Consider the following 57394-nt stretch of genomic DNA (forward strand, 5'->3'; position numbering starts at 1 on the left):
ATCCATCAATAGCTGCGCGAGCTCCGAATCGAGCTTCTCGCGTTCGAGGCCGGTAAGCCTCTGCAAGCGCATGTCGAGGATCGCCTGCGCCTGAATCTCGCTGAAGCCGAGCTCCTCCATCAAAGCGCCGCGGGCCGTCGCCGCGTTGTCGGAGCCTCTGATTATCTGGATGACCCTGTCTATCATGTCCAGCGCGCGCAGCAGCCCTTCGACTATATGGCGGCGCTCCTCGGCCTTGCGCAGGCGGAACTCAGTGCGGCGGCGCACGACGTCGCGGCGGTGGTTCAGGAATATCGCCACGAGCTCCTTGAGCGGCAGCTCCCTCGTCTCGCCGCCGACGATCGCCAGGTTTATCACGCCGAAAGTGCTCTGAAGCTGCGTGCGCGTGTAGAGCTGGCGCAGCACGAGGTTGGGGTCGGAGTCGCGCTGAAGCTCGACTACGATGCGCATGCCCTTCCTGTCGGATTCGTCGCGCAGGTCGGAAATCCCGTCGATCATCCCGCTCTGCGCGCCCTTCGCGATAGTCTCTATCAGGTTGGTCTTGTTGACCATATAGGGAATTTCGGTGATGATTATCGAACGCTTGCCCTTGCGGCCGTCCTCTACGCCGACGCGCCCGCGGATGACGATGCGCCCGCGCCCCGTGCGGTAAGCGTCGATGATCCCTTCGCGTCCGAGTATGATGCCGCCGGTGGGGAAGTCCGGCCCCGGCATGAGGCTCATCAGCTCGCCGAGCTCGACCTCCGGGTTGTCGAGCACGGCGCAGCATACGTCGACCGCTTCGCCGAGGTTGTGCGGCGGCATGTTCGTCGCCATGCCGACCGCGATGCCGGTGCTGCCGTTGACGAGCAGGTTGGGGATGCGCGACGGCAGGACGAGGGGCTCCTGCAGAGATTCGTCGAAGTTCGGGCCCCAGTCCACCGTTTCTTCGTTTATATCGGCGAGCATCTCCTCGCCCATTGCGTGCAGGCGCGCTTCCGTGTAGCGCATCGCCGCGGGCGGGTCTCCGTCTATCGAGCCGAAGTTCCCCTGCCCGTCGACGAGCGGGTAGCGCATGCTGAAATCCTGCGACAGGCGCGCCATCGTGTCGTATATCGCGGCGTCGCCGTGCGGGTGGTACTTGCCCATCGCTTCGCCGACGATGCGCGCCGACTTTTTGAAAGACTGGGTATGGCGCAGGCCGAGTTCGAGCATGGCGTAAAGGACCCGCCTCTGCACGGGCTTCAGGCCGTCGCGCGCATCCGGCAGCGCGCGGCCGACGATGACGCTCATCGCGTAATTTAGATAGCTCTGCTTTATTTCGTCTTCCAGCGGCAGAGGTATGACCTTGTTTACCTCGAACAGGCTGCTCTGCTTTGTGTTGTGATCCATTTATATACCTCCGTGCTGCCTAAGGCCGGAATTTTTTCAACAATAAAGCGGCGATCGACGCCGCTTATTTCCACTCTGTACATTTTACCATAAGAGGGCGCGAGGCGTAACGGGAGAACCTCTACTGCCCCTGCGTCTGCTGCTGACGTATCGGGTCTATCGGACGCGAAGTCACAGGCGACGAGAGGACGATCGCCGTAGTAGTCATGCCGCAGGCCCCCATTTTGCTTATGACCTCTTCTAAATGCCCAACCGACGAGACTATGACCTTAAGGATGACGCCGTCGCTGCCGGTGAGGTGATGGCATTCGAGGACCTCGGGAATCGATTTCGCGAGGTTGTCCGCCTGCGCTAAATATGAGACGGGGATGGCGATGCGGATGTAAGCCATTATCGGATAGCCGACCTGAGCCTGGTCGACGACCGCGCGATAGCCCAAAATGATGCCCGCCTCCTCCATGCGGCGCACGCGCTCGGCGACGGCCGGCGAAGAGAGCCCTACCTTTCTGCCGAGCTCGTTAAAAGAAATCCTGCCGTCCTCCTGAAGAATCTTCAAAATTTCCCTTCCAATGTCATCAAGCAGTTTGCTCCCCAACATAGGCACTCCCCCTCAGATCTGATAAAAAAGGTTTTTAAACAAATCTGCTAATATAATAAGCTATTTTTAACAAAAATGGAATAGGATAGATAAAAAAATTATCAAATAATGAAAAGAAGATGGCGGAAGGGGCCCTGCCCGATCGTCGAGTGGTGGTTTAAATATAAAGGGCGCCGCAAGGCGACCTGCGGCGCGGATGCTCGTTGGTCGAGGCGCGCTTGCCCGCTCGGGGCGCGGCGTTCCGGCGCCGGCTCACAGAGCCAGCCGGTTGCCCTCCGCCAGCCGCCCCTCGCTCATCGTGTAGACCCTTTTGCCGTACTTCAACGCGTCGAGGTCGTGCGAGACGATCAGCAGCGTCGTGCCGTCGGCGTTCAGCTTCGCGAAGGCCTCCATGACGTCGCGTGTCGACCTCACGTCGAGGTCCGAAGTCGGCTCGTCCGCTATGACGATCTGCGGCCGGTTGATCAACGCGCGCGCGATCAGCACGCGGCGCAGCTCGCCGCCTGATAGCTCGCCCGGCCAAGCGTCAGCCAGATCGGCGACGCCGAAGCGGTCGAGCAGCAGCCGGGCGTAGCCCTCACCGTCGCCGTCGTGCGGATAGAGGCAGAAAGGCAGCATCACGTTCTCCAGCACTGTGAGGGCCGGCAGCGCCGACACGCCCTGCGGGATGAAGCCGATACCGTCGTTGCGGATGCGCGAAAGCTCCGCGTCGTCCTTCCCCGTCAGTGACACGCCGCCCAGCTCCGCCACGCCCGAAGTCGGCGGCAGCATCCCGGCCGCTATGTTCAGCAGTGTCGATTTGCCGCTGCCGGAGCGTCCTATGATATTGACGTAGCCGCCGGGCTCGACCTCGAGGCTGGCGTGGTCGACGGCGAAGAAGGGCGCGCCGCCGCGCCTGTACTCTTTGCAGATGTCTTTCAGCTTCAATACGGGCTCCATCTCATGCCTCCCTCATCGCGTCGCTGATGGCGCTTTTCGCCGCGCGCACGGCCGAAAACAGCGCCGCCGACAGTCCCGTCAGCAGCGAGGCCGCCGCCGCGCCGAGCGCGAGGAAAATCAGCGTCGGCCACGCCGGCAGCAGGAAGGGCATACGCAGCGCCTCCGTCACGAAGGGGCCGCCCGCCGCGACCGCGGCGGCGCCGAGCGCCACGCCGAGCGCCGCGCCGTAAAGGCTCACGAGAAACGCCTCCGTCAGCGCCATGCGTATCAGCTTGCCGCGGCTGGCTCCGAGCGCGCGCAGCACGCCCATCTCCCTGCGCCGCTCCGCAAGGCTCATCGCAAAGAGCAGCGCGATCACGACGAGCGCCAGCAGCCAGAGGAAGAACAGGCCGCCGCGCACCATCCACGAGACCGTCTTGAGGCTGGCGGAGATCGAATTGACGAACTTCTTGCTGAAAAGCGCGTAGATGCCGTCGCCGTTGAGGGCGCTGTTCATCTCGCGCGCCGTCTGCACGGAATCTTCGCCGGGCTTCAACTTGATCATTACCGTGGAGATCAGGCTGCCGTCGGCGGCCAGCGGGTGTTTGATGATGCGCTCGGCCTCCTTGGCGAGCATCGCGATCGTCGGACGGTTAAGGAAGACGGCGGCGTCGAAGCCCATGCCGGTCTGCTCCAGCCTGCCGACGACGGTAAGCTCCTTACCGAAAAACTTTATCTTGTCGCCGGGCTCGCCCGTCACGCGGTAGCCGACGATCAGCTCGCCGTCTTTCAATTCGCGGCGCAGCGTCGCGTCGAGCCACGGCTTGACGAGGAAGTCGCTGTCAAAGTCGATGCCCATCAACTGCACCGGATAAGAACAGCAGGAGGCGCTCAGCGTCGCAAGAAAAGTCTGCGGCGACATCCGCTCGATGCCCTCGAAGCGGCTCAGGCGTTCGAGCGTGTCGACCGGAAGGTAAAAATTCGACGGCTTGCCCGAGAGCAGGATGCTGTCGATATGCGGGTCGTAACCGGCGGGCACGATCATCACGTCCGCGCCCAGGCGGTTGGCCATGCTTTCGGCGCCGCTTGAAAGGCTCAGCGTCAGCACGCTTCCAGCGAAGAGCGCGAAGGAAAAGAGCAGCACTACGAAGATAAGGCAGAAGCTTCGCCAGGGGCGCCTCTGTATGCTGCGCTTTGCGACGGCGGCCGCGGTCAGGCGCACGTGCCCCATTTCAGCGCCCGTCCCGGCGAAGGAAGCCCGCGATGAGCCCCAGGACGCCGACGAGCACCGTGCCTGCGACGAGCTTGCCTACGGCGGGCATAGTCACGGTGTTGCAGGCGTGAGAGGCGTCGCCGCAGAGGCCGGCCCTCCAGCCGTCGCCGGAGATCGGGACGACACCGTTGGGCACCAGCCAGCAGAGCAGCGCCGCCGCGGCCGCGACGGCGAAGGCCGGCGCGACGAGCCGCCCGCGCCACGCGCACAGCGCCGCCGCTATGACGACGACGCCCATTGCGGTGATGAAGAGGCCGCTGTACCAGCACTTCATATGTCCGCCGCCGGCCGCCGCCGCGGTACAGACGGGAAACAGAACGAAGGGGGAGAGCGCCAGCGCCGCCCCCAGCAGCGCCGTCAGCGCGGAGAAAGGCCGCCTCATTACTTTGAGGCCTCCGCCAGCGCCTGATGGACCGCCGCCTGGAACTCCCTGAACGTCACGGTGGCGCCGGAAACGGCGTCCATCTTGTCGACGTTTTGCATCTCTATCAGCATTTGCGGATATTTCGCCATTCCCTGCAACGCGTACTGGGCGAGCTGGTAATCGGCGTCGGTACCGCCTCTGCCGTAATTCTCATCCTTCGGATTCCCCAGCTTGTCGACGTTTTCCATGCGGCAGGCGATGATCTTCCCTCCCGAGATGGTGACCGTGACCTTCGTGTCGCCGAAAGCCCCGCCGACCGCCTCTCCGCTGTAGGAGCCGTCCTTGTAGGAGGCGGGGGTGCTGCTCGCTATATAGAGGACAGCCGCGGCGGCTATAGCGATGACGACGACCGCGATGATTATTGAACGGTTTTTCATTATAACACCTTCTTCTAAATATTATAGAAAGCCCCGCCGGCCCTTTCGCCAGACTTCCCGGCCCCGCTCCAGCCGGAAAGAGAAATGGCCGCCGCAGCTCATTATTGTCTTGTCTTCAGCTTCAGGGCCCGCCCGAAAGTGGCGCTCTGGTCGATGTCGTCTACGATCTTGCCGTGATCCAGCACGATCTTGCGCTGTGCGACGTCGCCGACCTCCGGGTCGTGCGTCACGACGATGATAGTGGCGCCCTCCTCGTGCAGGCGGCGGAAGGTGTCCACGACTATCCCCTCGTTTTCCTCGTCGAGGTTGCCTGTGGGCTCGTCGCCCAGCAGTATCTCGGGGGAATTGATCAGCGCGCGCGCTATACAGACCCTCTGCTGTTCGCCGCCCGACAGCTGCGCCGGCAGATGTTTGGCGCGCGAAGCGAGCCCGACCTTCTTCAGCGCCTCCATGGCCTCCTCCTCGTCTGGCATGCTGTGGTAATACTGAGCCACCATCACGTTCTCCACGGCGGTCAAGTAGCTGATGAGGTGGAACTGCTGGAAGATGAGCCCGATCTTGTCGCGCCGTATCTTCGTCAGGCTGGCGGCGCTCTCGCGGCTGATGTCGACCCCGCCCAGGACGACGCTCCCCTCTGAGGGCGTGTCCATGCAGCCGATGATGTTGATCATCGTCGTCTTGCCAGAGCCCGAGGGCCCCATTATGGAGAGCCAGTCGCCGGCGTTGACCGTCAGGTTGATGTTCGAGAGCGCGTGCAGCTCCCCGTAAATCTTTGAGACGTTCTTTAATTCCAATATCTTATTTCCCAACTTATTCACCTCTGAGTACGATTGCCGGATGGATGTCCATCACCCTGCGCACCGGCAGTATCGACGCCAGCACTGTTATGGCGATGAAGACCGCTATAGTTATGGGGACGAGCAGCCACTGGAAGTGGATCGCCCTGCCGAAAACGTTCAGGCTCACCTGCTGGGCGAATTCAAAACCCAGTCCGACTCCGAGCGCGCCGCCGATCAAGCCCAGCAGCACGCCCTCGCCGAGCAGCTCGCCCATCACGAGCCCGTTCTCGGCACCCAGCGCCTTCTTTAGTGCGATCTCGTGCCGCCGCTCGGCCACCATCGCCATCATCGTCGTGTAGACGGATATCATCGTGATGATCAGCACGACTACCGTGACCAGCAGCACCAGCGCCTGCAGCTTTCCGAGGACTATATCCTGCGACTGCGTAAGGCGGCGCACCGCGCGCGGCTGGACGTCTCCGAGCTCATCTTTCAGCGTCTCCGACAGCTCCGCAAGCTGCGCCGCGTCGGCGACTACGCTGCATTCCACGACGTCGCCGCGGAAGCTGTCGCCCACCAGTTCGTCGAGCATGTCGATATCGGCGAAGATGAACCCCTCTTCGGCGCCGCCCGTCGTGACTATGCCGCAGACGGAGAGCTTCCTGCTGAAGTTCTGGCTCGCTACGTCGCGCGCGAGATTCTCTTTGGCGCTCAGCAGCTGCGCCGAGGCCACGGCCCGCTGGCCGTAGCGGACGCCTTGCACCGTGAAGGCGTCGCCTATGCCTATGTTCAGCGTCTCGGCGATCTGCTTGCCGACCATCACGCTCTCCGGCTTTTCCTTGGAGCCCCACTTGCCCTCTACATACCAGAAGGGGCTGTTCTTTTCCGCCTCCGGCAGCTCGGTGCCGGCTATGATGTAGGGCTGTTCGTTGATCTTCACCGTCTGATAGCGGTACGGCGCCATGCCCACGACGCGCTCCGCGCCTATGACGCCGCGCGCCCGCCGCAGCTGTTCGCGCGTGATCTTCGAATCTCCCGTCGGCAGTATGATCAGGTTGGCGCCGTAGGAGCGGAACTCGCGCCCGAGCTGTCGCGGGATGTCGTAATAGATGGTTACGAGCCCCGAGAGGATGGTGGCGCCGATAGCGATCGCAAGCACCGCGATGATCAGCCGCGAGGCGCGGCGAATCAGCGAGCTCGCCACCATCTTCGTATACATGCTCCTCCTGCCGCCGCGTCTTTCGTTATTTGCCATGAAGCACCTCCGTAGGCTTGAGAGCCATCAGGTAGCGGATGGCCGGGATGCTGCCGAAGAGCGTGACGAAGAAGAGTATCACGCCCAATATCGGTATGACCATCTGCGCGATCTCGATGTAGGAGCCGAAGACCGTCTGCCCTATCACCTGTGCGAAGCCGATGCCGAGGAAATACCCCAGCACGCCGCCGAAGAGACCGGTCAGCATGACCTCGACGAGCACCAGCAGGCTGATCTGCCAGTTGTGCGCGCCCAGCGCCTTGAGCAGCCCCAGCTCCTGGCTGCGCTCGATGACGCTCGCCGTGATCAGGTTCGAAATGGCCAGCGCCGAGCCGATCGAGCTCAAAATCGTGATCAGTATCATCAGCAGCGTCGTCTTGTTGAGGATCGTGCCCTCCGACTCGGCCACCTGCCGCACCGGTTTGGCCACTCCGTTGCGCACGACCTCCTGTATCTGATGGCATATCGCGCTTACGTATGCCGTGCAGTACCAAGTCTCATACTCCTCGGGGGAGAGGCTCTTCGGGTCCTGCGCCGCCTTGCGCGCCAGGTCGTTGTCGGGCGTCGTGAGCGCCGAGACCTCGATGTTCGAGACCTTGCCCGGCAGCATCATCATCTCCTGCACCATGCGCAGCGTGCCGAATATCTGTTCGTCGGCCGCGCCGCCGTCGTTGAAGACGCCCTTCACCGTCACCTCCCGCGTGCGGCCGTGCCAGAAGAGCGAGATTTTGTCGCCGACCTTGATGTTCGCGCGGCCGGCCAGCAGGCTGCCGACCATCACGTAATCGTCGTCCCTCTCGCCGATCCAGTCGCCCTTGAGGTCGATCTGCCACCAGTTGCGCAGCGCCCGCAGCCCCGTGTCGACCGCCTCGCCGGTATTGAGGTCGGCGTGCTTCGCCATCCACGTGCCGATCAGCGGCACGGGCCCGATTCCGTCGATAGCGGCGCGCCCCTCCAGTATCGGTGCGAAGTCGACGATGTTGAAGCCCCAGAAGATCGACTTGAGCTTGAGCACGTCCTCCTCGAAGAGGAACTTGTCCATGACGCCGAGCCCCTCGCTGAGCCCGTAGAGATCGTTCATCAGAGCGGCCTCCTTGTGCCGCACGTTGATATTGGCGCCGTAGACCTTGAGCTCGCGGTTGACCTTGTCACCAACGCCCAGCATGACGTTCATCATAGCCGTGGAGAGGGAGACGCCGAGGACTATGGTGAAGGCGATCATCAACATCTTGCCTTTCTGGCGGACCAGAGTCCGCGCTATCATTCTCCAGAACATTCGTTCGCCTCCTTGAACGCGGCGGGGAGAGGGGGGCGGGGCGGCGCCCCGCACCGCCGGCTCCGGCCCCCTGCGCCGCATCTACCTGAACCGTTTCTCATTGGCCTCCAGATCCTTGACGTTGATGAAGATATTCGACTCGCGGATCTCATATGGGAAGGGGATGGGGTTGCAGCCCCCGTGGAAGCCGATAGTGTTCTTATTCATCACGACGTCGCAGCGGCGGCAGACGATCTCCTCTTCGCCGCGCTCATAATAGCCGGCGATGCCGCAGATCTCACAGGCGTCGAGCCCTAATCCGTAGGCCGTGCCTATCGGCTTCTTAACGACGAGGAAGCGCACCTCATAGCCGTTCGGCGTCTTATATGAGAACTTATGCAGGTGTCCGTCGGAGACCTGTTCGAGCGGTATAGTGATGATGCCGTTCTCCAGCGCGTACCCCTCGGGCGTTACCTCCGCCGGCGGCCGCGTGTCGAGATAGTGCAGCACGACTACGACGAAAATCACGGCGACGCCCCAGGCGAGCAGGCTCCAGGACCAGCGGCGGCAGTTGCGCAGCCGCGCCTTTTCTTTGCGCAGCAGAGCCTTGTTCGCAAACTCTCCCGTCGGCTTCTGATGCGTCATTACGACCCAGGCCAGCATGACGAGGGCCAGCGCCAGCTGTGCGAAGATGAAGGCGTTCTTGTGAGAGTCGCCGAAGATCATGACCTTAAACACGAAATCCGTGAGCGGTATCGCCTTCAGCCGCTGCAGCGCCGCCACGGCGGCGACTCCGTATTCGAGGAAGAATAAGAGGACGGAGCCGAACAAAAACAAAAGCCCTCCGCGGCCGTTCAGCGCGCGGTGGACCTGGAAGGAGCTCAGAGACAAAAGCAGGCACAACGCCACGCCGAGGGTGAAGCCGATGGCCCTCAGCAGCACGTTGGTGCTGACGCCGCTCTCTCCGAAATAGACGAATTCCTGCGTGAACTGAATCACCGGCGACGTAAGGTACATCAGCGAGAGAGCCGCCAAAGCCGACAGGAGCAGCAGGTCGGCCGATCCCCGGCGGCGCGCCGTGCGCCGCGCGGTCAGCAGGAAGAGTGTGGACAGCGCGGCGACCGCGGCTATGGCCACCACGACCCAGCGGTTGAAGCTCATAAGTATGAGGTTCATGCCTTTGGGATCCCACATCCTGACCCCGAATAGCGCGCACCCCAGAAGAAATCCGCACGCCGCCCCCGCCCAGACGATCCGCCGGCCGGCTTTTCCCTCGGCCTGTGCGGCGAAGCTGAGGATAATGCCGGTCAGCAGGGCGAGCGTGGCAAGATGGTCCGTGACCGCTACAAGATACTTAAAAATAGGGCTGACCTCCAATCATATTCCGCAGAATCCCGTTGCGAAGCGGCGTATCCACCTGCGGGAGCCTGCGGAAAACGAAAGTTTGCGGGGCATTCTATACGCCGCCAGCCGGCTGCGCACGATGACCCCGCAGAAAAATCGCCTGGTTTTAAAAATAGCCAAGGCGCCAGTTCCGCCCTCCGCCGATACGATCGACGGAAGCAAAGCAGAGGAGCTGCGGCCCTACGAGGGCTTGACGCGCCCTCCTCCGCAGCCCCGCTGTATCGACCGCCTACTTGTTCTGCAGCTGCTCGCCGGTATAGTTCCAGTTGAACTCCGCCGTGTGGGTCTTGAAGTAGTTCTTCGCGTCGCCCTTAGCTGGGACGCCGGTCTCAGGGTCGGTGTGAAGCAGGTAGTCGGTCGGGGGCTCGATGATGAAGCGCAGCTTGTATGCTCCGACCTTCAGCCCCTTAGAGATGTTGGCGCCGTAGTGGGGGCCGTCGTCGGCGTTCATAGGCATGAAGCTGCCCTCCTTGGCCACCTTGCCGCCCTTGTCGATTATCTGATACTTCACGGTCAGGTAGGCCGGCCAGATGTTCTCGCCGGAGCCGAAGCCATAGGCGACGGCGAACTTCGGCTGCAGATGGATGTCCGCCTCAAGGTGCATATCGGAATCCTCTTTTGAGGGGTTCTTGCCGGCGGGGTACATATCGACGGCCTGGAAATAGACGGCCGCGACGTTATACGGGCCTACCTGGATCTCTTCGCCGATGGGTATCTCGACAAATCCGCTCTCCCCCGGCTTCTCCGCCGCCGGAGCGGCGAACGACGCACCGGCCAGCATCAGCGACATAGCGATGACCAGTACTGCAACAAATGATTTCTTCACACAAATTCCTCCCAGTTAGAGAATTTATAAAGTCCCCGCGATTTCTGCGCCGCGGGGTTCTTTATCGAATTGATTAGCGCTGCGGGGCCGGCTTCTGTCTTGTCTCCTTCTTCCTCTTGGGGAAGAGGTGGGGCAGCGTGACCCATATTGCCGCGATGACCAGCATGATCTGCGGGATGAGCGTCTCGGCCCGGTCGTAGATGCTCAAGATTTCGATCTGGAAGCCCTTCATGAAGGGTATGACCGTCCGTCCGGTGATCACATCCGCCTCGGTCAGCTCCTGTACGCCCTTGCCCATAAAGGAGATGCACATCAGGAAGAGCAGGATGCTCGTGAAAATGAAGAAAGGCTTCAGCGGCAGCTTGACGCTGAAGTAGCGGAAACAGACCCAGACCGCCGCCAACACCAGTATGCCGGCCCCGATGCCGTAGAGGATATATTTGGGGTCAGACATGCCCGCCGTGAAGGCCGCCTGATAGAAGAGTATCAGCTCGGCGCCTTCGCGCATGACGGCGATGAAGGCGGCAAATATCAACGTCCACTGGCTCTTCTTGTCGATCGACTGCTGTACCTTTTCGTTGATATAGCTCGTCCAGGCTATTGTATCGGCTTTGGAGAGCATCCAGTTGCTCACGTAGAAGAGCACCGCCACGGCCAGGAACATGGTCCAGCCTTCGAGGAGCTCGCGCGCCACGCCGCTCTGTTCGCCCATCGCGAACTGAAGTATCAGCGCCAGCACCATGCTGGCCAGTATGGCGGCTAAAGAGCCTCCGTAGACGCCCTTTAGCATATGTCTGTTGCCCGTCTTGATAAGATAGGCGACGATCGCGGCTATGACGAGTATAGCTTCCAGCCCTTCGCGTACCAGCAGGCCGAAGGCCGTCAGGAAGGTTACCCACTCGCGGCTTGCGGGAGCCTTCTTCTTTGCCGTCTCCGTCGCAGGCGCGACGCTCTCCGCCGGCTTTGCTCCGGCAGTCTCGGCGCCGCTCCGCCGCGCCGCCAGCTCTGGCCTGGCCATGCCCGTGTCGGCGTAGAGGGCCTCGCCGGCGCTGTCGGGCTCCGAACTGTCGATGTCGCCGTCTAAGACCATCGCATCCTTGTAGACCTTGATCTTTAATCCTTCGACCTGCTGAAGCAGATCTTCCTTCGTGCTTTCTTCATTTCCCAGCAGGACGTGTTTGATGGCGCTGAACTGCCCCTCGATGTGGTTGACTCGTTCCGCAGCGATGGCCACCATGACGTTCTTCTCAAAGCCCTGCACCTCATAGTAGCCGAAATAGGCGTCGTTGACGTGTTTGTAGGCGTCTTTGTAGCGGTCGGCCTGGATGTCCTTCTGGGCCTCCTCGAACTCTACGGCCATATCCGCCGCCACGCCCTTCCAGTTCTCATACCGCTTCTTCGCCGCGGCCGCCGCATCCTGCGCGGCGCAGAAGGCGACGATAAAAATCGCGGCTAAGGCAATTCCCGCCAGCGATTTTGTCAGTTTGATGAAATTCCCTTTTTTAAACATCGTTTCGTCTCCTAAGAATAAAATCCGGCCTCTCAAACGGCGGCCGTCCAAGCTCCACTGCGTATATCCCTCTAGCTGAGCCCCGTGACGCTCAAATCACCTAAGTTACCCTAAGCTAACTTCGTACATATGTTAGCCCGAGCTAACTGTTTTGTCAATCATATTTCTTTTTTTGCTGCCCTGTGATTATTATGGTAAAAATATAAAAGATGAATGATTGTCACACGGATTTGTTCGCGGCTAACGCCGCTCACGGTAAAAAATGCGAAGGGCGTTGGCGCTGGGCAAATCCGCGTGACAAAAACATAAAAGATAAACGGGCGGGGCGCGGAAAGCTTTTGAAAAGAAGATTTTCTTAAGGATTTTTCAAAGACAAGCCTGTCTGAATGCACGGCTTTGTTCTTTTCCGCGCGCAGAGGAAAAGAAAAGCGCCGTCCCCCGATTTTTCCGAAGTCGGAGGGCGGCGCTTCCGCTATTTTTTGCGGCTCCTCAGAGCTGTCTTTCCTCTTTGCCGAGCCCCGCGGCTACGGCCCATGCCGCCGCTATCGAGTGCAGGCAGGGTATCCCGACCGCGCAGGCGTGCTTCCTTATCGCCGAGCCGTCGGTGATGTGCCTCTCGCTTCCGCCGGGTATGTTGAGGACGAGGTCCCACCGGCCGGCGCGCAGCTGCTTCACCAGCTCGCCGCGCCCCACGGGGTCGACCTCGACGCCCCACTTTTTGAGATAGGCCGCGGTGCCCTCGGTTGCGTCTATCTCCCAGCCGAGCATTTTATACTGCGACGCGACCGGCATCGCGTCGGCCTTTTCGCTGTCGGCGACGCTCATCAGCAGGCGCCCGGCCGCCGGCGGCGTCCAGCCGGAGCCCTTGAGCCCGTCCATTATCGCGTCCGCCAGGTTTTCGGCGATTCCCAGGCTCTCGCCGGTGGACATCATGCGCGGGCCAAGCTTAGGGTCGAGCCCAGGCAGCTTGTCGTTCGAAAAGACCGGCACCTTGACGCCGAACTGCCGCACACCGCCGTAAAGCCCGACGCCGTAGGGCATGTCGCGCAGGCGTTCTCCGAGCGCCACGCCGACCGCCATGTCGACCACGGGCAGTTTCGAAATTTTGCTGGCTATCGGCACCGTGCGGCTCGCGCGCGGGTTCGCCTCGATGATCCAGAAGGCGCCGCCGCTGAGCACGAACTGTACGTTGAGGAGCCCGCGCACGTCCAGCTCCTTCGAGATGGCTTTCACGAAATCCAGCACGCCGTTGCGCTGCTCCTGGGTCAGCGAAAAGCTCGGGAAGACCGCTATCGAGTCGCCCGAGTGTATGCCTGAGGGGTCTATGTGTTCGAAAATCCCCGGGATGAGGACGTCCTCTCCGTCGCATACCGCGTCGCATTCAAATTCGCGCCCCGCTATGAAGCGGTCGAGCATTACCTTCTGCCCGGGCACGGCGTCGAACGCTTCGCACAGAACCGCGGCGAGCGCCTCCTCGTTGTAGACGGCCTTCATCGCGACGCCGCCGATCACGAAGCTCGGACGCACCATCAGCGGGTAGCCGAGACGGCGGCCGACCGCGCGCGCCTCCTCGATCGACGCTACGTCTACGCCCTCGGGCTCGGGGAGCCCCATCTTCGCGAGCAGCCGCGAAAATTTTCCGCGGTCCTCCGCAGCCTCTATGACCTCCGCGTCCGGCCCGAAGAGCTTCACCCCCCTTTCAGAAAGGTCGAGGCCGAGACGCAGTGAAGTCTGTCCGCCGAAGCAGGCGAAGACGCCCCGTGCCTCCTCGCGCTCCAGCACCGGCGTTACGTCGTCGGCCGTCAGCGGTTCGAGGTAAAGCGCGTCGGATATGTCGTGGTCCGTGCTCACAGTCTCGGGATTCACGTTGATCATTATTGCACGTATGCCCCTGCGGCGCAGCGCTTCGACCGCCTTGACGCAACAGTAGTCGAATTCGACTCCCTGCGCGATGCGTATCGCTCCGGAGCCTATGACCGCTATGCCGCCGCCCTTATGCTCGTGCGGGTCGTCTCCCGTCCCGGCCGCGCCGTAATAGTAGCCGGAGCCGGAGGGGAATTCTCCGGCGCAGCCGTCGACCTCACGGTAGCCGGTCGTGCACTTTTCTTCCTCTATTATGCGCAGCGCCTCTTCCCTTGAAATGTCGGCGGCCCGCGCTATCTGGCTCACCGTGAAGCCCTTCTTCGCGGCGCTTGCGACGTTCCCGTTCACCGCGCCGTCCTCTTCGAGATACTTTTCTGCAAGCTGTATCGCGTTGAGCTGTTCGATAAAATATCTGCGTATATTGGTTTTCCTCGCTATCTCCTCGACCGTCGAAGAGCTGCGGCGCAGCAGCTCCGTTATCGCTTCGAGGCGCAGGTCGGTCGGCGCGTTCACCTGCTCCCACAGCCTGCGCGTCTCCCACGAGCGCATCGCCCTCTCCGGCAGCGCGTGTCCGCGGGAGAGCGAGCGGTAAGCCTTCATGATCCCCTGCGCGAAGTTCGCTCCTATCGCCAGCACCTCGCCCGTCGCCTTCATGCGCGGGCCGAGCGACGGGTCGGCCTGCGGGAAGGAGTCGAAGGGCCACGACGGGACCTTCACCGCGACATAGTCGAGAGCCGGCTCCGAAAGGGCGCTGCCCGCGCCCGTCACGGGGTTTGGCATCTCCGTCAAATTCAGCCCCAGCGCTATCTTGGCGGCCATGCGCGCGATGGGATAGCCGGTCGCCTTGCTCGCTAAGGCGCTCGAACGGCTCGCGCGCGGGTTCACCTCTATGACGTCGTACTCCGAGCCGTCCGCCGCAAGCGCGAACTGTACGTTGCAGGCACCGCGTATGTCTAAGACGTCGACGATTTTCAGCGCCGCGCTGCGCAGCGTCTGCCACTCTTTATCCGTCAGAGTCAGCGTCGGCGAGACGACTACCGAGTCGCCGGTGTGCACGCCCATCGGGTCGATATTCTCCATGCCGCAGACGGCGAGTGCGTTGCCCTCGCCGTCGCGGACGACTTCGACCTCTATTTCGTGCCACCCCTCGAGATAGCGCTCTATCAGCGCGCGCCCGGCGGGCGACGCCGCAAGTGCGTCCTCCGTCTGGACGACGAGGCTTTCTATATTCCTTACGACGGAATTCCCCGAGCCGCCGAGCGTGAAGTCCGGACGGAGAATCAGCGGCAGCGGGTTGAGCAGCGCGAATTCCTGCGCCTCGGCGACCGACGAAATCCCGCGGCTTGCGATTATCGGCTGTCCGGCCCCGAGCATCGCGCGGCGGAAGGGCTCGCGCGCTTCGGCGCGTTCTATCGCGGCGGGCTGCGTGCCGAGCACGCGGCACTTGTGCCGCCGCCACATCCCCTGCCTCTCGCACTCCATGCAGAGGTTGAGCCCCGTCTGCCCTCCGAGCGTCGCGACGACGCCGTCGGGGCGATGCTCGCTCAGGATTTCCTCCACGACTTGCGGAAGCAGCGGGCGTATATAGACGCGGTCGGCGACGGAATCGTCCGTCTGTATCGTGGCCGGGTTGCTGTTGAGCAGTATGACGCGGCAGCCCTCCTCTTTCAACGCGCGGCACGCCTGGGTGCCGGCGTAGTCGAATTCGGCCGCCTGCCCGATCTTTATCGGCCCCGAGCCGAGCACGAGGACCGTTTTTATCGCAGCGTCCCTCATATCCTTCACCTTTATCCTTTCGCGGCTTTGACGCGCGCTATGAAGCCGTCGAATATATAGGCTGCGTCCTCCGGCCCCGGCGACGCCTCGGGGTGGAACTGCACGGAAGCCGCGTCGAAGCGGCGGTGGCGCAGCCCCTCCACCGTGCCGTCCCCCAGATGGCTGTAGGCGACTTCGAGCTCCGTCCCGGCGAGGGAATTTTCGTCCACGGCGTACTGGTGGTTCTGGCTGGTGACGAGCCCGCGCCCGGTCGCCCTCTCCAGCACCGGCTGATTTGCGCCGCGGTGCCCGAACGGAAGCTTTTTCGTCGCCGCGCCGCACGCGCGCGCCAGAAGCTGGTTGCCGAGGCAGACGCCGAGCAGCGGCTTCTGCCCGAGCATTTTTGAAATCTGTTCGGCCTCGAAGTTCAAAAGCGCGGGGTCCCCGGGGCCGTTTGAAAGCAATATGCCCTCCGCTCCGGAGGCCAGGACCTCCGCGGCCGGCGTGCCGTGGGGGAAGCGTATCACGCGGCAGCCGCGCCTTACAAGGCTGCGTATGATATTCTCCTTCACGCCGTAATCCATCAGCGCGATCGTCGTCTCCCCCTCCCCGTAGGAGATCGGCTCCCTGCACGACGCTTCCGAGACGAGCGTCGCGGGAAGTTCTTTCGTCTGCGGCGCGCGGGGCGCCTCGTCTATGCGCCCCATCATCGAGCCGCATTCGCGGATTTTTAAAACCAGCCCCCTGGTATCTATATCGGAAATGACGGGGCAGCCCATCTCGGCCATCCATGAGCGCAGACCCTCGAAACGCCCCTCCTCCGTCTCGTCTAGGCAGGTCGTGAGGGCCGCGCGCGCCCAGACTCGTCGGCTCTCGAGGGCGTCCTTGTCCACGCCGTAGATTCCTATCGGCGGAAAGGCAAAGACGACGATCTGCCCGTTGTAGGAGGGGTCCGTCAGCGTCTGCGGATAACCGCAGGACGCCGTCGTGAAGACCGCCTCCCCCTCGACGGGCGAGCCGATTTCGCCGCGCCCGCTCCATACGGAGCCGTCGGCGAGAGTCAGGTAAACTTTTTTCTTCATAAATGGCGCACTCCTTCGTTTTTGCTGAAAAATAAACCTGAACAATTATTTTGTTAATTTTTCAAAATTCACCGTTCGTTCAAGCTGACGAAATATTATAGCGGCATCGTGAAATATGTCAACAGGCCAATCGGCTTTATTCGGCGTCAATGATTGTTCAATCGGTTGCATATCTCTGCCCCCTCGTCATGCTCCGCGTAAAAGAAAGGCAACGGACGGCGCTCCGCCGGCGCAAAGATGCTCCGCGCGTGGGTTTTGATATAATAGTGAAAGAGCCGCAGGCTTGAGAGGATGATTTTTTGTATTCTTTTATTACACGGCCGGCCGGCTTCGGCGGCGCGGCGCCGACGGCCGCCCTGTTCGTCGGATACGGCCGGGAGGGCGGGAAAAGATGAAATACAGCTTCGCCCCGATAATAGACGGCAGCTCGCGCGTGCTGATACTCGGCTCTCTACCCGGCGACCGCTCGCTCGCCGACGCGCGCTACTACGCCCATCCGCGCAACGCCTTCTGGCGGATACTGTACGGCTTTTGGGGGGAGACGCCGCCGGACGACTTCGGCGCGCGCTACGAATACATATTGCGCCGGAGGCTCGCGCTGTGGGACGTCGTGAAGTGCGCCGCTAGGGACGGCAGTTCCGACGGAAAAATAAAAGACGAGACGCCGAACGAAATCCCGGCGCTGCTTGAGTCGCACCCCGGCGTCTCGCTGATCCTCTTCAACGGCGGCTGCGCCTTTGCGAAATACGGCAAATATTTCGGAGCGCCGCAGCTTCCGTATCGGAAGCTGCTCTCGACGAGCCCCACCTGCGCGGGCAGGGACGAGGAACGGCGGCGGATGTGGCACGAGGCGCTGCGGCTCCGCTTCGCAGAAAATTTTTAAAATCCGCGCGGAGGGATACTGAACAAATCACTCGGAGGGGAAGATATGATCGAAATAAAAGTGAGAAGGGCATACGACGTCGACGTCGCGAGAATCGCGGAGATCGAAAAGGGCGCCTTTCCTCCTGAGGAAGCGCTCTCCGCGGATAGGCTGCGCTGGTGCTTCCACGCCTTCCCCGAGGGCTTCGCCGTCGCCGAAGCCGCAGGAGGAGGCGCCGTCGAAGCCGGCGAGATCGTCGCCGCGATGGTCTGCCGGCCGACCGCGCTGCGGCGGATAACGGACGAGATATATGAGACGAAAGAGCTGCCCAAGGGAGACACGTTTGCGATAATGACATTCATAGTGGAGCCAGGGCTCCAGCGGCAGAAGCTCGGCGAAAGGACGATCTCCGCGGCGCTCGAACTATTCCGGCGGAACGGAGTGAAAAATTTTTCCCTCGCCTGCAAAGATCACTTGATAAAATTTTACGGCAGGCACGGCTTCAAGCTTGCGGGCAGATCCGAGCTGAAACTCGGCGGCGCGCTCTGGTACGACATGTACCTGGGGCGGTAACCGCTGCGTGGCACTTTTCCCATGGGCTGCAAAGCGGGTTCATACGAACCCCGTTTTCAAAGTCGGGGCTATCCCGTTTGCGGGATAGATACCGACTCCGTATACTTCGTAAACTCTTCTTTTTGCGCCTTTCAATTCCTCGGGTCACAATCAACGGTGAAGTCGCAGTAGAGTTTCCCTACATCCGGCTCCAACTATACGGCATGAAAGTTTTTCTCGTGTCCGTGCATTTTGACAAACGCCCCGATGACGGCGCGGTTGCGTCAATAGTTTTTGCCCGTTTCGGCATTTTTAACAGAACATACGATACTATTTTCCGAAATCGGCAAAAACGCTGAGGATTTATTGATAATGCGATTCATTATATATAATATGTACAAATTGGGGGCGTCAGGAGAAGCGTGGCGTTCGCCGGCGAATAAGACGCCGCTGAGGAAGACGTCGGCGCGCCGCTCGAGCCGTCCGGCCGTATCGCTTAGGGAAGCCGCGGAGCATATAAAATCCGCGGAAAATGCTTTGCGCAAGGGGGCGTTGATATGATTCTTGAAAACAAACTCGGCATAAATACGGCCGCGGAACTGGCGAGGGCGGAGGAGGGGATAAGCAAGCGAAAAGCCGCCGAAATGTTTGAAAGCGGATTCCTCGACACGCTCGAAGCCGGAACATTCTCCTCGCTTGCGGCGATACATAGATACCTTTTCTGCGAAATATACGGCTTCGCCGGGAAGGTCAGAGACGTCGACCTCGCAAAGGGCGGCTTTCGCTTCGCTTCCGTGCTGTACCTTGCGGCCGCGCTCGAAAGCATAGAAAAAATGCCTCAGCGGACGTTCGAAGAGATAATCGAAAAATACGTGGAGACGAACGTCGCCCACCCCTTCAGAGAGGGAAACGGGCGCAGCGCGAGGATATGGCTCAACCTGATTTTAAAGAAAGAGCTGCGTATGGTCGTCGACTGGAGCAGGGTCGACAAAGACGGTTATCTTGCCGCGATGGAGCGCAGCCCCGTCGCGGACGCGGATGTCAAAAAGCTGCTCAGGGCGGCCCTCACCGACGAAATCGACGACCGCGGCGTCTATATGAGGGGCATAGACGCGAGTTACCATTACGAAGGGTACAACGTCTACAGGACCGAAGAGCTCAAAAGCGAAAGCTGAGAAAAAATAGAAAAAATATTTCGCGCGGAGGCCAAAAATTCCGGCGAAATTTTTTTGCCGAATCTTTTGAAGCGAATCTGTTCCTTGACGGGACGCGGAAGGCGGGCGAAAAACCGGCCGAAGCAGGCTGCCGTGAGGCGCCGGCGCTACGGCCCCCCTTTTACGAGCCTACGGGGTTGCGCGACCGGCGCCGCTTGGCCGCGATGTTTTGACAAACGGCGGCGAAGCGGTTATATTATTAGTTAGCTTAGACTAACTAAAAGAAACGCTTTTACCGAAGGGGGTAATAAGATGGAGGAAAAAACGGAACGGCCGTCGCCTGACTACGGCAATTGGGTGCCCAAGCGCCTGCTCGGCCTCTGCGCGGCGGTCTTTTTTATCTCAGCCGCGCTGCTCGCCGCCAGCTTCCTGCCGTGCGTGCGGACGTCTGCCGCGCTACGCGCGGCGCTTTGGGCATTGCGCGCCGTTTTGGCGGCGCTCTGCTGCCTTGCGGCTATTTCTTTCAAGATTCTGTACCGAGCCCACAGGGATTTTTCTTATAGCGGCGGGCGCCTGTCGGACAAAATACTTGACTACGTGGTCGAAAACCTGCGCTGGGACGGGCGCGGCAAAATCCTGGATATCGGCTGCGGCGGCGGAGCCTTAGCGGTAAAGATCGCCAAGCGCTTCCCCGAGGCGGAGGTCACTGGGCTCGACTATTGGGGCTTGAAATGGGATTATTGTAAGGAACAGTGCGAGAAAAACGCCGCTATCGAAGGAGTCGGCGAGCGGATAAAGTTTATCCGTGGAGACGCGGCCGAACTGCCCTTCAAGGACGGAGAATTCGACGCGGCGGTCAGCAACTTCGTATTCCACGAGGTTGGAAGCCAGCCTGATAAAAAGCTGCTCGTAAAAGAGGCGCTGCGCGTCGTCAAGCCGGGCGGCGGCTTTGTCTTCCACGACCTCTTTTACCGCGCCGGCACATACGGGAGCACGTCGGCGCTGGAGGCGTATCTGCTGGAGCTGGGCGCCGCCGACATCCGTATGAAAAAGACGGCCGGCGAAATCGACATGCCGGAATACCTGCGCGGCAAAATTTTCCTTGCGACCGGCGGCATGATCTACGGGACGAAGTGACCGGCGAAAGGCGGTGGTATAAAACGGCGCAATGCCGCGAAGCGGATGCCGGCCGGGCGGAAGAGCGTGCCCGCAAAGGATATATAAAAAGGGTATCAATTCCAATGCGCAGGTTTGGAATACGGCGTGTCTCCTACGGTAAAAGGATCGCTGAACCGGGCGTCAGATAAGGCTTTCTGCTTTATTCTGATGTATTTGAAGCTATGTTCCTTGCAGAAATCCATAAGCGTTTTTGCTTGGGCGTTTATCGGCAGAACGACCCGTATTCTCAGAGACGGGGATATTTCCCTTGCGGTTTCAAGAGCGGGGCGCAGGTCGTTATCTCCGGAGAGAAGATAGATCGATTCATACGTCTGCATGGCTGCGGCCTTGACTATGTTGACGGCGATATTGACGTCGGTCATTTTTTCTTCGTGAGATGTAAATTTCTTCTTACAGAATTCTTCGCGCCCGCTGCGGCAGGGCTTGTTGCATTTGACCATGCTGGTACGGTCTTTTTTAAGGAATTTTCCTAAAACGACCTTGCAGCCGACGCTTTCATTCATGAGGACATAAACCTGGTGCCTCTTCTTGCGGTCGGGGTTCCAATCCGTATAGGCCGTGAAGTAGTAAACGTCGGCAAGTTCTTCATTTGGAAGGAGGATGAGTTTTGAAAAACGCCACAGATCGAGCCATTTATATTTGCGAAAGTCTTTTCTTGTGTCAAGCGAATGATAAAGGTTGAAGCCGTCGATGAAAAAGGCCGCTTTTCTCAAAGGAAATCACTCCTAAAAAAAGACCCCGCGTCCGCACTCCAATTCGAAGCCGAGACCGACCGGGGGGCTGTGGGCTATTCGCCACAGGGCTTATTGTATGGATAAATATATCATGGATACTGGTATAAAACAATATTTTTAGTGTTTATTCATAATTTTCAGTAAATAAAGACTGACATAGACTGACATCGCAAAAAGAGTTCCTCAGAATTAAAGAAGGTACGCTGCCAAAATGGTGTTAAAAGACGTCGCTCTGTGTTCCAATGTGCTCGAAGAATATTATCCTGTTTCGATTTTGTAAACCAGAATCCAGCCGGGGGCGATATGACATCCCCCCTTCCTCGCTTCGATATCGCGACGCCTTTTCCGGGCGGACTTCGACTCTTTGTTGAATTGGCTGGAGATCGAACGTCAAAAGCGCGCGTAACGGCGGTCGACGGAAAGACGATACACGGCGTCGGCGAATAAGTAGAAACAGAGCGATGGAAACCCGTTTGGTTTTTCCCGTCAAAAAAATGATTTGACAAAGCCGTCGGCAGGTGGTAGTTTAGCATTGATGTGTAATATAGCATCTTAATAAAGACATATCCGCGGAGTTAGGGAATCCGGTGAGAAGCCGGAACGGCCCCTGCCACCGTAATCGGCAAGCGGAGAGCGCGTACGTCGCCTCCGCAGACCGAGCCGCATTCAGCCACTGTCGAAAGATGGGAAGGCGCGGCCCGGGGAACCGAGAGTCGGGAAACCTGCCGCGCGATATACGGGCTTCAAGCGCGCAGAGGGCGCAGACAGCGGCTGACCGGCGAATAAAGACTGTGTAATTCTACGCGGGAGACGGCGTTTGCACCTCTCCCGCGTAATTTTTATATGTTCGGAGGTCGTCGCTTTGCAGAAGAAAATGTATCTCGTACTTTTGCTCCTTTTATCGTTCGCCCCGCTAACGGCGCCGCCGCCCCGCATATGCGCCGCGGAGGAGCCGGTGCGGCTGCCAGAGGAGCGGGTCACGGCGGACTCCGAAGAAGAGGACAAGCTGCTCCTCTCGCCCGGCACCGTCTCCGTCATCAAGCCCCAGGAGATGAAGGGGGAGCAGAAAAACCTTCCCGAACTTCTCAAGCAGGTCCCGGGGCTGCACGTGATAGAGCTCAAGGGGCGCGGCGCCTATACTACCGTCTCCGTGCGCGGCAGCACGCCGTCGCAGGTGGCCGTATACGTCGACGGCGTACTGATGAACCTGGGCAGCGAGGCGGCCGTCGACCTCTCCACGATCCCCGTGGAAAACGTCGAGCGTATCGAAGTCTACCGCGGCTACATCCCGGCGCGCTTCGGCGGCGCGTCGATGGGCGGCGTAATCAACATCATAACGAAAAAGCCCGACGACAGGGGCGGCGGCACGCTGCTTGCAGGCGGCGGCTCCTACGGCCGCTTTCTCGCAAACGCCGCCTACAGCACGAAATTGGGGGACGGCGCGCTCTTCGTCGGCGTAACGCGCGACCAGGCGAGGGGAGACTTCACATACCTCAACACCCGTAACGAATACGACCAGAACGACGACTACGAGGTCAAACGCAAAAACAACTCCTACCAGAACAGCGACGCGCTCGTCAAATGGCAGAACGAAAACTGGACCATAGAAGGTGCGTGGAAGCGCAACGACCGCGACCTGCCTCTGCCGGTGATGGGCATAGAGAGCGACAGATACTGGGAGCCGACCGCCGTGCAGGTCACAGACCAGTGGAACTTTGCGGCGACGCACCGCCGCAAGATAGGAGAGCTCGACCTCGGCGTCCGCCTCGAATACCTGCGTCAGGAGAAAAAATACGACGACCCTAAAGACGGCGACAACCAGTTCGGACTGCCCGGCTCGTCGTATAAACACAACAGATACGAGACTGACCGCTACGGCGTCGCGATAGACGGCTCCCTGCCGGCGGGGGACAGCCACCTCTTGGAATTCCTCTGGAACTGGTACGACGAAACGCTCCGCACCAAGGGCGACGTCATAAACTACTTCGCCGGAATTGAAAAACATACGCGCTACGCCTGGAACGGGCAGGTACAGGACACGATAAGCATAGGCGCCAAAGATAAATTCTGGCTCACGCCGATAATACGCTGGAACCACGCCGACGGCCGCACCGAATTTTCCGGCGGGGCGGCGCTCAACTACAAATTCGACGAACATTGGAGCGCGAAAGTTACATACGGCGGCTACAACCGCGCGCCCAACATGTACGAACTCTACGGCGACGGCGCCTTCGTCATACCTAATCCGCGGCTCGACTGGGAGGAGGGGACGCAGTGGGACGCCGGCGTCACCTGGAAGGGAGACCTGTTCAAAGGCAGAAGCGAAGTCACCCTCACATATTTTGGCAGCCATGTGGACAACCTGATAGAATACTTCGTCGTCAATCCGCGCTACGCACGCTATGAGAACGTGGGCAAAGCGCACATCAAGGGCCTTGAGCTGGAAGGCTCGATAAAATGGGACGACTGGGAAGTCTACGGCTCCGCCACCTGGATGGACGCGGTGAACAAAACTCCCGGAGCCTACGACGGCATGAGGATCCCCAACCGCCCCGAATACGAGGGCTTCCTGCGCGTCGCACGCAACAACCTGCTGAAAAACAAGCGGCTCTCGGCCTTCGCCGAGGCGCGCTACATCGGCAACAACTTCTATGACCGCAACCAGGAGGTCAAACAAGACGACCTGCTCACCTTCGGCGTAGGCCTGTGCTACAGCATAAAAGACGACCTCAAACTCGTCGTCGGCGTGGACGACATATTCGACAAGGGGCCGGACGTCCTCTTCCTCGCCGAGGGCTACGGGCCGGACCGTACAATGTGGTACCCGCTGCAGGGGCGCACCTTCTACGCGTCGCTGATATGGACGTTTTAAAGAAAGGGGCAAAGGAAAATGAAAACCCGCGCACAGAAATTTAAGATACTCTTATCGGCGCTGCTCGTAATTCTGCTCGCGGCGGCGGGCGCCTCCGCCGACCTGCTCTTCACGCGCCAGACCACCTACAGCGACCCGGTCTCGCTCGGCATCATCACGGGCTCGCAAGCCCCCTTCTCGCCGCTGCAGTCCAACATGGGCGGCAACCAGGGCAACGGCATCCGGCCATTCCTCGACGCGGAGGGCAGACTGCGCGTAGCGCTCACATTCTACACAGGCGTCGGTGGCTCCACGCCGGACGTGGTAGACGTCTTCGACCCGGGGCCGAGAAGCGCTTGGACCGTCCCCTCCAACTGGAACAGGCCGCTCAAACAGTTCACCTGCTCGGTGAAAAACATCCGCGCGATGGCCACGATAGGCAACTACCTCTACGCGACCGGCTACGACAAGGCCGTCATCTCGCGCGTCGTGATGACGAACGACGCCTACGCGGAAAACAAAGTATGGGCGCACCCTGAAATAAGAGGCAAACACGGCGAGGGGCTCTTCTCCTACAACGGATATCTCTACGCGATAATAACGGACACCGCCGGCGACCCGATGCAGCCCAGCGTCGCCTATGGGCCGAACCAGATATGGAAATTCGACAAAGACCTCAACGTGATAGCCAGCGCCGACATGACAGGGCGCAACATGGACGGGCAGAACGACGGCGTCTATACGCGCGTCGGCAGTAAGCTCTACGTCTGCAGCTTCGGCGGCTACCAGGTCACTGACGGCGGCTACAATGAAAAAACGACGATCGAGGTCTGCGACCTGGAGACGCTTGAGTCGACTCTGCTTGCGCGCGGAGAAGAGACCCACGCACGCTTTCCTGAATGGTACTACATGTTCAGCGGGCTTGCTTTCATAAACGGGCGCGTATTCCTGCACGGCACCACCTGGACGGCGCCGGAGGGAGTGCAGGGCAGCCACCAGATGGTCGTCTACGAGACGACGGAAGAAAAGCTCGCCGCCGGCGACATCGGCACGCGTATAGGCAGCTTTGCCGGCAGCTATGGCATCCAGATGGGCTTCAACTACGACCCGGATACCGGCTATCTCTGGGCGCGCGCCGGAGACGGCCTCGCGCGCTACGACGGCGGCAGCAGCTGGACCTTATTCAGCGCCGCCGACCTCAAGGGGACGCTCTCTGCGGCAGCGCCGCTTTCGGCAGTCTCCTCTTCCGGCGGCGGCACGATTATACCCGCTTCCGTCCCCGTGGAGCTCCCGGACGTCTCGGTAAGCGGCGCCGAGATGACCGTCACCGCGGTCAACGCCGACGCGCCGGAGCCCATAGCACGTGCAGTGAACGACGGCAGCTATCCTTCTATCGTGCAAAACGGCGCGTCGTTTGCCTCTCTCAAGCCGCTGAACACCATCTCGGCGTCGATGGACGGCTCCGCTGCGGCGGCGGCCTTCACGATAAAGAACTTCGACTACGAACCGGCGGCGGGCGCGTCGCTCTGGGCGATGGCGCGCAAAAAAGCGGGGCTTGGCGGCGGCTACGACACATTCCCCGCGAGCCTGAAAGACAAAACTCTCAGCTTTGAGATAACAGAGCCGGGCCTCTACTTCGCGCCGGAAAACGTCGTAGTCATAGCGGAGAGCACGCCTGTAGAGATACCGGCGCCGGAAAAGCCCTGGGAGGGCGACGGAGCAGGCACCGGCGGCTGCAACTCGGGCGTTGGCGCGATGGCGCTTGCGCTGCCGGCCTTGCTGGCCGCAGCGCAGCGGAAAAGGCGCTGAAAGGGGGGCTGGGGCGTAAAAAATACTGCGCGTGAAATGCGCGAAACTCGGAAATTGGGACAAAAAATCAGCGTAACAAAACAGATTTGGGAGGAATCTTGATATGAAAAGAGTAAGAACAGTATCAGCACTGGCGGCAGCGCTTCTGCTCATCTTTGCGCTTGCCGCGGCGGCCGCGCCAAGAAGCGTGACCATCGAGGAATTCGAGTGCGACGGCATGAAATGCGGCGACTTTACATACTACACATACTTTGCAAAGCTGGACGAGAACGGCAGGATGAGCACGCCTTGCTGGTATCCCGGCGACCGGCAGGAGCCGGCGGCACCGCCTACAGCCGAGCTGCTTGCGCCATTCATACCGGCGGGATACACCGGCGACGTAGTGGCCGAGACCTTTTACAGGGTGAAATTTAATGAAAAGACGGATGCCCCCGGGCACATGCCGGCCGGCGGTTACGAGATCATGGCTTATGATATGCCTCCGGAGTGGCAGGCTGAGATGAACAGCGCCGATCTTTTCATTATCGTCGACTCCGAGGGCAAGGCAGTTTCGGCGGACCACCGTCTGGGGCAATATGCCGGCAACTACGCCGTCACCCTGGCTCAAGACTACGCGTACAGCCCTTCGATATACGCAGTGAAGTTGACGCACACACCGCTGCCGAAGTACTCGCTGACGGCGTCGGCCGGAGCAAACGGCGCGGTGACTCCGGCGGAAGCCGAAATCGAAGAAGGTTATTCCCAGGATTTTGAAATAAAGGCAAACGAAGGATACCTGATAAAAAGCCTGACGTTAGACGGCGCCGCGGTAAAGGAAGCCATCGGCCTGGGCGCTTATGTTTTAAAGCTTGAAAACGTCACGGCGACGCACAAGATAGCGGCCGAATTCGAACCTGCGCCGCTTCCGACATTTGCAATAACAGCGTCGGCCGGCGAAAACGGCACGATCACGCCATCAGGCGAAGTGACTGTCGAGCAGGGCACAGCGCAGAAATTCGAAATAAAGGCAAGCGAAGGATATGTGATAGACAAACTGACAGTCGACGGCAAAGAAGACGAAGAGGCCTCCGGCAAAGAGAGCTTCTCCTTCACTTTTGAAAATGTCACAGAGACCCACACGATAGCTGCCGATTTCAAACGCGCGCATTCGGGAGGCGGCGGGGGCGGCGGCTGCAACGCGGGCTTGGGCGCGCTTTCGCTGCTTGCGCTTCTCCCATTGGCGCTGCGCAGGAAAAAGTAAAAAAGCCATACAAAGCCCCGGCCGCGGCGCGCCCCGGGCGGCAGTCGCGGCCGGGATTCCCGAAAGGAGAGTGAAAAATATGAACGAAGCAGAACCATTCCACCATGGCGGCTCCGCCGCCGACGCAACGTCACAACAGGAAGCGACCCGCGCGGGGCGCATGGGAAATGAGATAATGAAAGGAGAATTACAGTTATGAAAATGAGAAAGCATTTGTCGTTGATTTTGGCGGCAGCACTCTTCGCATTTAGCTTTGCGGGAACGGCGAGCGCCGTCAACGTCTGGGACGGCACTACCGGCACGGTGCCACAGCCGGTAGGCAGCGTCATCACGATAACCACCGGCGCGCAGCTTGCGGCCTTCAGAAACGCTGTCAACAACGGTAATGACTACGCCAATTATACTATCCGCCTGGGCGACGACATTAACTTGAACAACAATGAATGGACCCCGATCGGCCGCTTTAAAGCCTATTGGACCACTCAATATAACAAAGCGTTCAAGGGTGTCTTCGATGGCGCGGGACACAGCATCACCGGGTTGAAGGTAAATAATACCGCAGGTAACTTCAATGATCGAGGCGAAACGGCTGCGCTCTTCGGATATATCGACTATCCGTCAAACAGCAAAACGGCCGCGGCACGCAGCATGACGCCGGCGGATAAAGCGGCGCTTGACGCAGCAGAGCTCGGCCTCACAGGCGAGGATTATTACCGCGTGCTGGCCGAGCGCAGGGACTTCTACGAGACATTCGGCGTCAAGCCGGTACCAGCCATTGAGACGCGCAGCGTCACCCCCTCTTATGCGGCGAAGGGTGTCGTTAAGAATCTCAAGGTTTACGGCACTGTCACCAACACCAAAGGTCAGGGCGCGGCCGGCGTCGTCTGTTGGAACGACGGGCTTGTCGAAAACTGCTACTTCGAAGGTACCGCCAGCTGCAGCGGCGCCGGACGCGCCTATGTCGGCGGCATTTGTTCGCTTCTCGGCGACAACGTTGACACCACTTCGACATTCGTGGTCAACTGCGTAGCCTCTGCCGACCTGAACGCAAGCGGCGGCTCCTTCAGCTACGCCGGCGGGATTGCCGCGTTCTGCTATGAGATGAACAGCGGTTATATCGTCAACTGCTCTGTGCAACCCGGCACGATCATCTACTCGAACATGAACGCGGGCGGAGTCGTCGGAGCATTTGCCAATAAGGTCTACAACTGCAGCTCCGCGGCAGAAAGCATAACGGTCTCCCCCACGGTCATCCCCGAAAACGAAGACCAGCGCAATTACACCGGCGGCATCGTCGGCGCCTACGGCACGGTCTACAGCTGCTACTGGCTGCACGGCGGAGCCTATCAGCCTAACTACGCTATAGGCGGCGGCACAGACACGTCCGGGCGCAAGACTACTGTTGCCGCGCTGCCAAGGGCCTCCGTGCTCTTCGGGCGCAAGACTATAGCGGTGAACGGCACGGCCTACGCTCCTAAGACGACCTACCCCACCGGAGCAGCGGCGAACACGCTGTCGTACAGCGGCTGGAACAGCTCAGCCACCTCAGTCGCCGGCGTCAATTCGTCCTCCGGCCTCGTCACCGGCTACTCCGCAGGCAAAGCCGTGATATCGGCGACTGCTGCGAGCAGCGGCAGCTGGTGGTCGACGGCGCTTGCAGGCACCGTCGGCGTAACACCCGAAAGCACATTCACGGTAACGCAGTAACGCCTGACAGCGGAGAAGGGCGCGGCGCGCCCTTCTCCGCTTTGCCCTGAGCCGCATTCGGCTTTTATACGCAAAAGGGGAGAAGTTTATGAAGAAAATGTTATTTGCGGCTTTATGCCTCGCAGCTCTGGCGCTCTCCGCGCGTCCCATTTCCGCCGCGCCGTCGGAGATCGTCGTCGTCGACAGGAGCGAATGGGAGAGGTTCGACCAGCGCCTGGGCGTAACTATGGGCTTCAACATGGAGATAGACGACAGCAACTCTGTAACGCATTTCCCGGAGAGCGCCTCGTGGCTGGGGAGGGAGAGATGGACGGATTCATATGAAACCTGCAATAACTGTGGTAAGTCGTTCCCGGCTGATATATCACGGCTGACTAAGGAACGTCTGGCGCGCGTCATCCCCGAAAAGTGGAGCGGCGCCGTGACCGTGGAGGTGCGACACGCTATAAGCCTGCCGGCAGATAATGCCTCAGTTACCGAGATGGGAGGCAATAAAATTGATTTTCCCGACGTCGTCAAATTCGAGCATCCGCTGATGGCTCCCCCTATCGGGACCTGGGATAACGACGTAATTGAGTTCGCATGGGAGAGGAGTATCTATGACCGCGAACTTAAAAAGGATGTATACATTGTTCCCGACGAGGACTTAAGATACACGGACACGCCGGATATGATCATCGCGCTCGACGGCGCTGGAAACGTCCACGCGGCGGAGCGGATATTCGGGCGTGGCATAGTGTACGATTATATTCCACACCGCCCTCTCCATTATGGATACCAGGCAATCTATTCATTCCTCAACGGCACCGTCGTCTTTAAGAAGGAGGACTTCCCTCTTGATCTCTATTTCGTCAAGCTCTCCACCGCCCAATATGAGATAAGCGTTTCGGCCGATGCCTCCATGGGCGCCGTGACTCCCGCAGGGCCGCTCAAGGTGAACCACGGCGAGGACGCCTCATTTACGATAACGGCAAAAGACGGCTGCCGCATCGCCGCCGTAATAGCCGACGGCAGGCGCGAAAGCACGGCAAGCCCCTTCGTATCGGAATACGCCTTCAAAAACGTAACGTCGAATCATTCGCTCGAAGCGCTGTTCGCCGAAGCCTCCGATCTGCCGGAGGTAAGCGCCGCTCCCGGCGTCACCGCGACGGTCGCGGACTATTCCAACAGCCGCGGTAAGGAAGCGGAGGCGCTGGAAAGAGGCGGCTTTGTGAGCGGAGACGCCGCCGTGAAGATAGCAGGCGACGGCACGGAAATGAAGGAGGGAACGTTCTGCGCCGACGAGGACGGCTACGTCTGCACGGTGAAATTGTCGAAGGAATGCGCGGAAGTGGCCGAGTCCGGAGCCCTTACGCTGACGGTGAAGCCGAAGGCGGGAGAAAAATTCGCTGTCGGCAGGAGCTATTACGCGCTCGTGCTGAACGCAAAGACGAACTATTACGACCTTTTCCCTGCGAAGCTGAACGGCGCCGGCTGTCTTGAGGCGACGCTTAAGCCGGTGGGCGACTACGCCGCGCTGAGCACGCTCTTCGTTTACTCGGGCACGGCGTCACCCGGCAAAGAGCCGCCAACGCCGGACACGCCCGGCGGAGGCGCCGGCCCGAAGTCGAGCGGCGGCTGCAACGCGGGCCTGGGCGCTATAGCGCTGCTGGCGCTCGCGCCCCTCGCCCTGCGCAGGAAGAAGTAACGTAGAACAGCGGAATGTAAGAGCGGCAATGAAGCGGGTGCGTCGTTGCGCGTAAAGAGGCGCGTCCGCCGTCAGCAAAAGGAGGCGGTAAATATGGACGAAGCCGAACCGTTCCATCATGGCGGTTCAGCCGCCGGCACAACGTTATAACACGGAGCGCCCCGTGCGTGGCGCCGAATCGGTGGCGATCCCGCTGAAAACGAAAGATCGTCAAGCGTTTTCCAGGCGCTTTGCGCTATATCGTGAGGAGGATTTCTTTGAAAAAAATTCGTTTGCTGGATATTCTCGCCTGCGCGCTGTTATTTTGCGGCGCCGCGCAGGCGCAGGCCGCTAAGGTCGCCGTCGAGACGACGGCGAGGGTGCTGCCGTGCACCACGTATCTGATAGCGACCTACGACGAAAAGGGACGCCCCGACGCCGCCGTCATCGACCGCGCGGGCATCGCCGAGACTGCGTCCGGTAATAATATGATCTTCTACATCTCCGTCGTTCCGACGCGCCAGACCGCGAAGAATATCGAGGCCTCGGGCGCCTTCACCGTGAATGTGATGAACGCCGGCATTGTCGGGAAGGGCGACTACTGCGGAGAAGTTTCGGCCGCGTCTGACGGCGGGTATTTCGACAAGTTCGCCGTCACGGGACTGAAGATCGAGAAGAGCGAGACGGTCAACGCCCCTGTGCTGACGGAGTGCCCGGTGACGCTTGAGTGCCGGCTGCTCGGCACGCGTGATTTCGACGGCGGCCGGCACAGGATGTATCTGGGCGAAGTGCTGGGCTACCGCCTGGAAGCTACGGCGCCGGAGGGCGACAAGACTAAAGGCGCGGAACAGTACGACCCCGTAAAGTCGAATGCTGTCGTCTACTTTGCAGGCAGCGCCGAGCACAGCGGCTACTATAAGCTCAGCGCGCCATACGGACGTTCCGGCGCGATGTATCGGCAGAAATACCCCGACGGCGGCGGCCTTGAGCCGAAACCCTCGGGAAAGTAAGGAGGGAGCTCCATGAAACGCACGAAAATTCGCGCCGCCGTACTGCCGGCTCTGGCCGCCCTGCTTCTCTGCGCCGCCTCCGCATCGGCGGAGACGCTGAAATTCACAGGCTCGCCAGGTTTTCTGCTATCGCCCATAATGGTGGTCGGCGTTTACACGCCTGAGGGGAATACCAACTTCGCCACGTTCCACCGCGGCGGCGTCGTCTCCTCCGGCGCGGATGGCGGAGAGATGCGCGTCGCCTTCGGCATCAACAACTCGGAGCGGAGCTACACTTATCGGTGCCTGAAGGCCTCCGGCGCCTGCACGATCAACCTGCCCTCGGTGAAGTATATGTCCGAGGCGGCGCTCTTCGGCCACTTCTCCGGGCGCCCCCTCTCGGGGGACGCGCCGCTTCTGCCGGCGAACGGCGGCTACCAGGATAAGCTCGCGCCCACCGGCCTGACGGCCCGAAAGGGCGAGGCCGTGAACGCCCCGATGATCGAAGAGTTCCCCATCTCGCTGGAGTGCGAGCTTGAGGATGAAGTAGCCGTCTCCGGAGGACGTCCGAACCGCCTGATGATTCTAAAGGTCAAAAAGGTATGGGCCGACGAAGCCTACATCGACGCGGGGGGCAAGATAAACCCGCTTAACGACGCGACGGATTCTTCGATAGTCTTCTATTCCAATTCGACGTCCGCGAGCGGCGGATTCTACGGCTACGGAGAATTCGTCGGCAAGTCCGGCGAGGTCTCCAAGCCGTACAAGGACGATAAGCCGGGCCACGGCGGAGGAAGTTCGAGCGGCTGCAACGCCGGCGCCGGCGCATTGGCGCTGCTGGCGCTGGCGCCCTTAGCGCTGCGCAGGAAGAAGTAAAGGAAAAGCGGCGGCGCTCTTCGCTACGGCGTGAAGCGCCGTCTTTTCTAACAATAGAAATATCTCTCGCCGCGGCTGCCGCCCTGCGCGTCCGTCCTCCTAAGCTGTATGTTGACGCCGCTCAATAGCGTACGCTATAATGTACGCATAAGGGGGCGAACGATATGCTGAATACCAACGTCACAAATTTCAGACGGAATATTTTCGCTCTGCTGGAACAGACCATAAAGTATAACGAGCCGGTGAACGTCAGCACGAAAGACGGGAACGCCGTAGTCATCAGCGAGGAGGATTACAACGATCTTATAGAGACATTGTACATCTCCTCTATCCCGGGCATGAAGGAGAAGATCGTTGAAGGGCTGAATACCCCGCTGGAGGAGTGTATAGCGGAAGATAAGGTGTCATGGTAAGCTACTCTGTCGTCTATACGAAGAAGGCGGCCGCGGATATTCCTAATTTAAAGGCCGCAGGATTAGATAAAAAGGCGCTTGCCCTGATAGACATCATCAGAAGCGACCCATTTCGGTCGCCTCCGCCGTATGAAAAGCTCTTAGGCGATATGCAGGGAGCTTATTCCAGGCGTATCAATCTCAAACACCGCCTGGTGTACGAGGTGGACAAGGAGCGCAATACGGTAAAAATCATCAGTATGTGCTCTCATTATGATTTTTAAAAAGGCAAAAGACGACCGCGCCCCTTAGTCCTGGAGGGGCGTGGCAGCGGCTGTATTTATCTGTCAAATAGGCCCTGTACGGCTTCCGGCGACATTTTTTCTTTCAAAGCTTTCAGATAACCTGCAATAGATTTACGACTCACGCCCATTTTATTTGCAAGCAGCGGCATTGTATATCCGGGATCTTCCATCAGGTACTGCAACACTTGGCTCTCGCGATCAGTCACCTTGTTAGTCACCCTGACGACACGATCTTCCGGCATTGGAAGATATTCAGATTTCAAAGCATTGCATATCTTTTCTATCCCTCGCCCCCAGCTTTCAAGTATCAGCTTCTTTCTCCCTGGATTACGCTGAGCGGATTCGACTTTTTTCTGCACGAGTAATGCCAATGTAAATGTTCTGTTCTCTTCCTTGAAGGGCAGGATATTCTTTGCCCTTTTCTCCGGATCGTTAAGAGATGAAAGCGCCTTTTTTGCCACGATAGAGAACGCCGTCATAAACTGTTTCGGTGACCTCTTCCACAAGCGCCTCGATGTCTTTCAGCTTTTGTCGTCAGTTCGTCAAGTCTGGCCTCGGTTTTCTTTAATTCGGCTTTTTGAGCAGGATTTTTTAAAATTTGTCGTCCTGCGGCTTTTGCTTTTTCGTCTTGACAAAGCGCTTGGGTTATAGTACCATTCGCTTTACCGACGAAGAGCGGTAAAGTTTTTTGTTGCGAAAGGGGGCCGAGATGATGGGAAAAGCGTTCGTAGGTAGCAGCTATTATTATCGCTATTACGCTTATCCCCGCATCTATGACGCCCCGGGGCTTTTCGCCGTTTCTGTGAAGTAAGCGTTACAAGCGATGGAACTTCAGGAACCGCGCCCGCAGGGGCCCGGTTCTTTTTTTATATTAAAAGATTATTTTTGTGAAAGGGAGCGGTAAGGATGTTCGGAACGGATCTTTGGGTGGTTTGCGCGGGGGCTTCTCTTATTTGGGGTGCGGCGTGGTCTCTCGCCTCGATAGTGATAAGGGCGGCGGCGAGGTAAGATGTTCGCCTTCCTCCCCCTATGGATCGGCTACGCGCTCGCGCTCGTCGCGATCGCCAAGTTTTCGCGTGGGCGCGACGCGCTGCTGCCCGGGCGCGTCGGCGTCGCGGTCCAGGCTTTCGCCTATGTCGCGACTTATGTCTCCGCCGTCGCGCTCGTCGGCTTCGGCGGGCTCTGCTATCTTTTCGGGATGCAGATGCTTCTCGTCGCGGCAGGCAACGTGTGGTTCGGAACGTGGTTCGTGTATAAGTATCTCGCGTGGCCGACGCGCCTCTGGCAGAGAAAGCTTGCGGCGCGCACGCCGGCCGAGCTGCTGGCTAAGGCTTACGGCGCCCCGATGCTACAGACTTTCATAGGCGCCGTTTCCACGCTGCTTCTCGTCGTCTACGGCTCGGCGGTCTTCAAGGGCGCGGCGGTGATGGTCTCCGGCGTCGTCCCGCTCTCCACGAACGCGGCGCTCGCGCTTCTCGTCGTGATAGTCGGCGTTTCGGTCGTCTGGGGGGGGCTGCGCGGCGTGCTTTACACGGAGGCGCTTCAGGGGCTGGTGATGCTTATCGGGGTGGGCGCGCTGCTCCTCGCGCTGCTTAAAGCGGTCGGCGGGCCCGTGGAGGGGATCGCGGCCCTCGCGTCGCTGCCGCCGGAGAAAGGCGCGGACAGGGGCTTTTTGGCGCTTTCTTCGGGGGGCGCTGGGCTCAACGTCATTTTCCTCGCGGTGGTCACCTCCGTCGGCATCTGGGCGCAGCCTCAGCTGATTCAGCGCCACTTCGCGCTGCGCAGCCAGGAGGAGGCGCGCCGCGCGGCGCCGCTAGCGATGCTCGCGCTTTCGGTGGTGGTCGGCGGCGCGTATTTCGCAAGCGCGCTTTCGCGCGTGCTTCTCGGCGGCGGCATAACGAATCCGGATACGGTGCTGCCGATTCTCGTGAATAGGCTGCTTCCCTCTTTAGGCCGGCAGCTCTTCGCGCTGGCGATCGTCTCGGCCTCCCTTTCGACGGCCTCGGCGCTGCTCCACATAGCGAGCGGCAGCCTCGGGCGAGACGTGCTGAAGAGGGAGCTCAAAGGCAATTCCTGGCGTGCGGCCGTCATCCTCTGCACGGCGGGCAGCGGCCTCTTCGCGCTGAAGAGCGGCTCGATCATCGCGGTGATATGCTCGACGAGCTGGACGCTTTTGGCCTGCGCGATAATGGCGCCTTACCTAGCGCTGCTGGCGTTCGGCCCGAGGGCCGGGGGCTTCGCCGCCTCCGCGGGCTCCCTCTGCGGTTTCGCCGGCTCGATTGCGTGGTACGCTGCGGCCTACAGGCCGACGTCGCTCTCGCTGACGGGGCTCGCGGCTCCGGGCATAGCCGGCGCGATACATCCGATACTTCCGGGGATAATTTTTTCGGCGGCCGTGATGTTCCTGCTCGCGAAGAGGGAGCCGGCGAAGGCCCCCGCCGAGGCCGAAGCGCAGAGGATCGGCGGATAAATCAAAAGGGCTGCCGCGGCGCGATCAAAGCTTGGCGGTAGCCCCTTTTCTCCGGTCAGTTAACGGCCGGCCCGAACGCTCAAGTTAACCCGCAAGATGACCGCCAAGAAAATGTCTTCGATAAAATTCTGGTTTTCTGTGTGGAGCCGAGGTCAAAACGGGAGATAGTGGGTCATTTGGGATATAAGGATTTAGGAAGCGTCACCCGGTACTATATCAAGCCCCTCCTTGAAAGCGGACGATTGAGGATGGCTATCCCGGGTAAGCCGAAGAGCCGAAATCAAAGGTATATCAAAGCATAAGAAGGTCGAGGCCGCCGCAGAGCTCTGATCGCGCTTGCCGCGGCGGCCTCGGCCTTTATTTTTCCCCTCACATGCCCGAGAGGGATTTTGCAAGGAATTCTTTTATCTTTTCGAAGGTCTCTTCGCTGATTATATGCTCGATGCGGCAGGCGTCGGTCTCGGCGGTCTCGGCGGAAACGCCGACCGTTTCGTGCAGGAAGGCGGTGATCAGCCTGTGTCGCTCGTAGATCGCGCCGGCGCGGGCCTTCCCCGCTTCGGTCAGGCACAATTCCCCGTTAGGCTCCATCGTTATGAAGCCGTCGTCCCTCAATATCCCCATCGCGCGGCTGACGCTCGGCTTGCTGACCGAAAGCTGCTTGGCGACGTCGATGGAGCGCACGGAGCCGTATTTGTTCTGAAGTATGAGAATCGTTTCGAGATAATTTTCGCCGGATTCTTGCATCTATATCACCTTTGTCGTCATTTTGCCTCTATTTTATAACAAAACGCGCCGCGCGTCACTTTTTCGCTTTTTTTCACGCTTTGCCCGGACTTGCAACTTTTTTCTTCATTCCATATACTTTTTAACGGCGAAAGACGCACGCCGTGCGGAGGTGTTTTCGTGGTGCTGGAAAATTATTTTGCAAAGAAGAAGCCGACGGTGGACGATTTGATCCGCATGATCGCGGATATGGGGGGCAGGGCGCCGGCGATAAAAAGGCTGCCGCCCCGCCAGGCCGCCTTCGGCGATTTCGGTGCGCTCGACCACCGTATCGTCAACGCGCTGAAAAAACGCGGCGTAGAGGCGCTGTATTCGCATCAGAGCGAGGCTGTGGCCTGCGCGCTCGCCGGCAAGGACTGCGTGGTCGCGACTCCCACAGCGTCGGGCAAGACGTTCTGCTATAACCTGCCGGTGCTCCACGCGGCTCTACAGGACGCTAACGCGCGCGCCCTTTACCTCTTCCCGACTAAGGCGCTCGCGCAGGACCAGCTCGTTGAGTTCGCGGAGCTCGCCGCGCTTTCGGGTGGGGACGTCCGCGGCTTCGTCTACGATGGCGACACCGACCCCGTGAAGCGCCGCCTCGCGCGCAGCGAAGGGCACATCGTCATCACGAATCCCGATATGCTGAACTCCGGCATACTTCCTCATCACACCAAATGGTCCGACTATTTCAAAAATTTAACGTTCGTCGTCGTCGACGAGCTTCACACTTACAGGGGCGTCTTCGGCTCGCACCTGGCGAATCTTTTCGCGCGCCTCGCGAGGATCTGTGAATTCTACGGCGCGCGCCCGACGTTCATCTGCTGCTCCGCGACGATAGCGAACCCCGAGGAGCACGCGCGCGCGCTGATAGGGCGCGAAGTGACACTGATAACGGAGAGCGGCGCGCCGGCTTCGGAGAAGGAAGTGATAATTTACAATCCTCCTGTCGTCGACTGGAACACGGGCGTCAGGCGCTCGTCGCTCTTTGAGACGGCGAAGATAGCGGCGGCCGCGCTCGCCGGCGGCATAAGCACGATAGTCTTCACGCGCTCGCGCCTCAACGTGGAGCTGCTTCTCAAATCTATAAGGGAGCGCCTCGAAAAGGCCGGCGCCGACCCGTCGATGATCATGGGCTACCGCGGCGGCTATCTGCCGAAGGAGCGCAGGAAGATAGAGCGCGACCTGCGCAGCGGCGAGCTGCGCGGCGTAGTGAGCACGAACGCGCTGGAGCTCGGCATCGACGTGGGCTCGCTCGGTCTCGCGGTGCTTCACGGCTATCCGGGCAGCATCGCGTCGGCTTGGCAGCAGATAGGGCGCGCCGGGAGGCGCGGCGCCGTCTCGGCCGCCGTTATGGTGGCGTCGGCCGACCCGCTCGACCAGTTCCTCGCGCAGCGCCCCGAATGGTTCTTCAAGGCCGCTACGGAGCGCGCGCGCATCGACCCTTATAACCCCTATATACAGGTGAGCCACGTCAAATGTTCGGCGTTCGAGCTCCCCTTCCGCGGCGGCGAGAAGTTCGGCGGGCGGGAGGTGGACGAGATTCTCGATTATCTCACGGATTACGAGGTGCTCCACCGCGTCGACGAGGCCGGCGAGCGCCGCTACTATTGGCAGGCGGATTCTTACCCGGCGGCGGACCTCTCTCTGCGCAGCGCTACGGGAGAAAATTACACGATAACCGATGTCACGGTCGAAAGCAGGCCCGTCGTGATAGGGACGATGGACCGCCGCTCCGCGCCTACTCTGATATTCCCCGACGCGATATACATGCACGGCGGGAAGTCTTACATCGTGCAGTCGCTCGACACGGAAAAGATGCAGTGCTTCATAAAGGAGATGGCGGCGGACTATTACACGGACGGAGACGCGGCTCTGCGGATAAATATCACGGACGACTTCGAGACCCAGGGGAATTACGGCTGGGGCGAGGTCGTAGTGACGCTGACGCCGACGATTTTCAAAAAGATAAAGCTGGCGACGCACGAGAACGCCGGCTTCGGCCAGATAAAGCTGCCGGAGGAGCAGATGCACACGACGGCCTGCTGGATCACGATGCCGGAGGAGCGGCAGGAGGACGCCGGGCTGAAGCTCGCGATGGAGGGGCTGGAGCATTTGATACGCAACACGGCGCCGCTCTTCCTGATGTGCGACCGCGCCGACATATTGGTGACGAGCCGTCTCAAGGACCCACAGCTGCGGCGCGCCGCGCTCTACATAATAGATAACATCCCCGGGGGCATCGGCCTCGCGGAGGGAGCCTTTGAAATAAAGAACGAGCTCGTGAAGACGGCCGTCGGCGTTATGGATTCCTGCGGCTGCAAGAACGGCTGCCCGGGCTGCGTGGGCGCGCCGGCCGGCAATTTCGAGATAAAGAAGGCGGTCAGGGAGCTGGCCGGCGAAATAATGGCCGGGCGGTAGAAATCGGCGGGCGCAGCGGCGCTTGCAAAACGCGATCGCGCGCTAAAGGCTGAGCAGTGCTGCGGCGTTTCTTCCGAGGATAAGATTCTTTTCTTCCCGCGAGAGGCCGAGGCTGTCTATCAGTTCGAGCTCCATCTGCGGCAGGTGCCACGGATAGTCGCTGCCGAATAAGATTTTGTCGGCGCCGTGGCGACGGATTATGCTGCGGAATAGATTCTTGTCGAGCCAGGGGGCGGCGGTGAAGGCGGTGTCGAAGTAGAGGTCGGCCTTTCCGGCGAGCGTTTCGTACACCTCTTTCGCCAAATGCATCCCGCCTAAGTGGGCGGCGACGACTTTAAGCCCCGGGAAGTTTCGCAGGATTTTCAGCAGCATCGCGGGCGTGCATCTTTCTTCTTCCTTGTAAGAGGGGTCCCAGCCGGCGTGGAAGAGCACGACGAGGTTCAGCGCGCGCGCCAGGTCGTAAACGGGGAATATCCTTTCGTCGTCCGCGTCGCAGCGCTGGAGCGGCGGGTGCAGCTTTATGCCCTTCAGCCCCTCGTCGGAAATTTTCCAGACGTATTCGAGCGCGCTGAGCGAATAGGGTATTACGGAGCCGAAGGAGATGAGGCGTTCGGAGTCCACTTCCTTCGCGAATTTCAGGATGTCCTCGTGCTGATGTTCCTTTGTAGCGACGTGCAGCACGACGCTTTTGTCTATCCCCGCCTTGCCCATGTTTTCTATCAGCGCGGAGGCCGTCGCCGCCGCGCGGTACTCCTCATTTTCGCTCTCCGAGAGCTTCTTCATCGCGTAGTCGGCCATTGCGTCTGGGAAGATGTGCGTGTGAAAATCGATGATCATTCAATGTCACTTCTTGTCTTTATCATTTCGTTCGGCGTTTTCTTTCTCCTCTTCGGCACGCCTCTGTTCTTCCTCTATTTCGTCGAGGTAGAGCCGCCATATCTTCAGCGCTATGAGCGCGCAGACGGTGCCTCCGGAGAGCCCCGCCGCTATCGGGAGGGGCCTGGGCGCGCCCGCCGCGTAGCTCCCGAGCCCGCCGAGCGCGTAACCGTAGCATATTATAGTCGCAAAGGACAAAAAAAGAACCACCAAGCGCTTGTTCATCTTATAGCCTTAAAGCCGGCGCGCCTTTCCGCCAAGCGGCCGTTCGACGTTTCTTCGGGCGGCGCGTCGCCGCGTAAGGAGCGCCCGCCGTCCGCGATGAGCGCGTTTTTTATTATAAGGGGCATCGTTTCACTCTCCGATTTTTCTTATGCCGCCGCGCATCAGCTCCGCGGCCGTTTGCGTCGCGGCCAGCCCGCCGAGCGAGGTCTCTCTCAGCGCCGGCGGCAGCATCCTGCCTATCTGTCCCATCGTGTCGATGACCTCGTCGAGTGGTATCACGGATTCTATACCGCTAAGCGCCATGTCCGCGCAGAGAATGCCGTTCGCCGTGAGTATGCCGTTGCGCTTTATGCAGGGGCATTCAACGAGCCCTCCGACCGGGTCGCAGACCAGGCCGAGGACGGATTTAAAGGTCATCGCCGCCGCGTGCGCGCTCATCTCCGGCGTACCTCCCTGTAGGAAGGCGAGCGCCGCCGAGCCCATCGCGGCCGCGGCGCCGCATTCGGCCTGGCAGCCTCCCGCGGCGCCGGAGAGCGTCGCACGGAAGGCCGTCACCTCGCCTATCGCTCCGGCCGTGATCAGCGCGTCGACGAGCATCGCGTCAGTGTCGCGTCCGCCGCCGCAGAAGAATTCCCATGCGAAGAGCATTCCGGGGATGATGCCGCAACTGCCGGCCGTCGGCGCCGCGACGATGCGCCCCATCGCCGCGTTGTAGGCCGCGACCTCCATCGCGGTAGCGGCGGCCGTCGTGACGAATTTTCCGGACATAGCGCCGCGGCGGGCGCGCAGCGCCGGCCCCATCGGAGGCTCGAGGCGGCACGGCTCTTCGCTCGCGCAGGCTTCGCGCACGCTTCTGCGCATGTCCGCGAGGCGCTGCGCCATCTTCGCGCGTATTTCCTCCGCCGGCACGCCGGTCGCGGCGGAGTCGAGGATCAACGCCGCCTCGGGGAAGGTCGTATCGTTTTTGCGGGCCGTGAGGAGGATTTTTTGGACTGCTTTGAGCATCAGCGCTCACCTTCTATCTCTATGACCCGGACTATTGCCGGGTGCAGCTCTTTTATGACTTTCGCATCGACCTTGCCGTCGGAAGCGTCCAGCTCTATGACCATCGTCGCGAGCCCGCCGCGCGCGTCGCGGTGCAGCTTCATCGTCGCGATGTTGACGCCGTGCGCCGAGAGGTAGGAGGCGACGGCGCCGACCACGCCGCTGACGTCTTTGTTCATTATTATCATCGCCGGCAGCGAACAGGATATGTCGACCTGAAAGCCGTCGAGCCTGTGCAGGATGACCGCGCCTCCGCCTACGGAGTAGCCAACCGCTTCAAGCGTACGTCCGTCGCCGGAAATCACGGCGCGGACGGAGTTTGGATGCGCGCCGGCGGCATCTTCGGCGTAAAAGTGAAATTCCAAGCCGGCGCTCCGCGCGATCTTCAGCGCGTCCTTTATCTTCGGGTCGTCCGGCGTCATGCCCATCAGGCCGGCGATCAGCGCCTTGTCCGTGCCGTGGCCGGCCCCCGTGCCCGCGAAGCTGCCGCGCAGGTAGAGGTCGGCCCTCTTTATCTCGCCGCCCCAGCACATCCTGACGATGCGCCCTATATGGGCGGCCCCCGCCGTGTGGCTCGACGACGGCCCGATCATCACGGGCCCGATCACATCCCAAACAGGCATATCCATTCCTCCCGCCGCTTTATCTGCCGCGCAGATAATCTTATAATATCGGATGTGAAATGACAAATGCACTTGACAGCTGACGTGCAGGCACGCAGAGTTTATTTTACGCTTTTCAAAATCGTTCCATTTATATATAAATATTGATTTAATGTAGTATAAAATGTTAACTTAGCCTGCTAAGTCGACATAGAAAGGGAAAAATGTTAAGAAAGCTATTGAAAATAAAGCGGGAATGCCCGACAGTCAGTCATAACTCGGAAGCCGTCATTGCTGATTAAGCGGCTGTCTATGTATGCCATGTAAATAGGCGGCCGTTTTTTTGCCGGAATCGATTCGGGGATGCCGCAGTGAGGTGTCGTGAACTTCGCAAAAATTTTCCCCTGGCGCGTTCGACTGCCACGACGCCGGCATAGTGCTTTTTTTATAAGCGACTGTTATAATTAATCGGTGGGAGCGTGTGGAAAGCGTCGGGATTGTTATTTTGCCGCGGTGACGGAGCATGAAAAATACAGATAGATTTATTTGGCTGAAAAATTTAATAATATTCTTCGTAAGATATTTAAATATCGTCCTCGTAACGCTCTCTGCGGGGTTCGTCTGGAACAACTATTACAACGACTACCTGGGCAAGCCGTTCAGCGCAAGGGGCAACGAGGACTGGCTCCTTTTGTTGCTTTACGCCGTCTTTTTCCATATCTTCTCAAAGATATATAGCGGCTATCGGATAGGCAGCCAGCGTCTCACCGACATCGTATATTCGAATTGGCTCGCGGTCTGCATCACCAACATGCTTATATTCGTGATCCTGATACTCGTCACCGACGCCAACAGGGGCATATCTCTGATATTCTATCTCACGTTCGCCGAGGTGCTCATCATCCTTCTGTGGGCATACTCCGCGAACAAGCTCTATTTCAGGCTCTTCGCGCCGCGCAGGGTCATCTGCTTCTACGGCGGACGCTTCCCCGAGCACGTGCTGCGGAAAATCAGGGAGAGGCCGGAAAAGTTCGAGCTCGTCGATATGTGCGCGTTCGACGGCAGAAAGAATATCGAAAGTATGCTGGAGGGCGTCGACGGCGTGGTGCTCTACAACCTTTCGGAAGAAAAATCCGCGAAGATAATGGCGCTGTGCCTCGGCAAAAAGCTGAGATATTATCTTGTGCCCACCGTGGGGGACATCCTGCTCAAAACCTCCGACTCGATGTTCCTCTTCGACACGCCCCTCTACGTTGCGAAGAATGAGGGGCTGCGCCCGGAGCAGAGAATCGTCAAGCGCTGCGGCGATATATTTTTCTCCTTGCTGGCCATAGCCGTACTTCTGCCGTTCATGCTCGTCATCGCGCTTTTGATAAAGCTCGGCGACGGAGGCCCGGTGCTCTATAGGCAGAAGCGTTGCACGGAAAACGACAGAGTATTCACGATGTATAAGTTCCGCAGCATGATAGTCTCGGCCGAGGAGGAAGTCGGACCGCGGCTCTCCTCGGAGAACGATCCGCGCGTGACGATAGTCGGCGCGTTCCTGCGGCGCTTCCGCCTCGACGAGCTGCCGCAGCTTTTCAACATCCTCAGGGGCGATATGTCTTTCGTCGGGCCGAGGCCGGAGCGCCCCGAGCTCGCCGCGGATTACGTGAAGAAAGTTCCGGAGTTCGCGCTGCGCACCGCCGTGAAGAGCGGCCTCACCGGCTACGCGCAGGTCATGGGGCGCTACGATTCTTCGCCGGAAGATAAATTGAAGCTGGACCTCGTCTATATACAGACCTATTCAGTGCTCTCCGATATAAAAATAATCCTTATGACGATAAAGATAGTGCTCTTCAACTTGAACGAAAAAAAGCGCAAACCCCCACGCGCCGGCCGCTCTGAAGGATAGCTTTTCCCGCGTTTTTACCGTGGGAATACCGGTTGCGATTATCAATTCTTATGTTATCATAAGTTGTTCGTGTACTACAGCCGCGCGATATTCATGCGGCCGTAGTAAATTTATGTGGGCTCGTAAGGTCGTTGTTGTGGAAGAGAATGTTTAGGGGGATTTTTCGTAATGATGCAGCATTCAAGGTTATATAACACGTCTTCGGATTACGTTTATTTCGATCTCCGCGATAAGATCGCAAGTAGAGAGCTGAAGCCGAAGCAGAGGCTCCTCGAGGTCAAGATAGCGACGGAGATGGGGGTGAGCCGCACGCCGGTGCGCGAGGCTCTGCGCAGGCTCGCCAGCGAAGGGCTGGTGAAGATCGTGCCGAACAGCGGAGCGAGGGTGGCTTCCCCGACGCCGAACGAAATGGAGAACGCCTACAGCGTGCGCGAATATCTTGAAAACCTGAGCGTCGAGCTCGCCTGCCGCAACGGGCTCGACAGCCGCGCGATAGAAAGCCTCGAGAGCGTCCTGGCCGCTGAAGAGAGCGCTTCCGAGAAGGAAGACATAGACGCCTTCCTCGAAGCGAACAACGCCTTCCACAGGCTCATCGCGGAATCGGGAAAGAATCAGGTGCTCTGCGAGCATATCGACAGCATCATGACGCGCACTAACGTCTTTATCTTTTTTTGCGACGACTTCGACGAAGAGAAAAAAGCTTCCGTCGCGGAGCACCGCGCTATTTTGCGCGCAATAGCGAAGCGCGACAGGGAGGGCGCCCAGAGGGAGATGCGGGAGCACCTGACGCATTCGCATCGCGCCCTTGCGGCCGCGGAGGGCAAGGTCAACTGAAACGGAGGAGTAATCTATGGCAGAGATCGCAAAAATACCGTCGTTCGACCTTACGAGGAATTACGTCCGCGTAAAAGAGGAGGTAAACGTCGCCGTCCGGAGGGTGCTCGACACCCAGCACTTCATACTGGGCCCCGAGGTCGAGGCGCTGGAGAGAGAGCTCGCCTCTTATCTTGAAGTCAAAAACACGATAGGCTGCGCCTCCGGCACAGATTCCCTTATCCTCGCGATGATGACGCTGAACCTTGAGCCGGGCGACGAAGTCATCACGACTCCGTTCACCTTCTTCGCGACGGCGAGCTGCATCACGAGAAACGGCGGGACCCCGGTCTTCGCCGACGTAGATCCCTTCACTTACAACATAAAGAGCGAAGAGGTGCTGTCGAAGCTCACGCCGCGTACGAGGGCGGTGCTGCCGGTGCATCTCTTCGGGCAGATGTGCCCGCTCGAAGAGATAAAGGACGAGCTGAAATCGCGAGGGGTCGTCCTCATCGAAGACTGCGCGCAGTCTATCGGAGCACACAGGATGATAGAGGGGCGCGTCGCGCGTAGCGGCTCGGTCGGGGATATGGGCTGCTTCTCTTTCTTCCCGACGAAAAATCTCGGCTGCTACGGAGACGGCGGGCTCGTCTCGGTCGCTTGCGACGAAGATCTCGCATCACGCATCAAGCGCCTGCGCGTCCACGGCGCCGGCGACACCTATTTCCACGAAGAGGTCGGCATCAACAGCCGCCTCGACGCGCTTCAGGCCGCGATACTGCGCGTCCGCCTGCGCCATCTCGAAGGCTGGAATGAAGAGCGCAGGATCGTCGCCGAGCGTTACGCGGAGCTCTTCGCAGAGAATGACCTTCTCGAATCCGTCACGCTTCCTGCGGAGGCGAAGGGCGGATTCCACGTCTTCCATCAGTACGTCGTCCGCGCTAAGCGCCGCGACGAGTTGCAGAAGTTCCTGGCCGCGCGCGGCGTCACGACGCGCGTCTATTATCCGCTGCCGCTGCATTTGCAGCACTGCTTCTCATACCTCGGCTATAAAAAAGGAGATTTCCCCGTCGCGGAGATGCTCGCCGACGAGGTCCTCGCGCTGCCGATGTTCCCTGAGCTTCTTCCGGAGGAGCAGCAGTGCGTCGTCTCCGAGATAGCGGATTTCTATCGCGGTGCATAAATTTTGACTAAATTAGACTATAATAGTATTGTCTAATAAAATAGGAGGTGTCGCGGATGTACTATCCGTTTTTTGATTCTACGATGATATTGCTTATACCTGCGCTGATTTTCTCCATGTGGGCGCAGTTCAAGGTCAAGAGCACCTTTGCGAAGTACAGCGAGGTCGGCGCGGAAAGCGGCGTCACGGCGCAGCGCGTCGGCCGCCTGCTGCTGGATATGCGCGGCCTTTCCGGCGTTCCGATCGAGCATATATCGGGGCAGCTTACGGATCACTACGACCCGCGCGCGAAGGTCCTGCGCCTCTCCGACAGCGTAGAGACGAGCCGCAGCATAGCGGCGATCGGTGTAGCGGCCCACGAGGTGGGGCACGCGATACAGGACCAGGAGGGCTACTCCTTCCTGCGCCTGCGCAACTCGATAGTTCCTGGCGTGCAGTTCTGCTCTACGCTGTCGATGCCGCTCTTCCTGATAGGGCTGCTGTTGGGCTCGCTGAATCTGCTGAATGCGGGGATACTTCTTTTCTGCGGCGTGCTCGTCTTCCACCTTGTAACCCTTCCGGTCGAATTCGACGCGAGCGCCCGCGCGCTCAAGCTGCTCTCTGAAACGCGCACTCTGACGCAGGAGGAGCTCTCCGGAGCGAAGTCGGTGCTCGACGCCGCGGCGCTCACCTATGTCGCGGCGCTGGTGATGACCGTTTTGCAGCTCGTGAGGCTTTTGGCTCTGCGCAATTCGCGCCGCAGCTGAGGCGCCGTCGCGCTCCGGCGTGTCTCCGCCGGATAGTGTAAAATAAAAGAGGCAGGCCGTTTTGCCTCTTTTTTCGTAAGGGGTTGATTCGATGAGGGGATTGGAAGCCGCTCTTTCGATATACGGCGAGGTGCAGAAGGGCGGATTCGCGTCCGAAGCGCTGCGCAAAATTTACAGCGATATAGCTCCCGGCGACCGCAAGCTCGTCGGCACGCTGGTCTACTGCACGCTGCGCCGCCAGACTCTGTGGAAGGCCGTGCTGCTCAAATACTGCAGGCGTCAGCCGCGTGCGTTGCCGCAGACGACTGCGAACGCGCTTATGATAGGCATCGCCGGGATCGCTGAGCTCAGGCACTTCGTGCTTCCCGTCCTCGTGAACGGCCTCGTGCAGGCGATAAAAAACAGCGGCGACGTCAGGGATATAGGGCTGGTGAACGCCGTGCTGCATACCGTCGCCGACGAATCTGCGGGCTTCCTCGAAAGCCTGAAGAGGAGCAGCGCGCTGCGCGACCAGGCCCTTTACTGGGGGGTCCCGGGATGGGCCGCGGCGCAGTGGTCGAAGGAGCTTTCGATAGCGGAGGCGAAAAAGCTCGTCCGCGCCGTCGGCATGAAGACGTATCTGTCGCTGCGCCTATCGCGCGGCGTGGAGAGGGAGGAGTATATAAAGCGCTATAACGCGTCGGGGCGCAGAGGATGGGCGTCCCCCTTCCTCGAATTCTCCGTCCGCACCGCGGCAAACCCGTATCCCGTAGACCTACCGGGCTTCGGCGAAGGGATGGTCATGCCGCAGAGCGAATCCTCGATGCTCGCCGCGGATCTGCTCGCGGGCTATGCGAAGGGCGGAAGGATTCTCGACATGTGCTGCGGGCGCGGCGTAAAGACCGGGCAGCTCGCCGACACGATGCCCGGCGCGCGCATCGAGGCGTGGGACCTCTCTGAGAAAAAGATAAACGCAGCGCGCTTTGAAGTAGTTAGAATGAAAGCGGAGAGCCGCGTCGAGTTCAAGAGCGGCGACGCGCTCGAACTCGTCCCGGACGAAGAGCCCGACGCGATACTGCTCGACGCTCCCTGCTCCGGAAGCGGGACCTGGGGACGTCATCCCGAAAGCAAATGGCGCATGTCGCCCGAACAGATACAGAAGAACGGCGATCTGCAAAGAAAGCTGCTCGAACGCGCCGCGTCTCTGCTGAAGCCCGGGGGCTTCCTGCTTTACAGTACTTGCAGCCTCTTCCGCGAAGAGAACGAAAAGGTCGTCGCGGACGTGATGGGGCGCCATCCGGAGCTGCTTGAGATGCCGCACCTGAGAAACGCCGCGTTCATGAACAAGGGCAAGCCGTACGGCACCGTCATTTTCCCGGCGCTGCCGTGGGTGGACGGTTTTTATACGGCGCTTCTCACGAAGAGAAAATAGGAGGCAGGCTAATGGGAAAGTTCCACCGTTGGGGAATGATATTTGCGTTTCTTGTGATTATCGGCTGCGCTTACATCGGCATAAGGATGGTCTTCGTGGAGGATAAGGACTCCGAGGTGCCGTCGGTTACGGGAATGCAGATCGTAGACGCGGTCGACGCGCTTCAGGAGAAGGGGCTGCTCGCCAAGGTCGATAAGGTGGACTCGGCGCTGCCGGCCGATACCGTCGTTTCGCAGAACCTGCAGGCGGGAGAAAAGGTTTCGCGCGGAAAGGTCGTCCTCCTGCGCGTCAGCAAGGGAGGCGCGATACTGCCTATACCCGACGTGCGCGGGATGAAGTTTGAAGATGGGGTCAAAAAGCTCAGCGAATCCGGCTTCAAGGTCGATAAGATAAAGCGCGTCACGGACAAGCTGAAGCCCTCCGGGACGATAATAGCCCAGAACCCGTCGTCGCCGCAGAAGGTAGCGGCGAGCTGCATGGTCAGCCTGCTCGTAAGCAGCGGAGTGAACGGGGAAAGCCCCTTCGTCGTGATACCGGAGCTTCGCGGGAACGACAGAAACACCGCCGTCGATATGATAGAACAGCTTGGGCTCCGCCTCGGACAGACGGCCGAGGCCCCGTCGTCGTCGGTGCCCGCCGGGAGCGTGCTCGCCTCGCGCCCGAAGAGCGGCACGAAGGTGCCGGCCGGCTCCGCGGTGAACCTGACCTTCGCGAGGACCCCGATCGCCTCCGAGCTCGCCGACGACGTTCCGCCTCAGCAGGACAATGATAAAGAACGCGCCGAAGCGGTGCGCCGCGTCGTGATAAAGGAGACGGAACCGACGACGATACCGTCGAAGCTCCCGGAGGTGAAGGAGCAGGAGACGAAGGTCGCGGGGGCGGAGAGAAGAGGCGAGACGAAGGAAGAAAAGAATGAGGAGCCCGTAAAGGAGACGGTGAAGGCCGAAGCTCCAAAGGAAGCGCCGCGGGCCCAGAAGCCGGCGCAGCCGCCCGCTTCTGCGGCGAAGCTCGCGAAGGTGCGCTATCAGGTCCCGCCGCTCACGAGGCCCCTTTCGCTTAAAATCGAGATGACCGACGAGATGGGGACGCGCGTGCTTAAGGACGGCACAGCGAAGAGCGGCGAATATATTTCGATGAACGTTCCTTACAGCGGAGAAGCGCGCATAACGATATTCCTGGGCGGTGACTTCGTATGGCAGGATCGCTACAATTGAAGAAGAGCGGCGGGATTTTGATCGCCCCGTCGCTCCTTTCGGCGGACATACTCAACATGGAGCGGCACATAGAGGCGCTCGAGGGCGAGGCCGACTGGCTGCACGTGGATATAATGGACGGGCATTTCGTGCCGAACCTTTCCTACGGGCCGGCGCTCGTCAAGGCGCTGCGCAGAAAATATCCCGGCGCGTTCCTCGACGTGCATATAATGGTCGAGCCGGCGGAGGATTTCCTCGATATGTTCATCTCGGCCGGAGCGTCGCTGATAGCGCTCCATATCGAAGCGGCGAAGCACATCTACCGCGCGCTGCAGAAGATCAAGGACGCCGGGCTCTACGCCGGCGTCGCGCTGGATCCGGGGACGTCGGAGGAGCTGCTCGCGCCCGTTATGCATATGACGGACCTCATCCTTGTGATGTCGGTCAACCCGGGCTATGGCGGGCAGTCCTTCATCGCCGAGACGCTGAATAAGACGCGCGCGCTGTCGGAGTTGCGCCGCGAACGCGGATTTAACTATCTTATCGAAATGGACGGCGGAGCCGGGCCAAAAAATATCGCGCAGATCGCCGAAGCCGGCTGCGACGTCGTCGTCGCCGGCAGCGCCGTTTTCGGACATCCGTCGCCGGCGTCTGTGATAAGGGAGATGCGCAGACTCGCCCGAAGGAGGTAATGTTCATGGCGGCTGAGGTCAAGACCTCGCAGAAGGAAGATCACGAAACGAATATAAAAGAAACGGCCAAAGAGCTCGGAGGCAAGCTTCGCGAACTGAGAGAAGCGCAGGGATTGACGTTTGAAGACGTCCGCGCCGCGATAAAGATACAGAAAAAATATATCGAAGCGATAGAAGAGGGAAATAGCGACATCATACCGAGGGGGCCTTTCTGCCGCAGCTTTATGAAGCAGTACTGCGAATACCTCAGAGCGGAAGACCTGTGGGCGCGCTACGGACCCCTCCTTAAAAATATAAACAGCGCCGCGAACGCGCGCCCCGGCGATAGGAGCGTGCGGGCCGGCATCGCAGCCAAGGAGCCCTACAGGCGTCCTTCCGCGCTCAAGATATGCATCCCGATAGCGATGGCGCTTTCGATAGTCGCCGCCGCGTGGATAACGTGGCAGTACCGCGGCGAGATAACCAACGAGGCCACTACGCCGCTGCAAGGCGGGACGGCGGCAGTCACGGAGGAAAGCTCGCAGGACGCCGCCGCGCCGGCAGCGCTTTCGCAGGATGCGGCGCCGGCCTCCGCCGAGCCGTCGATAGACCTCGGCTGGATGGACGGCAAGGCGCAGCCTCGGCCCGCGCAAGCCCCGGCGCCGGCCGGCGCAGAGGCGAAGGCGAGCGTGCCCGTGAACGCGGCGCCGACGCTCGTAGTGAAGGCCAAGGGCGTCGTATGGGTAAAATTTTCCATCGGCGGCAGGGTGCTCTTCGAGGGGTTGATGAAGCGGGGGGAGAGCCGCGCCTTCTCTCCCGCGGGAGACGAGCCGCTGCGCGTGAGGTACGGCAACCCGGCCAAGACCGCGATATCCTGGGCCGGCGGAGAAGAAACCCCGGCCGGGCCGGACGCCAGGCCCTTCACGAGATATTACCGCTCGGACGGCGGCGTATCGGACGAGAGATAATTCGGCGCAAGGCGCGCCTGGATGATTCTGTTATAATAACGAGACTAAAACGCATGGAGGTTTAACGATGAAAAAATTCACGGCGGCTCTGCTTATCATTCTGTGCTTTGCGTCGGCGTCGTTCGCGGCCTTCAGCAAAAGGGGATACGTGCCGGACGGCGATCCGATCCGCTACGCGGGGCTCAAGGTCACGTCGGAGGGCGTGAGCGTCACTCTGCTGAACAAGGGGGAGAGGCCGGTCGTCTTCAACGCCGCCATCGTCTTCATCGGCGAGAAGCGCAGGGAGGTCGGCGACGTCTACATCGAGAAGACGACGATCGAGCCCGGCGGCGAGGCGGTCTTTCGCAATCTCTTCCTGAAGGGCGACTACAAGGAGTGCCGGAAAGCCGAATCTCTGCGCTGGACGATATATTCGCTTGAGACCATGTAGCGGCGCGGAAAGAAAAAATTTGCGGCGCGGCCGGACGGGGCGGAACCGTTCGGCCGCGCTTTTCTTATCGCCGCCTGCTTCCACGCTCCGCCGGCGTAAATGATTCCCCCCCTGTGAGGACCGTCAAAAAATTTGACAAAAGGAAACTTTTGGTGTAGCCTCTGCATCTAACCAAAAATCGGCAGCCGATAAAGCCGCGCACGCGGCCATACACTGCATAGGCCGCCGTGCAAGGAGGGTTAGAGGGATGAAGACCCTTGCAGTGATTCCAGCAAGATATTCCAGCACAAGGCTGCCCGGCAAGCCGCTTGTAGAAATTGCCGGCGTTCCTCTCGTTCTGCGCGTCCTGAACAACGTCCGCTCCTGTCCCTCTGTCGACCGCGTCATAGTCGCGACCGACGACGAACGAATCGCGGAGGTCGTCGCGCGCGGCGGCGGCGAGGCGCTGATGACGCCGTCCGAGCTTCCGAGCGGCGGCGACCGCGTCGCCTATGCCGCTAAGAGGATCGAAGCGGATTACGTTTTGAACGTCCAGGTGGACGATCCGCTCGTCGGCGCGGATATGATAGACTCCCTCGTGGCGGCGCTCGACGCGGACCGCTCGGTAATGCTCGCCCTCCTGGTGAAGAGGATCGAAAATTCCGAAGAGGTCGCCGCGCCGAACGTGGTCAAGGCCGTTTTCGACGGCGGCGGGCGCGCGATGTATTTCAGCCGCTCGCCTATACCTTATCCGCGGAACGAGGGCGGCGTATGGTACAAGCATATCGGCCCCTACGGCTGGCGGCGCGATTTCCTCTTGGAATTCGCCGCTATGGAACAGACGCCGCTCGAAAAGGCGGAGAGCCTCGAAATGCTCCGCGTCATAGAGCGCGGGCGCTCGATAAAGTGCGTCGAGGCCGCGCGCGATACCATCGAGATAGACACGCCCGAGGATCTGACGAGAATCGAAAAATATTTTCGCCGCGGATTTTGATTCGCGGCCGTCCGAGCTGCGGACGCGCCGCTCTGCGGCGGCTTTAAAGAAATGGGGAAATTTTTATGATCAGGATAGCCGAAGATATAAAAAGTTTTACAGAAATGCAGCCCTTCTGGCGCGTCGAGCTGCCGACGGAGGTGGTTTTTTCCGGCGACGGAGTGCGTGAGCTCCTTGCGAAGCTTAGGGAGCGCGGGAGGCGCGCCTTCTTCGTCGTCGACTCCGCGCTGAAGGAGCAGCCGCGTTTCGCGCCGCTCTTCGCGCAGAAAAACCTTTTCGAGTTCGACGCGACCTCCTCCGAGCCGCGCACCTCCGACGTCGATTCTCTGCGCGCGGAGATTCGGGAGCTGGCGGAGCAGCCGGACACGCTCGTCGGAGTGGGGGGCGGCGCGGCGATGGACCTCGCGAAGGCGACGGCCGTTTGTCTCGCAAACCCACGTCCGGCGCAGTGCTATCAGGGCTTCGACATGGAGATGAACAAGGGCGCGGACGTCTGGACGATGCCGGCGCTCATCGGCACCGGCGCGGAGGTCACGCCTATCGCCGTGCTGCGCGGGCCGGAGAGGAAGCTCGGCATAAACAACCGCTACGTGCAGGCGGAGCTCGCGGTGATCGACCCGGAGCTGTCGAGGGACGCGCCGCATTTCAACAGGTTTTTCACGATGCTCGACAGCTATTTCCACCACTGCGAGATATTGGCGAGCAAGACGAGCGCGGCGGACGCCAAGGCCGATTCGCAGGAGGGCGTAGAGCTCGCGCGCCACGTCCTTTCGCACGACCTGAGCCGCTACAGCGCGGAGCTCGCGATTAAGTCCGCGGCGGCCTCCCTGCTCGGCGGGAGCAGCTCCGTCACGGGACGAGTCGGCGCGGCTCACGCTATCTCCTACGGCCTCAGCAACTGCGCGCCGCGTCTGCCGCACAGCGTCGCGGTGACGATCTCGATGTGCGCGCTCGAAGACGTTTACCCTGCGGGCTGCGCGGAGACGAAGGGCTTTCTCGCCGCGAACGGCTTTCCCGTGCCGCGCGCGTCGAACTACGGCGTCACGCGCTTGGATATAGAGAAGATGACGCGCAGCGTGCTCGGCATGGGAAAGCTGTGGCGCAGCTGCTTTGGAGAAAATTGGCGCGCTGCGGCCGCGCGCGGCTGGATAGAAGATGTTTACAAAAGAATAGTCAAGGGGTGACGCAGAATGGCAGGCACGGAAATTTTTGACGACGACGAGATAAGGGCGGCGGCCGACGTAATAAGACGCAGGATGATACACCGCTACGGCTCGCACGAGCAGCGCGGGGGAGTCTACCGCGCCGAGGAGTTCGAGGCCGCGGCGAAGAAGATAACGGGCTCGCGCTACGCGCTCGCGCTGTCGAGCGGCACGGCGGCGCTGATCACGGCGCTGAAGGGGGTCGGAGTGAAGCCGGGCGACGAGGTGATCACCTCCCCCTTCACCTTTATCGCGACTGTCGAAGCGATAGTCGCCTGCGACGCAGTGCCGCTATTCGGAGAGATAGACGAGACGCTTTCGCTCTCGGCCGCGTCGGCGGAAAAGCTGATCACGCCGCGCACGAGGGCGCTGATGCCGGTGCACATGTTCGGCGCGGCGGCGGATATGGATTCCTTCACGGCGCTCGGCAGAAAATACAAGCTCCCCGTCGTCGAGGACGCCTGCGAGGTCGTCGGGGGCACTTATAAGGGGCGCGCGCTCGGCGGGATAGGCGACTGCGGCGCCTGGAGCTTCGATCCGAACAAGACCCTCACCGTCGGCGAGGGGGGTATGCTCTTCACGGACGACCGCGACGTCTGGTTCGCGATGGACTGCTATCACGACCACGGGCACATACACAGCAAGGAACATGACCGCGGCGCTGAAGGGAAGTTCGGCTTCGGCGTGAACTTCCGCATAAGCGAGCTGCAGGGCGCGCTCGGCGTCGTCGCCTTATCGAAGCTGCCGGCGGCGCTGGCCTCGCTGCGCGCCGAGAAAAAGAAGATAATGGACGCGGGAAGGGCGGCGGGGCTCGCGCCGCGCCCGTCGCACGACGAAGCGGGAGACAGCGCGACTCACGCGATATTCATGCTGCCGACCGCCTCCGCCGCGAAAAAATTCCAGGCCGCCGCGAAAGAGGCCGGCGCCGGCTGCGCGATAATCGGAGAGAACACATGGCACTACGCGAAGCACTGGGAAGCGCTCGCCGCTATCGGCGAAAAAGAATATTTCGGGAACAAAACCCCCTCCTACGCGCCGGAGAGCTTCGCCCAGGCCGACGAAAAGCTCTCGCGCGCGACGGCCTTCACGCTGAACGTCAAAATGGGCGAAGAGGAGATAAATAAAATCGTCAGGGCCGTGGAGGCGGGAGCGAAAGCGGCGCTGTAGCGCGCCGTAGGCCGGCGGAGATTCAAAAGCGGCGGCGAAGTTTGCGCGCTTTTCGCGCCAAAGCCGCCCGGCTGGTATAAAATGTAATTGAAGGATATCTAATATAGAACGAGGTGCCGGCAATGAAAAAAGAACTTTTCGCAAAGCTCGAATCCCTTGAGTCCGAGATGACGAAGACCCTGGCGGAAATGATAGCGTTCCCCGCGATAAACCCGATCGACGGGGGAAGCGGGGAATTCCGCAAGGCGCAGTATATTTTGAAAAAAATCAAAGAGCTCGGCTTCGGAGAGGCCGAGGTATACGCGCCGGCCGACCCGGCCGCGGAGGGAGGGGAGCGCCCGAACGTCGTGCTGCGCTTTCCCGGAAGGACGAAGCGCCGCCTCTGGATAGCGGCCCATATGGACGTCGTGCCGGCGGGAGAGCTCTCGCTGTGGGAAACCGACCCTTTCAGCGCCGTCGTGAAGGACGGGCGCATTTATGGCCGCGGCGTCAACGACAACGGGCAGGAAATAGTCTCGTCGCTCTACGCGCTTTACGCGCTGAAGGAGCTGGGCCTGACGCCGGAGTTCGAGGTCTGTCTCGCCTTCGTCGCGAACGAAGAGGTCGGCAGCGATTACGGAATCAAATATCTGATCAAGGAGGGCCTTTTCGATAAGGAGGACCTCGTCGTCGTGCCGGACATGGGTACGAAGGAGGGCGATTTCATCGAGGTCGCCGAAAAGAGCATCTGCTGGATAGAATTCACCGCCGAAGGAAAGCAGACGCACGCGAGCACCCCGGAACAGGGAATCAACGCCTGCCGCGCGGCGAACGCCTTTTCTGTGTCGCTCGACGAAGCGCTGCACGCGGCCTTCCCCGAGGAGGACGAGCGCTTCGATCCTCCCCGCTCGACATTCGAGCCGACGCGCCGCTGCGCCAACGTCGACAACGTGAATACGGTGCCAGGCGTCGAACGCTTCTGCTTCGACTGCCGCGTGCTGCCCTCCGTCCCCCTCGCCGAGGTGAAGAAGGTCGTAGAAGCCGAGGTCAAGAAAGCGCAGGAAAAATACCGCGTGAAGATCGGCTATACCTTCCCGCAGTACACGGAGGCCGCGGAGCCGACGGAAGCCGGCGCGCCCGTCGTGAAGGTCCTTAGCTCCGCGATAGCCGGCGTGTTCCCCGGCTTGAATGTGCGGGTCGGCGGCGTCGGAGGCGGGACCTGCGCCGCCTATTACAGGGAGGCGGGCATACCGGCGGCGGTGTGGGGGCAGCAGAGCGGCTGCCCGCATATGCCGAACGAATACACGGAGATCGCCTATATGCTCAACGAGGCGAAGGTGTTCGCGCTGACGATGCTCGGAGAATAAAATCCGCGGCGCCTTTCGCTGTCGAAATTGGGCCGCTTTTACGGCTCAATTTTTTTGCAATAAATTTTTTTTGCAATAAAATGTATAAGAGAAGCCGCGTTTACGCGGCGGAACTTTCGAACGCGCGCAGCGAGATTGAAAAATTTTTATTGTACCGGCGCTTTGCGGGAGGGAAAGCCATGAGAGTATCAGAAAAATATCTCGAATATGAAACGGCCGCGAAGGAAAAAATAACGATACCGGTGATTGAAATGGCGGGCGCGGAGGACGGCCCCCGCGTCGCGATCACCGCGGGGGCGCTCGGCTGCGAATATTCCGCGATAGCCGCGGCCATCGGGCTGAAGAGGTTCCTCAGGAACAAGAGGCTGCTGGGGACGCTGACGATAGCGGCGGCGGCCGACGTGGCCGCTTTCGAGGCGCGCCGCTCGTTCGCCGCGCGGCTCGGCGAAAAAAATACCCGCGGAGATTATTCCGAAGCCCTCGCGTATCATCTGCTGAACGACGTCGTCGCGAAGGCGGATTATCATATCGCCCTCGGCGGATGCGACGCGACGGCGGAGCTGGAGCCCTTCGCGATTTATTGCAGCTGCTCGGGGGAAAAAATAACGGAGGGTTCTCGGCTGCTCGCCGAAGCCTTCGCTCCGCCGAACGTCGTTGAAGTGACGCGCGGCTCGCCCTTCGTCCTCGGCGGCGAGTGCGAGGCGGCCGCGGAGGCGGGGGTGCCGTCGGCGCTTTTCGCTGCGGGAGGCGCGTCGTCTGATGCGGGAACGTATTTCAGGGGAATCGTCGGCGCTTTGAAATTCGCCGGAGCGCTCGGCGGAGAGGCGCTTTCGCCCCTGCCGCCGCGCCGCTTCAAAGCTTTGATCGCGCTGCGCGCCTCGAAAAAAGGGTTTTACCGCGGCGAGGCCTCCGTCGGCGACGAGCTGTTGAAGGGCGACGGCGTCGGCGTGCTGACCGATTATTTCGGCAACGCGGTCGAAGAGGTCGTGACGCCGGCGGCCGGTCGGCTGCTCATAGCCGCGGCCTCCCCGGCGATGCCGGAAGGCGGCTTCGCCGCGGCGGTCGCGCTGAGGTAGAATCGATCAGCGGAGCCGCACGCAAAAAAGCGCGGCTCTTCTCTTGGTTCATGGGGAGATCAGTTCTTCGGCGCGCGTTTGGGGTTTTTAGGAAACCACCCCTTCTCGACGCGTTTGGCCTGCTGCTTCAGTTCGTGTATGCTCCACAGCAGCGTGAAACCCACGACTCCCAGGACGGCGGAGAGCAGGAGATGCTCCGCGAACAAAGACGCGGCGCAAAAGGCGAGCCCTCCTGCCAGGAAAAGCGGCCATATCCTTTCGGAAAAGTAATATTCGCATTTGATGACAACTGGATGAAAGAGGCCGATGACGACGAAAGAGGTCGGCCCGATGAGGATGCCGAAGCAGTTGGGCACAATAGATCTCCTTTCTCTCTACCAAGAGCTCCCGGAGGAGCCGCCGAAAATCATGAACAGCAGTGCGGAAAAACCGCCCGCGGCCCCGAGCGTCAGGGCCGGATGCAACAGGCTCAGCCAACGTTTCGAGACAAGCCCTGCGAGCGCTTTGTATCCCTGGTGCGCCAGCAGAACCCAGAACGACATCATCGCAAGGTTCTCGGCCAGCACGAAGGGCGCCGCCTTATCGTAATCCAAAAAGGCGAACTGTGTGGTGAGGAAGAGATAGGACGGTATATCCATCGTGAGGAATAGGTAAAGCCCATAACCGGCCGCCAGAACGGCGAGGATGTTCAAGCTCGCGCCCCTCCGGCCGGCCGGCAGGCGTCCGACCGCCATTCCCCAATGCAGCCCCAGATGAACGCTCATCAGGATGAAGCTCCAGTAGGCCCCCGCAAGATGCGCCGATCTGGCCCAGTATATCCCCGGCCAAACGTCCGCAGAAAAGAGGATATGTCGGGACATCGCCATTCCGCTCGCGGCCGTGATGAGGAAGGCTCCCAGCAGCAGCATGTTCACC

The 57394-nt window shown here is 60.1% G+C and carries 55 protein-coding genes and 1 riboswitch (2 of these 56 only partly in view); of the genes, 30 read left to right on the forward strand and 25 right to left on the reverse strand.

Annotated features, from left to right (window positions below; genetic code table 11):
- From gyrA to EH55_RS14770, 15 genes are all read right to left on the reverse strand, one after another.
- On the reverse strand, positions 1–1371 hold the 5' portion of the coding sequence (gene gyrA / locus EH55_RS06885; RefSeq protein ID WP_051682725.1) for a DNA gyrase subunit A. Its footprint begins 1089 nt before the window's first position; the window shows 1371 of its 2460 coding nt (coding positions 1–1371); the start codon lies at positions 1369–1371; the stop codon falls past the left edge of the window.
- Between the two features lie 121 nt (positions 1372–1492).
- Positions 1493–1969: an Lrp/AsnC family transcriptional regulator gene (locus tag EH55_RS06890; RefSeq protein WP_037976041.1), complete on the reverse strand. Its 477-nt coding sequence runs from the start codon at positions 1967–1969 to the stop codon at positions 1493–1495.
- A gap of 252 nt (positions 1970–2221) precedes the next feature.
- A complete protein-coding gene (locus EH55_RS06895) occupies positions 2222–2908 on the reverse strand; it encodes an ABC transporter ATP-binding protein (protein WP_037976043.1) in 687 nt (228 codons plus the stop codon).
- 1 nt (position 2909) lies between these two features.
- A complete protein-coding gene (locus EH55_RS06900) occupies positions 2910–4118 on the reverse strand; it encodes an ABC transporter permease (protein ID WP_037976044.1) in 1209 nt (402 codons plus the stop codon).
- 1 nt (position 4119) lies between these two features.
- Positions 4120–4542 carry a DUF4418 family protein gene (locus tag EH55_RS06905; protein ID WP_037976046.1) on the reverse strand — a complete coding sequence of 141 codons (423 nt, stop codon included), beginning with the start codon at positions 4540–4542 and terminating at the stop codon, positions 4120–4122.
- Positions 4542–4961 (reverse strand): FMN-binding protein, encoded by a 420-nt coding sequence (locus EH55_RS06910; RefSeq protein WP_037976048.1) that lies wholly within the window; start codon positions 4959–4961, stop codon positions 4542–4544. The genes EH55_RS06905 and EH55_RS06910 overlap by 1 nt, the downstream gene beginning before the upstream one ends.
- A 101-nt stretch (positions 4962–5062) precedes the next feature.
- Positions 5063–5770 carry an ABC transporter ATP-binding protein gene (locus EH55_RS06915; protein WP_037976050.1) on the reverse strand — a complete coding sequence of 236 codons (708 nt, stop codon included), beginning with the start codon at positions 5768–5770 and terminating at the stop codon, positions 5063–5065.
- 1 nt (position 5771) lies between these two features.
- Positions 5772–6995 carry an ABC transporter permease gene (locus tag EH55_RS06920; protein WP_037976052.1) on the reverse strand — a complete coding sequence of 408 codons (1224 nt, stop codon included), beginning with the start codon at positions 6993–6995 and terminating at the stop codon, positions 5772–5774.
- Positions 6985–8271: an ABC transporter permease gene (locus EH55_RS06925; RefSeq protein WP_037976054.1), complete on the reverse strand. Its 1287-nt coding sequence runs from the start codon at positions 8269–8271 to the stop codon at positions 6985–6987. Before EH55_RS06925 ends, EH55_RS06920 begins: the two co-directional genes overlap by 11 nt.
- 81 nt (positions 8272–8352) lie before the next feature.
- Positions 8353–9627, reverse strand: a complete 1275-nt coding sequence (locus EH55_RS06930) for a Fe-S-containing protein (RefSeq protein ID WP_236617093.1) — start codon at positions 9625–9627, stop codon at positions 8353–8355.
- A gap of 256 nt (positions 9628–9883) precedes the next feature.
- Positions 9884–10480: an iron transporter gene (locus EH55_RS06935; protein ID WP_037976056.1), complete on the reverse strand. Its 597-nt coding sequence runs from the start codon at positions 10478–10480 to the stop codon at positions 9884–9886.
- A gap of 73 nt (positions 10481–10553) precedes the next feature.
- Positions 10554–11990: an FTR1 family iron permease gene (locus EH55_RS06940; RefSeq protein WP_037976058.1), complete on the reverse strand. Its 1437-nt coding sequence runs from the start codon at positions 11988–11990 to the stop codon at positions 10554–10556.
- A gap of 489 nt (positions 11991–12479) precedes the next feature.
- Positions 12480–15629, reverse strand: a complete 3150-nt coding sequence (gene carB, locus EH55_RS06945; protein WP_037976271.1) for a carbamoyl-phosphate synthase large subunit — start codon at positions 15627–15629, stop codon at positions 12480–12482.
- An 11-nt stretch (positions 15630–15640) separates the two neighbouring features.
- On the reverse strand, positions 15641–16690 hold the full coding sequence (locus EH55_RS06950; RefSeq protein WP_037976060.1) for a carbamoyl phosphate synthase small subunit: 1050 nt from the start codon (positions 16688–16690) through the stop codon (positions 15641–15643).
- Positions 16691–16735: 45 nt separating this feature from the next.
- A complete protein-coding gene (locus EH55_RS14770) occupies positions 16736–16861 on the reverse strand; it encodes a hypothetical protein (RefSeq protein ID WP_256261466.1) in 126 nt (41 codons plus the stop codon).
- Between the two features lie 220 nt (positions 16862–17081).
- Here EH55_RS14770 and EH55_RS06955 point away from each other — a divergent pair, with 220 nt between their 5' ends.
- From EH55_RS06955 to EH55_RS06975, 4 genes are all read left to right on the forward strand, one after another.
- The gene (locus tag EH55_RS06955) at positions 17082–17573 is read left to right on the forward strand and encodes a DNA-deoxyinosine glycosylase (protein ID WP_037976062.1); all 492 of its coding nucleotides are present in this window, start codon (positions 17082–17084) and stop codon (positions 17571–17573) included.
- Between the two features lie 45 nt (positions 17574–17618).
- Positions 17619–18125: a GNAT family N-acetyltransferase gene (locus tag EH55_RS06960; protein WP_037976064.1), complete on the forward strand. Its 507-nt coding sequence runs from the start codon at positions 17619–17621 to the stop codon at positions 18123–18125.
- Positions 18126–18661: 536 nt separating this feature from the next.
- Positions 18662–19279 carry a protein adenylyltransferase Fic gene (gene fic / locus EH55_RS06970; protein ID WP_171901053.1) on the forward strand — a complete coding sequence of 206 codons (618 nt, stop codon included), beginning with the start codon at positions 18662–18664 and terminating at the stop codon, positions 19277–19279.
- Positions 19280–19570: 291 nt separating this feature from the next.
- Entirely contained in the window at positions 19571–20395 is an 825-nt protein-coding gene (locus tag EH55_RS06975; RefSeq protein WP_037976067.1) for a class I SAM-dependent methyltransferase, read from the forward strand.
- A gap of 95 nt (positions 20396–20490) precedes the next feature.
- Here the strand turns inward: EH55_RS06975 and EH55_RS06980 are convergent, their stop codons facing one another.
- Positions 20491–21150, reverse strand: a complete 660-nt coding sequence (locus tag EH55_RS06980; protein WP_037976068.1) for an NYN domain-containing protein — start codon at positions 21148–21150, stop codon at positions 20491–20493.
- Between the two features lie 523 nt (positions 21151–21673).
- Positions 21674–21915: riboswitch (cobalamin riboswitch) on the forward strand.
- Between the two features lie 118 nt (positions 21916–22033).
- On the opposite strand from EH55_RS06980, the gene EH55_RS06985 reads away from it, so the two are divergent.
- From EH55_RS06985 to EH55_RS07025, 9 genes are all read left to right on the forward strand, one after another.
- Entirely contained in the window at positions 22034–24043 is a 2010-nt protein-coding gene (locus tag EH55_RS06985; protein WP_037976070.1) for a TonB-dependent receptor plug domain-containing protein, read from the forward strand.
- 18 nt (positions 24044–24061) lie between these two features.
- On the forward strand, positions 24062–25831 hold the full coding sequence (locus EH55_RS06990) for a hypothetical protein (protein ID WP_037976071.1): 1770 nt from the start codon (positions 24062–24064) through the stop codon (positions 25829–25831).
- A 103-nt stretch (positions 25832–25934) separates the two neighbouring features.
- Complete coding sequence (locus EH55_RS13480) at positions 25935–27071, forward strand: Synerg-CTERM sorting domain-containing protein (RefSeq protein ID WP_051682726.1); 1137 nt, start codon at positions 25935–25937, stop codon at positions 27069–27071.
- A 195-nt stretch (positions 27072–27266) separates the two neighbouring features.
- The gene (locus EH55_RS07000) at positions 27267–28778 is read left to right on the forward strand and encodes a hypothetical protein (protein WP_037976082.1); all 1512 of its coding nucleotides are present in this window, start codon (positions 27267–27269) and stop codon (positions 28776–28778) included.
- 88 nt (positions 28779–28866) lie between these two features.
- The gene (locus tag EH55_RS07005) at positions 28867–30465 is read left to right on the forward strand and encodes a Synerg-CTERM sorting domain-containing protein (RefSeq protein ID WP_037976084.1); all 1599 of its coding nucleotides are present in this window, start codon (positions 28867–28869) and stop codon (positions 30463–30465) included.
- A gap of 257 nt (positions 30466–30722) precedes the next feature.
- Positions 30723–31454, forward strand: a complete 732-nt coding sequence (locus tag EH55_RS13485; RefSeq protein WP_051682727.1) for a flavin reductase family protein — start codon at positions 30723–30725, stop codon at positions 31452–31454.
- A 12-nt stretch (positions 31455–31466) separates the two neighbouring features.
- Entirely contained in the window at positions 31467–32309 is an 843-nt protein-coding gene (locus tag EH55_RS07015) for a flavin reductase family protein (protein WP_037976086.1), read from the forward strand.
- Positions 32310–32473: 164 nt separating this feature from the next.
- Complete coding sequence (locus EH55_RS07020; RefSeq protein WP_037976089.1) at positions 32474–32722, forward strand: type II toxin-antitoxin system Phd/YefM family antitoxin; 249 nt, start codon at positions 32474–32476, stop codon at positions 32720–32722.
- Positions 32716–32985, forward strand: coding sequence for a Txe/YoeB family addiction module toxin (locus EH55_RS07025; RefSeq protein WP_037976091.1), 270 nt, complete (start codon positions 32716–32718; stop codon positions 32983–32985). Before EH55_RS07020 ends, EH55_RS07025 begins: the two co-directional genes overlap by 7 nt.
- Before the next feature lie 56 nt (positions 32986–33041).
- Here EH55_RS07025 and EH55_RS14575 read toward each other — a convergent pair whose 3' ends face one another.
- On the reverse strand, positions 33042–33467 hold the full coding sequence (locus EH55_RS14575) for a helix-turn-helix transcriptional regulator (RefSeq protein WP_201769354.1): 426 nt from the start codon (positions 33465–33467) through the stop codon (positions 33042–33044).
- Between the two features lie 548 nt (positions 33468–34015).
- On the opposite strand from EH55_RS14575, the gene EH55_RS07035 reads away from it, so the two are divergent.
- Together EH55_RS07035 and EH55_RS14885 are read left to right on the forward strand one after the other, a co-directional pair.
- A complete protein-coding gene (locus EH55_RS07035) occupies positions 34016–35476 on the forward strand; it encodes a sodium:solute symporter family transporter (protein ID WP_037976094.1) in 1461 nt (486 codons plus the stop codon).
- Between the two features lie 140 nt (positions 35477–35616).
- Positions 35617–35778 carry a Fic family protein gene (locus EH55_RS14885; protein ID WP_354378701.1) on the forward strand — a complete coding sequence of 54 codons (162 nt, stop codon included), beginning with the start codon at positions 35617–35619 and terminating at the stop codon, positions 35776–35778.
- Between the two features lie 67 nt (positions 35779–35845).
- Here EH55_RS14885 and EH55_RS07040 read toward each other — a convergent pair whose 3' ends face one another.
- Positions 35846–36220, reverse strand: coding sequence for a metal-dependent transcriptional regulator (locus EH55_RS07040; protein ID WP_037976096.1), 375 nt, complete (start codon positions 36218–36220; stop codon positions 35846–35848).
- 159 nt (positions 36221–36379) lie between these two features.
- Between EH55_RS07040 and EH55_RS07045 the strand changes: the two genes are divergently transcribed.
- The gene (locus EH55_RS07045) at positions 36380–38659 is read left to right on the forward strand and encodes a DEAD/DEAH box helicase (protein ID WP_236617094.1); all 2280 of its coding nucleotides are present in this window, start codon (positions 36380–36382) and stop codon (positions 38657–38659) included.
- Positions 38660–38701: 42 nt separating this feature from the next.
- Here EH55_RS07045 and EH55_RS07050 read toward each other — a convergent pair whose 3' ends face one another.
- Genes EH55_RS07050 through sdaAB form a run of 5 tightly spaced genes read right to left on the reverse strand, consistent with a single transcriptional unit; the run spans position 38702 to position 41427 of the window.
- Positions 38702–39496: an amidohydrolase family protein gene (locus tag EH55_RS07050; RefSeq protein ID WP_037976098.1), complete on the reverse strand. Its 795-nt coding sequence runs from the start codon at positions 39494–39496 to the stop codon at positions 38702–38704.
- A 6-nt stretch (positions 39497–39502) separates the two neighbouring features.
- Positions 39503–39733, reverse strand: coding sequence for a hypothetical protein (locus EH55_RS07055; protein ID WP_236617095.1), 231 nt, complete (start codon positions 39731–39733; stop codon positions 39503–39505).
- Between the two features lie 23 nt (positions 39734–39756).
- On the reverse strand, positions 39757–39885 hold the full coding sequence (locus EH55_RS14775; protein WP_256261464.1) for a hypothetical protein: 129 nt from the start codon (positions 39883–39885) through the stop codon (positions 39757–39759).
- A 4-nt stretch (positions 39886–39889) separates the two neighbouring features.
- Positions 39890–40765 carry an L-serine ammonia-lyase, iron-sulfur-dependent, subunit alpha gene (sdaAA, locus tag EH55_RS07060; protein WP_037976103.1) on the reverse strand — a complete coding sequence of 292 codons (876 nt, stop codon included), beginning with the start codon at positions 40763–40765 and terminating at the stop codon, positions 39890–39892.
- Positions 40765–41427 (reverse strand): L-serine ammonia-lyase, iron-sulfur-dependent subunit beta, encoded by a 663-nt coding sequence (sdaAB, locus tag EH55_RS07065; protein ID WP_037976105.1) that lies wholly within the window; start codon positions 41425–41427, stop codon positions 40765–40767. The genes sdaAA and sdaAB overlap by 1 nt, the downstream gene beginning before the upstream one ends.
- Positions 41428–41929: 502 nt before the next feature.
- Here sdaAB and EH55_RS07070 point away from each other — a divergent pair.
- The 14 genes from EH55_RS07070 to EH55_RS07135 all read left to right on the forward strand — a co-directional run bounded on the left by EH55_RS07070 (position 41930) and on the right by EH55_RS07135 (position 56479).
- Positions 41930–43300 (forward strand): sugar transferase, encoded by a 1371-nt coding sequence (locus tag EH55_RS07070; RefSeq protein ID WP_037976107.1) that lies wholly within the window; start codon positions 41930–41932, stop codon positions 43298–43300.
- A 168-nt stretch (positions 43301–43468) separates the two neighbouring features.
- Positions 43469–44134 carry a GntR family transcriptional regulator gene (locus EH55_RS07075; RefSeq protein ID WP_037976109.1) on the forward strand — a complete coding sequence of 222 codons (666 nt, stop codon included), beginning with the start codon at positions 43469–43471 and terminating at the stop codon, positions 44132–44134.
- A gap of 16 nt (positions 44135–44150) precedes the next feature.
- The gene (locus EH55_RS07080; protein ID WP_037976111.1) at positions 44151–45296 is read left to right on the forward strand and encodes a DegT/DnrJ/EryC1/StrS family aminotransferase; all 1146 of its coding nucleotides are present in this window, start codon (positions 44151–44153) and stop codon (positions 45294–45296) included.
- Positions 45297–45352: 56 nt separating this feature from the next.
- Positions 45353–46042, forward strand: a complete 690-nt coding sequence (locus tag EH55_RS07085) for a zinc metallopeptidase (protein ID WP_037976112.1) — start codon at positions 45353–45355, stop codon at positions 46040–46042.
- A 91-nt stretch (positions 46043–46133) separates the two neighbouring features.
- Positions 46134–47453: an RsmB/NOP family class I SAM-dependent RNA methyltransferase gene (locus EH55_RS07090; RefSeq protein WP_037976114.1), complete on the forward strand. Its 1320-nt coding sequence runs from the start codon at positions 46134–46136 to the stop codon at positions 47451–47453.
- Between the two features lie 11 nt (positions 47454–47464).
- On the forward strand, positions 47465–48667 hold the full coding sequence (locus EH55_RS07095; protein ID WP_037976117.1) for a PASTA domain-containing protein: 1203 nt from the start codon (positions 47465–47467) through the stop codon (positions 48665–48667).
- Entirely contained in the window at positions 48646–49338 is a 693-nt protein-coding gene (gene rpe, locus EH55_RS07100) for a ribulose-phosphate 3-epimerase (protein WP_051682728.1), read from the forward strand. Before EH55_RS07095 ends, rpe begins: the two co-directional genes overlap by 22 nt.
- Positions 49339–49343: 5 nt before the next feature.
- On the forward strand, positions 49344–50285 hold the full coding sequence (locus EH55_RS07105) for a helix-turn-helix domain-containing protein (protein ID WP_037976118.1): 942 nt from the start codon (positions 49344–49346) through the stop codon (positions 50283–50285).
- A 67-nt stretch (positions 50286–50352) separates the two neighbouring features.
- Positions 50353–50715: a hypothetical protein gene (locus EH55_RS07110; RefSeq protein ID WP_037976120.1), complete on the forward strand. Its 363-nt coding sequence runs from the start codon at positions 50353–50355 to the stop codon at positions 50713–50715.
- Between the two features lie 247 nt (positions 50716–50962).
- Positions 50963–51688 carry a 3-deoxy-manno-octulosonate cytidylyltransferase gene (kdsB, locus tag EH55_RS07115; protein ID WP_037976123.1) on the forward strand — a complete coding sequence of 242 codons (726 nt, stop codon included), beginning with the start codon at positions 50963–50965 and terminating at the stop codon, positions 51686–51688.
- Positions 51689–51753: 65 nt separating this feature from the next.
- Positions 51754–52872 carry an iron-containing alcohol dehydrogenase gene (locus tag EH55_RS07120; RefSeq protein ID WP_037976125.1) on the forward strand — a complete coding sequence of 373 codons (1119 nt, stop codon included), beginning with the start codon at positions 51754–51756 and terminating at the stop codon, positions 52870–52872.
- 6 nt (positions 52873–52878) lie between these two features.
- Positions 52879–54057 (forward strand): DegT/DnrJ/EryC1/StrS family aminotransferase, encoded by a 1179-nt coding sequence (locus EH55_RS07125; protein ID WP_037976127.1) that lies wholly within the window; start codon positions 52879–52881, stop codon positions 54055–54057.
- A gap of 122 nt (positions 54058–54179) precedes the next feature.
- The gene (locus tag EH55_RS07130; protein ID WP_037976129.1) at positions 54180–55403 is read left to right on the forward strand and encodes a M20 family metallo-hydrolase; all 1224 of its coding nucleotides are present in this window, start codon (positions 54180–54182) and stop codon (positions 55401–55403) included.
- A 179-nt stretch (positions 55404–55582) separates the two neighbouring features.
- Positions 55583–56479 (forward strand): succinylglutamate desuccinylase/aspartoacylase family protein, encoded by an 897-nt coding sequence (locus EH55_RS07135; protein WP_037976131.1) that lies wholly within the window; start codon positions 55583–55585, stop codon positions 56477–56479.
- Positions 56480–56538: 59 nt separating this feature from the next.
- Here the strand turns inward: EH55_RS07135 and EH55_RS07140 are convergent, their stop codons facing one another.
- Positions 56539–56835: a DUF4491 family protein gene (locus EH55_RS07140; RefSeq protein WP_037976133.1), complete on the reverse strand. Its 297-nt coding sequence runs from the start codon at positions 56833–56835 to the stop codon at positions 56539–56541.
- Positions 56836–56853: 18 nt separating this feature from the next.
- Positions 56854–57394, reverse strand: the 3' portion of a protein-coding gene (locus EH55_RS07145; protein WP_051682729.1) for a DUF4405 domain-containing protein. It continues 185 nt past the right edge of the window; only the last 541 of its 726 coding nucleotides appear in the window; its start codon lies beyond the right edge, outside the window; it ends in the stop codon at positions 56854–56856.

The organism is Synergistes jonesii, from assembly GCF_000712295.1.
GTDB lineage: Bacteria > Synergistota > Synergistia > Synergistales > Synergistaceae > Synergistes > Synergistes jonesii.

Excerpts from the sequence above, each read along its gene's own strand:
- EH55_RS06890 (WP_037976041.1), bottom strand. The coding sequence starts at position 1,969 with ATGTTGGGGAGCAAACTGCTTGATGACATTGGAAGGGAAATTTTGAAG.
- EH55_RS06895 (WP_037976043.1), bottom strand. The coding sequence starts at position 2,908 with ATGGAGCCCGTATTGAAGCTGAAAGACATCTGCAAAGAGTACAGGCGC.
- EH55_RS06900 (WP_037976044.1), bottom strand. The coding sequence starts at position 4,118 with ATGGGGCACGTGCGCCTGACCGCGGCCGCCGTCGCAAAGCGCAGCATA.
- EH55_RS06905 (WP_037976046.1), bottom strand. The coding sequence starts at position 4,542 with ATGAGGCGGCCTTTCTCCGCGCTGACGGCGCTGCTGGGGGCGGCGCTG.
- EH55_RS06910 (WP_037976048.1), bottom strand. The coding sequence starts at position 4,961 with ATGAAAAACCGTTCAATAATCATCGCGGTCGTCGTCATCGCTATAGCC.
- EH55_RS06920 (WP_037976052.1), bottom strand. The coding sequence starts at position 6,995 with ATGGCAAATAACGAAAGACGCGGCGGCAGGAGGAGCATGTATACGAAG.
- EH55_RS06925 (WP_037976054.1), bottom strand. The coding sequence starts at position 8,271 with ATGTTCTGGAGAATGATAGCGCGGACTCTGGTCCGCCAGAAAGGCAAG.
- EH55_RS06940 (WP_037976058.1), bottom strand. The coding sequence starts at position 11,990 with ATGTTTAAAAAAGGGAATTTCATCAAACTGACAAAATCGCTGGCGGGA.
- carB (WP_037976271.1), bottom strand. The coding sequence starts at position 15,629 with ATGAGGGACGCTGCGATAAAAACGGTCCTCGTGCTCGGCTCGGGGCCG.
- EH55_RS06950 (WP_037976060.1), bottom strand. The coding sequence starts at position 16,690 with ATGAAGAAAAAAGTTTACCTGACTCTCGCCGACGGCTCCGTATGGAGC.
- EH55_RS14770 (WP_256261466.1), bottom strand. The coding sequence starts at position 16,861 with ATGCAACCGATTGAACAATCATTGACGCCGAATAAAGCCGATTGGCCT.
- EH55_RS06955 (WP_037976062.1), top strand. The coding sequence starts at position 17,082 with ATGAAATACAGCTTCGCCCCGATAATAGACGGCAGCTCGCGCGTGCTG.
- EH55_RS06960 (WP_037976064.1), top strand. The coding sequence starts at position 17,619 with ATGATCGAAATAAAAGTGAGAAGGGCATACGACGTCGACGTCGCGAGA.
- fic (WP_171901053.1), top strand. The coding sequence starts at position 18,662 with ATGATTCTTGAAAACAAACTCGGCATAAATACGGCCGCGGAACTGGCG.
- EH55_RS06975 (WP_037976067.1), top strand. The coding sequence starts at position 19,571 with ATGGAGGAAAAAACGGAACGGCCGTCGCCTGACTACGGCAATTGGGTG.
- EH55_RS06990 (WP_037976071.1), top strand. The coding sequence starts at position 24,062 with ATGAAAACCCGCGCACAGAAATTTAAGATACTCTTATCGGCGCTGCTC.
- EH55_RS13480 (WP_051682726.1), top strand. The coding sequence starts at position 25,935 with ATGAAAAGAGTAAGAACAGTATCAGCACTGGCGGCAGCGCTTCTGCTC.
- EH55_RS07000 (WP_037976082.1), top strand. The coding sequence starts at position 27,267 with ATGAAAATGAGAAAGCATTTGTCGTTGATTTTGGCGGCAGCACTCTTC.
- EH55_RS07005 (WP_037976084.1), top strand. The coding sequence starts at position 28,867 with ATGAAGAAAATGTTATTTGCGGCTTTATGCCTCGCAGCTCTGGCGCTC.
- EH55_RS07015 (WP_037976086.1), top strand. The coding sequence starts at position 31,467 with ATGAAACGCACGAAAATTCGCGCCGCCGTACTGCCGGCTCTGGCCGCC.
- EH55_RS07020 (WP_037976089.1), top strand. The coding sequence starts at position 32,474 with ATGCTGAATACCAACGTCACAAATTTCAGACGGAATATTTTCGCTCTG.
- EH55_RS07025 (WP_037976091.1), top strand. The coding sequence starts at position 32,716 with ATGGTAAGCTACTCTGTCGTCTATACGAAGAAGGCGGCCGCGGATATT.
- EH55_RS07035 (WP_037976094.1), top strand. The coding sequence starts at position 34,016 with ATGTTCGCCTTCCTCCCCCTATGGATCGGCTACGCGCTCGCGCTCGTC.
- EH55_RS07040 (WP_037976096.1), bottom strand. The coding sequence starts at position 36,220 with ATGCAAGAATCCGGCGAAAATTATCTCGAAACGATTCTCATACTTCAG.
- EH55_RS07050 (WP_037976098.1), bottom strand. The coding sequence starts at position 39,496 with ATGATCATCGATTTTCACACGCACATCTTCCCAGACGCAATGGCCGAC.
- EH55_RS14775 (WP_256261464.1), bottom strand. The coding sequence starts at position 39,885 with ATGCCCCTTATAATAAAAAACGCGCTCATCGCGGACGGCGGGCGCTCC.
- sdaAA (WP_037976103.1), bottom strand. The coding sequence starts at position 40,765 with ATGCTCAAAGCAGTCCAAAAAATCCTCCTCACGGCCCGCAAAAACGAT.
- sdaAB (WP_037976105.1), bottom strand. The coding sequence starts at position 41,427 with ATGCCTGTTTGGGATGTGATCGGGCCCGTGATGATCGGGCCGTCGTCG.
- EH55_RS07070 (WP_037976107.1), top strand. The coding sequence starts at position 41,930 with ATGAAAAATACAGATAGATTTATTTGGCTGAAAAATTTAATAATATTC.
- EH55_RS07075 (WP_037976109.1), top strand. The coding sequence starts at position 43,469 with ATGATGCAGCATTCAAGGTTATATAACACGTCTTCGGATTACGTTTAT.
- EH55_RS07080 (WP_037976111.1), top strand. The coding sequence starts at position 44,151 with ATGGCAGAGATCGCAAAAATACCGTCGTTCGACCTTACGAGGAATTAC.
- EH55_RS07085 (WP_037976112.1), top strand. The coding sequence starts at position 45,353 with ATGTACTATCCGTTTTTTGATTCTACGATGATATTGCTTATACCTGCG.
- EH55_RS07090 (WP_037976114.1), top strand. The coding sequence starts at position 46,134 with ATGAGGGGATTGGAAGCCGCTCTTTCGATATACGGCGAGGTGCAGAAG.
- EH55_RS07095 (WP_037976117.1), top strand. The coding sequence starts at position 47,465 with ATGGGAAAGTTCCACCGTTGGGGAATGATATTTGCGTTTCTTGTGATT.
- rpe (WP_051682728.1), top strand. The coding sequence starts at position 48,646 with ATGGCAGGATCGCTACAATTGAAGAAGAGCGGCGGGATTTTGATCGCC.
- EH55_RS07105 (WP_037976118.1), top strand. The coding sequence starts at position 49,344 with ATGGCGGCTGAGGTCAAGACCTCGCAGAAGGAAGATCACGAAACGAAT.
- EH55_RS07110 (WP_037976120.1), top strand. The coding sequence starts at position 50,353 with ATGAAAAAATTCACGGCGGCTCTGCTTATCATTCTGTGCTTTGCGTCG.
- kdsB (WP_037976123.1), top strand. The coding sequence starts at position 50,963 with ATGAAGACCCTTGCAGTGATTCCAGCAAGATATTCCAGCACAAGGCTG.
- EH55_RS07120 (WP_037976125.1), top strand. The coding sequence starts at position 51,754 with ATGATCAGGATAGCCGAAGATATAAAAAGTTTTACAGAAATGCAGCCC.
- EH55_RS07125 (WP_037976127.1), top strand. The coding sequence starts at position 52,879 with ATGGCAGGCACGGAAATTTTTGACGACGACGAGATAAGGGCGGCGGCC.
- EH55_RS07130 (WP_037976129.1), top strand. The coding sequence starts at position 54,180 with ATGAAAAAAGAACTTTTCGCAAAGCTCGAATCCCTTGAGTCCGAGATG.
- EH55_RS07135 (WP_037976131.1), top strand. The coding sequence starts at position 55,583 with ATGAGAGTATCAGAAAAATATCTCGAATATGAAACGGCCGCGAAGGAA.